This is a genomic window from Sphingomonas sp. LH128 (genome assembly GCF_000293195.2).
GTDB lineage: Bacteria > Pseudomonadota > Alphaproteobacteria > Sphingomonadales > Sphingomonadaceae > Novosphingobium > Novosphingobium resinovorum_A.
This window is the reverse complement of record NZ_ALVC01000288.1, coordinates 1-43,160: the sequence shown is the minus strand read 5'-3', so window position 1 is coordinate 43,160 and position 43,160 is coordinate 1. Positions and strand designations below refer to the sequence as shown.

Sequence of the window (43,160 nt, the reverse complement as noted above, 5' to 3'; positions counted from 1 at the left end):
TCTTGCCGGTGCCGGGCGGCCCCCACAGTATCATCGAGGACAGCCGCCCCGCTGCCACCATGCGCCCGATCGCGCCTTCGGGGCCGGTCAGGTGCTCCTGCCCCACAACCTCGGTCAGGTCGCGCGGGCGCAGGCGGTCGGCGAGGGGGGCGTCCTCGCGCAGTTCGTCAGGGGTCGACGGCGGCAGGTCATCGGCAAAAAGGTCGGCCATGAAAGGGTACTTAGCCATTCGCGGCGCGAATTGCATCGGCCTCGTCGCGGGAGTATCCTCGGGCACGGCAGGGAGAGGCGCGATGGCTACGACGGACAGATACGTGACGAGGCCGGGGTGGACCTTCTGGCTCATCGCGGTGCTGGCGGTGCTGTGGAATGCCTTCGGCTGCCTCGACTTCACGATGACGGCTTCGCGCAATCCGACTTATCTTGCGCAAGTCCCGCCCGAGATCATCGACTGGCTCGATTCCGCGCCGAGCTGGACGCTGGTGCCCTGGGCTCTGGGCGTGTGGGGCGGGCTGGCGGGAAGCCTGCTGCTGCTCGCGCGGTCGGGCTGGGCGGTGCCTGCCTTCGCGGTGTCGCTGGTCGGGCTGGCGGTGTCGCAGGCCTGGCAGTTCTCCGCCGGGATGCCGGAAAGCATGACCACGCCGGGGATGCTGGCGATGACTGCCTGCATCTGGGTCATCGCACTCGGGCTATTGTGGTTCGCCTGGGACAAGCGGCGCGCAGGCGTACTCCACTGAATTGAGTGACCGACACGGGAATGACGTTCCTTGCCCGCCGTCCACGCGGTATGGCAGCGGCGACGGGAGAGGGAATCACGACCATGCCACATCCGCTGGGTATCGAACTTTTGACGGTGCTCGGGCTCGGCCCGGTCGAGCACGTCACCCTGGCCGCCGACCTCGGCTGCAAGGCAGTGTCGATGGGCCTGAGCCAGTTGCCCGAACGCTTCAACCCGCATGGCTATGCCCCCTGGTCGCTGCGCGAGGATCCGGCCTTGCGGCGTGAACTGAAGGCGGTGCTCGCCGATCGCGGGATCGCCATCAGCATCGCCGAGGGCCTCGGCGTTTCCGTGGAACTGGACGCTGCCGAGCGGGCGGGCGACATGGACATCTTCGCCGATCTCGGCGCGCTGCGGGTCAATGCGGTGGACATGGGCGTGGAGCGCGGGCGCGCCTTCGACCAGCTCGCCGCGCTGGCGACGATGGCGGCCAAGCGCGGGATGGAGTTCTCGATCGAGTTCACGCCGGTCTTCACCATCCGCTCGCTGCCCGAGGCGCTGGAGGCGGTGGAGTACATCGGCGCGGGAAAGGCGACGGTGCTGATCGACACCATGCACTTCTTCCGCTCGGGTGGCACGGTGCGGCAGGTGGCGCAGCTCGACCCGGCGCTGATCGGGCATGTCCAGCTGAGCGACGTGCCGCGCAAGGGCGACGACGATTACATGACCGAGGCGATGAGCGGTCGCATGATCCCGGGGCAGGGGGAACTGCCCTTGCGCGAATTCGTCGAAGCCCTGCCGCGGGGGCAGGTGCTGGGGCTGGAAGTGCCGCTCATGGCCGCCGCCGCCAGCGGGCGCGACGTGCGCGACTACGTGGGAGAGATCGTGAAGCGCACGCGGGAATTTCTGGCCTAGCGTATTCCTCCCCGAGCAAGCTCGGGGAGAAACTAGGTTCGATCCAGCAGCATTTCGGCGCCCTTTTCGGCGATCATCATCGTTGGCGCATTGGTGTTGCCCGACGTGATCTTGGGCATCACCGAGGCATCGATGACGCGCAGACCGTCCAGTCCGATCACCCGCAACCGGCTATCGACCACGCTGCCCATCGCCGCCGTGCCGACCGGGTGGAAGATGGTGGTGCCGATCTCCGCCGCCGCGCGCTGCAGGTCTTCCTCGCTCTCGAACGCTGGGCCGGGGCGCACTTCCTCGGGACGGTAACGGGCCAGAGCGGGCTGCGACACGATGCCGCGCGTGATGCGGATCGCCTCGGCGGCGACGCGGCGGTCTTCCTCGGCGGAGAGGTAATTGGGCCGGATCGACGGTGCGGCTGCGGGATCGGCGGCGGTGATGCGGGTGCTGCCCCGGCTTTCCGGCCTGAGGTTGCAGACGCTGGCGGTGAACGCCGGAAACGGATCGAGCGCTCCCCCGAAGGCGGCAAGGCTCAGCGGCTGGACGTGGTACTCTAGGTTCGGCGTCGCATAACGCGCGTGGCTGCGGGTGAAGACGCCGAGCTGGCTGGGCGCCATCGCCATCGGTCCCGTCCGGCGCAGCGCATATTCCATGCCGATCAGCGCCTTGCCGAAGAGGTTGCTCGCCCGCGCATTGAGCGTCGCCACGCCCGAGACGCGGTAGGCGCAGCGCAGTTGCAGGTGGTCCTGCAGGTTGGCGCCGACCTCGGGCCGGTCGAGCACCGGCGCGATGCCGAGGTCCGCCAGCCGCGCCGCGTCGCCGATGCCGCTGCGCTCGAGGATCGCCGGCGAGCCGATCGCGCCCGCCGCCAGTACGACTTCGCCGGGGGTGAGCGCCACGCGCTGCTGGTTGCCGACAGAGTAGGCGACGCCGACCGCGCGGCCCGCCTCGACGATCACCCGGTCCACCACCGCGCCGGTCTCGACCTTCAGATTGCTGCGCGAGCGGACCGGCTTGAGGAAGGCGTCGGCCGCGCTCCAGCGCCAGCCGCCCCGCTGGGTCACCTGGAAGAAGCCCGCGCCCTCGTTGTCGCCGGTGTTGAAGTCGGTGGAATGCGGGATGCCGTGTTGTCCGCAAGCGTCGCGGAAGGCTTCGAGGATGTCCCAGCGCAGGCGCTGCTTCTCGACCCGGATCTCGCCGCCGCCGCCGTGGAACGGGCTGGCGCCCTCGTAATGGTCTTCGGCGCGGGTGAAGTAGGGCAGCACGTCGTCCCAGCCCCAGCCGAGGTTGCCCGCCTGCCGCCAGCCGTCGTAGTCGGCGGCCTGTCCGCGCATGTAGATCATGCCGTTGATCGACGAGCAGCCGCCCAGCACGCGCCCGCGCGGATACTTGAGCGCACGGCCGCCGAGCCCTTCCTCTGCCTCGGTGGACAGGCACCAGTCGGTGCGCGGGTTGCCGATGCAGTAGAGGTAGCCCACCGGCACCCGGATCCAGATGTAGTCGTCCTTGCCGCCTGCCTCCAGCAGCAGCACGCGCGTTTCCGGATCGGCGCTCAGCCGGTTGGCAAGGACGCAGCCCGCGCTGCCCCCGCCGACGATGATATAGTCGAACTCTCCCATCCTGCAGGGCTATGCCGTGATTGGGGCGCGATCAAGCACGCGCTTTGGACAGGTGAATGCCGTGGATCATTGCACGCCGGGGCGATGCCGGCTTGGATTCCGGCCAAGAATCTTGCCGGAGAGGGCAGGCGAACCCACCATGACCGCAGGAGACGAGGAGAAAAGCACCATGGCGACACCCGCGATCGGCAGGCTGGGCATATGGTCGATGGAGATGCGCTTCGGCGACAAGGCGCAGTCGAACGGGGCGGCGGCGCAGCTCGATGCGCTGGGTTATGGAGCGCTGTGGATTCCCGGCGGTATCGACGACGGTGCCCCGGCCGAGGTCGAGCGGCTGCTGGCAGTGACCTCGCGCATGACCATCGCCACCGGCATCCTCAACATCTGGAAGCACGATCCGGAGGAACTGGCGGCCTGGTTCCTCGCGCTGCCGCAGGAGTGGCGGGCGCGTACGCTGATCGGCCTCGGCATCAGCCATGGCCCGCTCATCGGCGAGAGCTGGGGCAAGCCTCTGGAGGTGACGGCGGCCTTCCTCGACCGGCTCGCCGCCGCCGGGATGCCGCGCGACAACCTGTGTCTCGCCGCACTCGGGCCGAAGATGGTGGCGCTTTCGGGCGAGCGGACCGCCGGGGCGCATCCCTATCTGGCGACGCCCGAGCACTCGCGCCGCGCCCGCGCGATACTCGGCCCGGAACCTCTGCTGGCGCCCGAACAGGGCGTGGTGCTGGAAGCCGATCCGGCCAAGGCCCGCGAATTGGCGGTGGAGGCGCTGGAGCACTATCGACGGCTTCCCAACTATCGCAACAACTGGGTGCGACTGGGCTTCAGCGAAGGGGAGATCGAGGCGCTGGACGACCGCCTGCTCGATGCCCTTTTCGCGATCGGCGGGGTGGAGGCGGCGGCGCGGCGGGTCGCGGCGCACCTCGATGCGGGAGCCGACCACGTCTGTCTTCAGGTCATCGCCGGGCCGAGGGGCGGCAGCTTCGACCAGCTGCTGCCGCAATGGCGTGAGCTGGCAGAGGCGCTGGCTTGAATTTCGCCCGCAAGGTAAGCGCGCTGTTAACGAGTTGGCAACGGATTGTGCCTAATCCCTGTCGGCACAGGAGACGGTGGTTTCGGCCACCGGATTGACAGGAGCCGCCGGCGAGCCGGATGGACCGATCGTCGGGGGGCGAATGGTCCGAATCCGGGGTGGGAACGCAGCTTTCGAGCACGTTCAATTACCGCCTTCGACGACGGCTCCTGGCATTTCCCGTCACTCTTCCCAAGCCTGTCGTCAGCTTCCCAGCGCGTGCTGTTCCGCAGTTACCGGCGTACTGCTTGGCCGGTCGGACAAAGCACGGGCGATCCAAATGGTCGACATCGCCAGCACCACCAGCACCAGGCTGACGATCAGCACATAGCGAACGATATGCGGCGTAGAGCCCCCGCGTGCTTCGTCATCGTCGAGATGAACTTCGTCACCGGAACGATACATGACTGCTCTCCCGTCGGCCCGACGGTGGCCTTTATGGCCGCATTATCGATTCGGGCCGTCTGTTGGAACGAGGATGGGCGCGGGAAAGTTCCCCAGAGTTCAACTTGCGTGATGGGATGTGAGGTGCAGCAGTTGCAGAGTGCGTTCGTCCCTTCGCCCCTGGCAGAAGGCATCGAGGGCGTGGGCGAATTGTCCGGCGCCATCGGTGCCCATGGCGGCAAGCTCGAACAGGGTCATCGAACTGGCGAACTTCATCGCATCGACCGCGCCGAGGATGCCCGTGGCGCTGCGCCTTCCCGCCCAGCCCAGCATGAGACGAGTCGTTTCGTCGAGCCTCTGGCGAAGTACAGGATGGCTCAGATAACGCCGCGCTTCGTCGAGCGTCTCCACGGCGTAGCGGCGTGCCATCGGGCTGGAGCCCAGCCCGGCGACTTGCGGGAACACGAACCACATCCAGTGCGTGCGCTTTTCGCCGTGGGCAAGTTCGGCGCGGACTTCACCGAAGATGGCGTCCTGCGCGGTGACGAAGCGCTCCAGGTTCATCATGCGTCGTGCAGTTCGGACCCGCGCTTTAGGGCGCGGCCGCCGTCAGGCTGCTCGACAAGGTATGCGGGGTTTTCAGACGTTCCGACTCGCACGATGCGCTTGCCTTCGATCGTGCGGCTGACGCGGCGTTCAAAACGTTCGGCGATGTGGCCGGTCGCGGTGCCGGTGCCCCAATTCCAGCTGACCTGCGCTCCCTTGCGGAAGGTGGCGGTCATTGCGTCTGGTCTTGCTGCTGCGCTACCGCCTTTTCGGTATCGGCGTGGCCGCCGGTCTCAGGCGTGGTCAGCGCGCCAGTGAGCCAGATGGCCGACAGCGCGATGATCACGAGGGCGAGGCTGATGAGGAGGACGTAGCGCACGACGCCGGACGTCTCGCCACTACGGGCTTCCTCTTTGTCGAGATGGACTTCCTGTCCTCGGGTTTCCATGGCGTGCTCCGAAGGCGGCCGGTTGCGGCCCTTTGCCTTCGTCAACACGCCGGGACGGGCGAATGTTCCGCCGCCCGTCCCGCGTCTGCGCGGCTTAGTCGCGCAGGAGTTCGTTGATGCCGGTCTTCGAGCGGGTCTGCGCGTCCACGGTCTTGACGATCACGGCGCAGTAGAGCGACGGGCCGGGGGTGCCGTCCGGCAGCGGCTTGCCGGGCATCGCGCCGGGGACGACCACGGCGTAAGGCGGCACGCGGCCGATGTGGACTTCGCCGGTCGCACGGTCGACGATCTTGGTCGAGGCGCCGATGAACACGCCCATCGACAGCACCGCGCCTTCGCCCACGATCACGCCCTCGGCCACTTCCGAACGGGCGCCGATGAAGGCGCCGTCCTCGATGATGACCGGGCCGGCCTGCAGCGGCTCAAGCACGCCGCCGATGCCCGCGCCGCCCGAGATGTGGACGTTCTTTCCGATCTGCGCGCACGAACCGACGGTCGCCCAGGTATCGACCATGGTGCCTTCGCCGACGTAGGCGCCGAGGTTGACGAACGACGGCATGAGGACCACGCCCTTCGAGATGTGGGCGCTGCGGCGCACCACGGCGCCGGGGACCACGCGCACGCCTGCCGCCTTGAAGCGGGCATCGTCCCAGCCCGCGAACTTGAGCGGCACCTTGTCGTAGGCAGGGGCCCCGGCGGCGCCGTATTCGACCACGGCGTTGTCGTTCAGGCGGAACGAGAGCAGCACCGCCTTCTTGAGCCACTGGTTGACAACCCACTCACCGTCCACCTTCTCGGCGACGCGGGCCTGGCCCGAATCGAGCAGTTCCAGCGCCTCGTCGACGATCTTGCGCACATCCGCGCTCGCGGGGGTGACGGTGTCGCGTGCGTCGAACGCGGCTTCGATCTGGGCGGCGAGGCCAGAATTGAGGTTGGACATTGGCTGGTCTCCGGAAGGGATGAAACTGTCGCGGCGCGGCCTAGAGGGAGTTGGGGCGCGGGGCAAGGTTATCGTCGTCCCGGACTTGATCCGGGACCGCTGGCCATGAACAGCCCATCTTGCTGAACGCGCCTGCAACCTATCGCCTAAAGACAGCCAGCGGTCCCGGATCAAGTCCGGGACGACGACTGTTGTTTCCTCAATCGTCCGGCTGCATCAGTTCCCGTACGAACCCGATCAGCCCCGTCTGCCTTGCGCGGCGCAGGCGTTCGGCGTGAAGGATCTTCTTCACTTCCTCGAAGCAGCTGGCGATGTCGTCGTTGACCACGACATAATCATAACCGTCCCAGTGGCTGATCTCCGAGCGTGCGCGCTCCATGCGGCCGTGAATCACTTCAGCGCTGTCCGTGCCGCGGCCGGTCAGGCGGCGGCGCAGCTCCTCGATGCTGGGGGGGAGCAGGAACACGCGCACGACGTCACGCTCCAGCTTCTGATAGAGCTGCTGCGTGCCCTGCCAGTCGATGTCGAACATGTAGTCGACGCCGTCCTTGAGGCCCGCCTTCACCTGGGCCTTGGGGGTGCCGTAGCTCTGGCCGAAGACGGTGGCCCACTCCAGGAACTCGCCCGCCTCGACCATGGCGTCGAACTGCTCGTGGGTGATGAAGTGGTAGTGCTCGCCGTCGATCTCGCCGGGGCGGGGCTGGCGGGTGGTGCAGGACACCGAGTTGCGCAGTTGCGGATCGTGCTCCAGCAACATACGCGCGATCGTCGTCTTACCCGCGCCCGAGGGGGAGGACAGGATGAACATGAGGCCGCGCCGGGCGAGCGTGCCGGTGGTGTCGGGAGAAGGAGTGGACTGGACCATGGCCCCCGATGCCGATGGTTGGCGCGGGAATCAAGGGAGAAGGCCCACCCCGTCCGGCTAAGACCGCTTCGCGGCCAAGCCTTCCGGCCCTCCCGCAAGCGGGAGGGCGTACGTTTCTTCTCCCCTCCCGCTTGCGGGAGGGGCCGGGGGTGGGTTCTTTCGGCCTTCAGGCCTCTTCCGCACCGTCCTCGGCCATGTCCTGCAACTGCGCCGCGCCCTCGGCGCGCGCCTGCCGGGCGCGGCTGCGATCGTAGAGCGTCTTGGCCACCAGCGCTCCGCCGATGACCACCGCCCCCGGCACCGAACTTAGCGCGACTCGGGCCAGCGCGCCGTGCAGCAGGGTTTCGGCCACCGTGCGCCCCTTGAGGATCGACTTGGCCTTTTTCGGCGAGTAGCTGGCGCCCAGCACGCCGCGCTCCATGCTGCGGCGCATGATGGTCGTCGCGGTGCGAAGGGCGATGTCAGCGATGATGAGGTTGGTGGCGGGGTTCGGGCTCGGCCCGTGCAGTTCCCCGCCGTTGTCGGCCAGCGTCTTCAGCCCCTTTGCTGGGGCTGCCACGACGCTGGCGGCCTTCCTGGCGCTATCTTTCAGAACCGTTGCCATTTTTCGCCCTGCTCTACCGGGCGAGCCCGGTTACTTCTTCTTGCCGAAATCCACCGAGACGACGTTGGAGCCGTCTTCGCTGGGAGTAATGCGCGACGCCACATCGCGTTCCGCATCGTTCTCGGCCGGGGCGGGCTCGTCGGCCTCGTCATCGACCATGGCCTGGAACTGCAGGCCGAAGTCCACCGCCGGATCGACGAAGGCGGTGATCGCCGAGAAGGGAATGTCCAGCTTGGCGGGCATGGCGTTGAACGAGAGGCTGACGGTGAAGCCGTTCTCCGAGACGCCCAGATCCCAGAACTTGTTCTGGAGCACGATCGTCATCTCGTCCGGGAACCGGGCACGCAGGTCGGCGGGGATGCTGACCCCGGGAGCGCCGGTCTTGAAGGTGATGTAGAAGTGGTGGCCGCCCGGAAGCACGCCGCCGGAGCTTTCGACCTGGCCGAGAACACGGCCGACGACGGCGCGCAGGGCCTCCTGCACGATCTCGTCGTAAGGGATCAGGCTGTCTGTGGTATCGTTCATCGCGCCCTACGTGCTCATGGTTCTCCGGCCGGTCAAGCGTGTTTGGGTGGAAAATAGCATGTCGGGCCGGGTTTTCCCTAGCTCGAAGCACTTGCGACCGAAGATTGCTATATAAACGCCCGACGCGCATTCTTGTGCCGCGACCGAATTGATTCCGGCGCGTACAGGTATATAGGCACGGGCCATGCGTACCGCCTCGATCATCCGCAAGACCCATGAGACCGACATCGCCGTGGAGGTGAACCTCGACGGCACCGGGGCCTATGACGTGTCCACCGGCATCGGCTTCCTCGACCACATGATCGAGCAGTTCAGCCGCCACTCGCTGATCGACATCAAGTGCCACATCAAGGGCGACCTCCATGTCGACCAGCACCACACGACCGAGGACAGCGCCATCGCCATCGGCCAGGCCATCACCCAGGCGCTGGGCGACAAGGCGGGCATCGGCCGCTACGGCGACGTGAACTCGCCGATGGACGAGGCGCTGAGCCGCGTGTCGCTCGACATTTCGGGTCGTCCCTACCTCGTGTGGAAGGCCGCATTCACCCAGGACAAGCTGGGCGAGTTCGACACCGAGATGGTCGAGCACTGGTTCCACTCGATCGCGCAGGCGGTGGGCATCACCCTGCACATCGAACTGCTTTACGGCTCGAACAACCACCACATCTGCGAAGGCATCTTCAAGGGCTTTGCCCGCGCCATGCGCAGCGCGGTGGAACTGGACCCGCGCAAGGGGGGGGCGATCCCCTCGACCAAGGGCATCCTCGGGCAGGCGAGCCTCTGATGGCGATCTTCATCCTCAACCTCACTTACGTCACCACTGACATTGCCGAGGTGGATGCCCTGCTGGCCGATCACCTCGCATGGCTGGAAGCCGGGCGCGGGAAGGGGCACTTCCTCGCCTGGGGCCGCAAGGTGCCGCGCGAAGGCGGCGCGATCATCGCGAAGGGCGATAGCCGCGAAGCCGTCGAGGCATTGGCGGCCACCGATCCGTTCATCGGGGGCGGCGTGGCGAAAGTGGACGTGATCGAATGGGTGCCGACCTTCCTCGGCGAAGGGCTGGAGGCTCTGGCCCAATGACCCTCGCGCTGATCGACTACGGCGCGGGCAACCTGCACTCGGTCGCCAATGCGCTGCGAGCGGCGGGGGCCGAGGACGTGGCGATCACCGCGAACCCCGACGTCGTGCGCGCGGCTGACCGCATCGTCCTGCCGGGTGTCGGCTCGTTCCGCGCCTGCGCAGAGGGGCTCTGGGGCATCCACGGCATGGTCGAGGCGATGACCGAGCGTGTCCATGTCGGCGGGGCGCCGTTCCTCGGCATTTGCGTCGGCATGCAGCTTCTCGCCACGCGCGGGCTGGAACACGGCGTGACGCGTGGCCTCGACTGGATCGAGGGGCAGGTGCAGCGCATCGAGCGCACCGATCCCGAGATCAAGATCCCGCACATGGGCTGGAACGACGTGAACCTCGGCCGCAAGGATCCGGCGCAGGGCCTGATCGATCCGGGTGAGGCGTACTTCCTGCACTCGTATCACTTCCAGCCCGATGACGGCGCGACCGTTGCTGCGATGACCGACCACGGCGGCGGTCTTGTCGCGGCGGTGGCCAAGGACAATGTCGTTGGCGTGCAGTTCCACCCGGAAAAGAGCCAGGGCTACGGGCTGTCGCTGCTGGCGCGGTTCCTGGAATGGAAGCCGTAGCGTCTTGCCGCCGGGGCTTCGACAAAGCTCAGCCTGAGCGGATTCAGGGTGGTGCTTCAAGAAACCCGCGATTTACACTAACCCCGCTCAGGCTGAGCTTGTCGAAGCCCGCGCGCCGCTCTCAGACCCTCAGGACTGCATCATGATCGTCTTCCCCGCCATCGACCTCAAGCAAGGGCAGGTCGTGCGCCTCGCCGAAGGCGACATGGACCGCGCCACCGTCTACGGCGACAACCCCGCCGCGCAGGCGATGCTGTTCGCCGAGGCCGGATCGCAGTTCCTCCACGTCGTCGACCTCGACGGCTCCTTCGCGGGCCGCGCCGAGAACCGCGAGGCAGTGGAAGCCATCCTCGAAGTGTTCCCCGGCCACGTCCAGCTCGGCGGCGGCATCCGCACGCCCGAGGCCGTGGCAGGCTGGTTCGACCTTGGCGTCAGCCGCGTGGTCATGGGCACCGCCGCACTCAAGGACCCGCAGTTCGTCAAGGACATGGCGAAGGAGTTCCCCGGCGGCATCGTCGTCGCGGTGGACGCGCGCGACGGCATGGTCGCGACCGAGGGCTGGGCCGAAGTCTCCGACGTCTCGATCGTCGACATGGCCCGCCGCTTCGAGGACGCAGGGGTAGCTTCGCTGCTGTTCACCGACATCGGCCGTGACGGTCTGCTCAAGGGCGTCAACATCGACGCCACCGTCGATCTCGCCCGGCGCACCGACCTGCCGGTGATCGCATCGGGCGGCGTGAAGGGGCTCGACGACATTCGCCTGCTGGCGCTCCACGCCAAGGACGGGATCGAGGGCGTCATTACCGGCCGCGCGCTTTACGACGGCCGCCTCGACCTCGCCGCCGCGATCCAGTTTGCGGAGCGCGAGGGGTGAACGAAAATCGCCTCATGGCGGTACTGGCGTTCGTCATCTTCGTGCCGGCCGCGATCTTCGCGTTTCGCGACTGGCGCGAGGGCAAGGCGCGGTTGATGCTGTTCAGCCGTGCGCGTAATCCGATTTTGACGACAAAAGCCGCCGATCCGCGCAAGTTTGCGCTCTACACGGCGTTCAATGTCGCTTTGTGTGGAGTTGTGGCGATCTTTGCCGTGCTGCTGTTCTTCAAGCCGGAGTAAGCCGAATGACCGTGCGAATCCGCGTAATTCCGTGCCTCGACGTCCGTGACGGACGGGTGGTGAAGGGCGTCAACTTCGTCGACCTCAAGGACGCCGGAGACCCCGTCGAACAGGCCCGCGCCTACGACGCGGCGGGCGCTGACGAGCTGTGTTTCCTCGATATTTCCGCCAGCCACGAAGGCCGCGGCACCCTGCTCGACGTGGTCCAGCGCACCGCCGAAGTCTGCTTCATGCCCCTCACCGTCGGCGGCGGCGTCCGCACGGCCGACGACGCCCGCGCGCTGCTTCTGGCGGGCGCGGACAAGGTCGCGGTGAACTCCGCGGCCGTCTCGCGCCCTGAAGTGGTGGCCGATATCGCCGAGAAATTCGGCTCGCAATGCATCGTCGCTTCGGTCGACGCGCGGCAGGTTTCGCCCGGAAAGTGGGAGATCTTCACCCACGGCGGCCGCAAGGCGACCGGCATCGACGCGCTGGAACATGCGATCAAGCTGGCCGACTACGGCGCGGGCGAACTGCTCGTCACCTCGATGGACGGCGACGGCACCCAGAACGGCTACGACCTCGCCCTGACCCGCATGATTGCGGAGGCCGTGTCGGTCCCGGTGGTGGCGAGTGGCGGCGTCGGCAATCTCGATCACCTCGTGGCAGGCGTAACCGAGGGCAAGGCGAGCGCGGTGCTGGCCGCCTCGATCTTCCACTTCGGCAAGCACACCATCGCCGAGGCGCACTCGGCGCTGCGAGCGGCAGGGATCCCTGCGCGCGGGTGAAGGCACGCCAAGGTTAACGGCTCATGGTTAGCCGAATGCGACTAACGGAGTGAACCACATCGGGACAACCCCGGATCGGCGCTTGCTGCAGCGCACCCGGTGGCCGATGGCAAAATCTAGGCCATCGGATCAACAGGAGGATTCGCGGTGCCCGCGTTGAAATTCATTCCGGCGTTCGTCGCGACTTTCGTTGCGCCGGTTCCCGCCTATGCCGCAGGGGGCATCCCGCTTCCCGAACCCAGCAGCATGCTGCTCCTTGGCCTTGGCGTCGTCGGCGTCGCCGTGGGCCGCAAGCTGTCGTCCAAGCGCGGCGAGGACTGACGCGCTCTTGACCGCGCGGCCCCTGCACCGCATGGGCAGGGCATGAGCAGCCTCGACACTCTCGCACGCCTCGAAGCCACGATCGCCGAGCGCCGCGCGGCCGATCCCGATTCCAGCTATGTCGCGAAGCTCAACGCCAGGGGCCTGCGCAAGATCGCGCAGAAGCTGGGCGAGGAGGCCACCGAAACCGTGATCGCGGCGCTGACCGAGGATCACAAGGCGCTGGTCGGAGAGGCGGCGGACCTCATCTTCCACCTCATGGTCCTGCTCGGCGCCAAGGACGTGCCGCTGGCCGACGTGCTCGCCGAACTGGACCGCCGCGAAGGTGTCTCGGGGATCGCCGAGAAAGCTGCACGCCCGAAGGACTGAACCGGAGAACCCGATGCCCATCGATCCGAAGCTGCCTTACGACGACAACAACGTCTTCGCGAAGATCCTGCGCGGCGAACTGCCGTGCTCGAAGGTCTACGAGGACGACCATGCGCTCGCCTTCAACGACATTCGCCCGCAGGCGCCGGTCCATGTGCTGGTGATCCCCAAGGGCGCCTACGTCTCGTGGGACGATTTCACCGCCAAGGCCGATGACGCCGAGATCGCGGGCTTCATGCGCGCGGTGGGCAATGTGACGCGGCAGTTGGAACTCGACGGGCCGGGCTATCGCCTCATGGTGAACATGGGCACCAACGGCCATCAGGAAGTGCCGCATCTGCATGTGCACATCTTCGGTGGGCGCCAGTTCTTCCAGATGATCGGGGAATAGGGCCTTTTGCCCAACCCGTCCGGCTAATTCGCTGCGCTCATAAGCCTCCCGGCCCTCCCGCGAGCGGGAGGGCGTAGCGCCGGTCTCTCATTCCCCTCCCGTGTGCGGGAGGGGGCAGGGGTGGGCACTTCCACCGCTGTCCACCGAAAATTTACCCCGCAATACAGCCTCCAAGGCCGGTTCCTGCGCTCCCGGGGTTGAAGTCGCCCTGCTCCCCGTTACACAACCGCCCGGAATGACGGACGCACCATCCTCCCCCCTCATGCCTCAATCGGGCGTGATCGACGGCAAAGTCCACCGCTACCCCTTGCGCGTGTTCTACGAGGACACCGACGCGGGCGGAGTGGTCTATCACGCCAACTACTTGCGCTGGTTCGAACGTGCCCGCTCCGACCTGCTCGACGTGCTCGGCATCGACCAGCGCGCCTCGCTGGAGGCGGGCACCGGACTCTACACCGTGGCCGAGGCGAACTTGCGCTACCTCTCGCCCGCGCGGCTGGGCGATACCGTCATCATCGAAACCTGGGCCGAAAGCACCGGCCGCGTCGCCAGTGTGCTGCGACAGGTCGCATTGCGGGGTGATGTCAGGCTATGCGAGGCGGCCGTAAAGGTCGCGTTCATCAGCCCTGAAGGACGACCGCGCCGACAGCCCGATGCCTGGCAACAGGCTTTCGCCACACTTGAACCCATCGCCGCTCCGGCCCCGGAAGGACCAGAATGACGCTCGACCTGCTCGCCTCGACCATCAGCTTCGCCGGTGACGACAACCATCTCAACCCGGTGAAACTGTTCCTCGATGCCGACATCGTGGTGCAGGCGATCATGGCCGGGCTGGTCCTCGCCAGCGTGTGGGTATGGATGATCATCGTCACCTTCATCGTGCGCATGGGGGCGATCAGCCGCCGCTGCGACGAGTACGAGGAAGGCTTCTGGGAGGCCCAGAACTTCGACACCTACCAGAAGGAGCGCAAGCGCGGCGACGTGCCGATGGGCAAGGTCGCAGGCGCGGGCCTTGGCGAATTCAAGCGCAACGTCGGCCCCGGCATCGATGCCGAGGGTGCCCGCCAGCGCATCGCCACGATCCTCAATTCCTCGGTGGGCGAGGAAGCGGACAAGCTCTCCGACCGTCTGAACTTCCTGGCAACCGTCGGTTCGGTGGCGCCCTTCGTCGGCCTGTTCGGCACGGTGTGGGGCATCATGAAGAGCTTCTTCGATATCGGCCAGCAGCAGAATTCCTCGCTCGCGGTCGTCGCACCGGGCATTTCGGAGGCGCTGTTCGCCACTGCCATCGGCCTGTTCGCGGCGATCCCGGCGGTCATCGCCTACAACCGTTTCTCGCATAAGGTGAACGGCTTCGAGGCCCGCCTGCAGCGCTTCGCCGATCACCTCCACGCCGCCCTTACGCGCCAGCTGGAGCAGCGCTGATGGCGATGGGGATGTCCGGAGGCGGCGGACGTCGGCGTCGCGAACGCGGCGGTCGCGGCCCCATGGCCGAGATCAACGTCACGCCGCTCGTCGACGTGATGCTGGTGCTGCTGATCATCTTCATGGTCACCGCGCCGCTGCTGAAGGCGGCGGTGCCGATCGAACTGCCCGAAAGCCGCGCCAAGGCGATGAGCGAGGAGCAGGGCCAGATCACCATCACCCTGCGCCGCGACGGCGCGGTATTCTACGAGCAGGACGAACTCGCGTCCGGCGAACTGCCCGAGCGTCTGGCCTCCACGCCCGCCGGTCCCGACGGCAAGCCGCCGCTGGTGACGCTGCGCGCCGACAAGGCGCTCGACTATGGCCGGGTGATGGAAGTCATGGGCGAACTCAACCGCGCAGGCTTCACCTCGATCTCGCTGGTTACCGATGTCAGCGGCGGTTAAGGCGCGCCGGGTAGGGTCGGTCTGATGGCGGTACTGGGTGTGCGCAAGGATGAGAGGGTCGGCCTCGTCGTCGCCGTGCTGTTGCACGGCGCGGTGCTGGCCGCGATCCTGTACAGCCCGCGCTCGAACAACGTGGTCAAGCCGCCCGAGCGTATCGAGGTGACGATCAGCGACGAGGTCGCGGCGACCTCGACTGCCCCGAATCCCGGCGAGGCGTCTCCGGACAAGAGCCCGGAACTGGGCCAGCCCGCGCCGGCGGCAGCGCCGCCCCCGCCCGAACCTGCGGCTGCGCCGGAGCCCGAACCGGCTCCCGCTCCGGAGCCCGCCCCGCGCGTGGTGGAAAAGCCCAAGCCTGAGCCGAAACCCGAGCCCAAGCCGGTTCCGAAGCCGAAACCCAAGCCGGTGGAGAAGCCCAAGCCCGCTCCCCCCAAGCCGACTCCGCCCAAAGCGAAGCCGACGCCGCCCAAGCCTGCGGCAAAGCCCGCGCCCAAGGCGCCGCCGCGCAAGTCGAGCGCGATCGACGACATTGTTCGCAAGCCTTCGCCCCAACCCGCGGCGAAGCCTGCGACAAGGCCCGCGACCAAGCCCGCCACCGCAGGGCAGTCTTCGGGATCGAGCAATTCGGCGACGCCGCCGAAGAAGGCGGGCACCAGTGCTTTCGACGATGCATTCAAGCCGGGCACGCCGGGCGCCACTTCCAGCGCGCCCAAGCCGACCGGCACGCCTGCGTCCGAGATCGGTCCTTCGGCCCGCTCGGCGCTGGGCGCTGCGATCAACCGGCAGCTCAAGCCGCACTGGCAGGCGCCGCAGGGCGCCGACGTCGAACTGCTGACCACCAAGGTCCGCTTCCGCCTCAACCGCGACGGCAGCCTTGCCGGTGCGCCTGAGGTGATCGGCACCAGCGGCGTCAACGCCTCCAACCGCGCGCAGGTGGAACGCCATCAGGAACAGGCCGTGCGTGCGGTAAGGCTTGCGGCGCCATTCAACTTGCCCGACGATCTCTACGAGGGCTGGAAGGTCGTCACGACCACGTTTGACAGAAGGCTATCGCAATGAAGATAACCCGTGTTCTCGCCTTGGGATTGATGCTTACGACGAGTGTGGCGGTATCGGGTACGGCCTTCGCGCAAGGCGCCCCGGCACCCGTGGTGAACGCGCCGCCCCCGCAGGACGGTGGCCTCGAGGTTACGGTGTCCGACGACAGTGCGTGGAACGACCTCGGCATCGCCATCACCACCTTCGCCACCGATCAGGACGTGCCGACCCGCACCAATGCGGGCACGACCGGCCAGCTCGGCCGTGCGCTGGCGCAAGTCGTCGCGGGCGATCTCAAGAACAACGGCCTGTTCAAGCCCTCCGGCCCCGACGGCCTGCCGCAGCCCGCTTATGGCCAGATTCAGGCGCCGGACTACACGCCATGGGCCGCGCGCAGCGCCGACATGCTGGTGCAGGGCTTCGTGCGCGCAGGCGCCGACGGCAACCTCACCATCGGCTGCTATCTCTACGACGTGCAGCTCAAGCAGCAGCTGGTGAAGGGCGGCTGGCAGGTTCCCCCGTCCGACTGGCGCCGCGCCGCGCACAAGTGCGCCGACATGGTTTATTCGCGCCTCTCGGGCGAAAGCCCGTTCTTCGATTCCAAGATCGCCTACATCGCCGAGACCGGTCCCAAGGACCATCGCATGAAGCGCCTTGCGATCATGGATTCGGACGGGGCCAACCACCGATTCCTGACCAGCGGCCAGTCGATGGCGCTCACCCCGCGCTATTCGCCGGACTACAGCAAGATCATGTACCTGTCCTACCTCAACGGACAGCCGAGCATCTACGCCTACGACCTCGCGACCGACCGCCAGACGCTGATCGCCCGCACCGGTGCGCCAACGCTGGCGCCGCGCTGGTCGCCGGACGGCAAGTGGGTGCTCTATTCGATGGCCAAGGGCGGCACGACCGACATCTACCGCATCTCCTCGGCAGGCGGCGGCACCCCGCAGCGCCTGACCAACGGCCCCGGAATCAACATCGGCGGATCCTATTCCCCCGACGGCTCGCAGATCGTGTTCGAGAGCGACCGCTCGGGCAGTCAGCAGGTCTACGTTATGAATTCGGACGGTTCGAACCAGCGCCGGATCAGCTTCTTCGGCGGCCGCGCGGCAACCCCGGAATGGAGCCCGCGCGGCGACCAGATCGCCTTCACGCACATCGCGGGCAACTTGCGCGTCGCGGTGATGAGCCCGAGCGGCGGCGGCATGCGCCACCTCACCGATTCGTGGCAGGACGAGGCGCCGACGTGGTCGCCTAACGGCCGCATCGTGCAGTTCTTCCGCACGACCAAGAGCACCGGCCTCGCCTCGATCTGGCAGGTCGACCTCACCGGCCGCAACGAGCGCAAGCTGCCGACCCCGGTGGGCGCCTCGGATCCGGCCTGGGGTCCGATCCGCCCCTGATTTGCGGGCGAATGCAGCAAGTTGGCGTCCCCGGCGAAATCCGGGGCCGTTTTCTCGCATTCAGGTTGCCCGACGTTCATCTTGACTGTGTAGAGAATTGAACGGAACCATCACACCATGCCGCCCATTCAACAGGCCAGTCGTATCATGGCGGCGACATAGGAGATTGCCGATGCCTTCTTCCCTCTCATCCATGCGCATCACCCGCGTCGGCGCGACGGCGCTGGTCGTGGCCGGCGCTCTTGCCATCTCGGCTTGCGGCAAGAAGGCTCCGGCCCAGCTTCCGCCCGATCCCGGCCCGGCGACCAGCACCGACACCGGCCAGTCGAGCGGCGGCTACGGCATGGCCCAGCCCGGCAGCCAGGCGGACTTCGTCGCCAAGATGATGGGCGCGGACACGATCTACTTCGCCCTCGACGAATCGACCGTCGATGCGCAGGATCAGGCGTCTCTCGCCAAGCAGGCGCAGTGGTTGCAGCAGTACCCCAACAAGCGCGCCACGATCGAGGGCCACTGTGACGAGCGCGGCACCCGCGAATACAACATCGCGCTGGGTGAACGCCGCGCCAACGCCGCCAAGAATTATCTGGCGAGCCTGGGCATCGACCCCTCGCGCATCACCACCGTCAGCTACGGCAAGGAGCGCCCGATCGCGCTCGGTTCGGACGAGGCTTCGTGGGCGCAGAACCGCCGCGCGGTGACCGTCACCATCGATTGATGCCGATCCCGGCGCGCGGGCGTGCCCTGCGCGCCGGATTGATATTTTTGCGTCAGACGGGGGTTGCGTCCCCGTCGAGTCGCAGCGTATCGCCGATCTGATGAGCCGCGCACGCCGATCCGCAGACTGGGGTTTTCCGCGCTGGCGCGGCTATGGCAGCGCGCGCGAGGCCGTGGAAGTACGCCTGTGCGATCGCCACGGCTGCAACGATCGCGGCGAGTGCCCCGCTCCCAAGAGCCCCAACAGCCCCGATCGCTGGATGTTCTGCCAGAAGCACGCGGCGGAATACAACTCGGGCTGGGACTACTTCGCCGGGCTGGACGCCGAGGAAGCCGCCGCGCGTGAAGCGAGCGAGCAGGCCGAGACTTCCGGCTACAAGGAAGCGCAGCACTATGGTTGGGGCGGCTCGGGCGATGGCTCGCGCAGCCGGGATGAACTGCGGGCGCTGGAAGCGCTGGGCCTCGATCCCGATGCGGATTTCGATGCGGTGCGCAAGGCGTGGCGCACCAGGGCCAAGGAAGTCCACCCGGACGTGAAGCCCAATGATGCGGAGGCGGCGAAGGCGTTCCAGACTTACCAGCTCGCCTATGAAGTCCTGCGCGCGGCGGAAGAACGCCGTGAGTGGAAGGGCTGAGCGGCGGCTTTTCGCTCACGGGGCTTCGACAAGCTCAGCCTTAGCGCAGTTGATGGTATCGGATTAAGCCGCCCTTCGTCATTGCTTCGCTTCGCTCGCAATGACGATTGGAGGTATGATCATGGCGCTCTGCCGTCTCGAAGCCCCATCCTCAAACGACAAAGGGCGCGGCCATCGGCCACGCCCCTCGTTTGCGTCGAAACCGACAGCTATCGCTTACTTCGGCGACAGCACCATCAGCATCTGGCGGCCTTCCATGCGCGGATAGGCTTCGATCTTGGCGATCTCTTCCACATCCTGCTGCACACGGCGCAGGAGGTCCATGCCAAGCTGCTGGTGCGAAAGCTCGCGACCACGGAAGCGTAACGTCACCTTGACCTTGTCGCCGTCCTCGATGAAGCGCACGACATTGCGCATCTTCGTGTCGTAGTCATGGTCGTCGATGTTCGGACGCATCTTGATCTCTTTGATCTCCTGCGTCTTCTGCGTCTTTCGAGCGGCGTTTGCCTTCTTCTGCGCCTCGTAACGGTACTTGCCCACGTCGAGGAACTTGCACACCGGCGGATCGGCGTTCGGGGAGACTTCGACGAGATCGAGACCGACCTCGGCTGCCTGCTCGATCGCCTGGCGCGTGTACATGACGCCCAGGTTCTCGCCCTCATGGTCGATAACGCGGACCTTGTCCGACTGGATCATGTTATTGTAGCGCGGTCCACTCTTGACCGGTGGCGTCATCATGCGCCGGGGTGGGGGTGCTATATGCGTTCTCCTGAGTCGTTACAGTCGACGTGGCTGGATTCGGCGGTCATTAATGCGATTCGTCCTCGCGCGCAAAGCGCGATTTCACGAGATTGCAGATGGAACGCCCCGACCGGAAAACCGGCCTTGCGCGCCATATAGGTATTCAGGCCGCTTTGCGCCAGAGCGGATAGCGTATCAACTGCCCGCGAGCAGGCACCAGCGCCTCGATCGCATCGGCCGGCTGAAGCGCGGACAGGATTGCCGGATCGGCCGCATTCATACCGCCGGTCAGTGCTCCGAAGGCCGGCAGGATCAGCCGTTTCTCGCTGCGCACCGCACAAGGGCGCGCAATCCGCCGCCCGCGCGCCTCGATCATCAGGCGCGGATGGAAGTGGCCCGAGACTTCCGCTTCGCATGTGCCCGGCAAAGCCTGGTGGCGCAGGGCAAGGCCTGCCAGCATCAGTTCCTCGACTCGGGTGCCACCTGCCTCGGCGCCCAGATGCGGGTCGTGATTGCCGGTGATCCATACCCAGTCGAGCGCGCGGGTCAGCGCGGCGAGCATCCCGGCGGCGTGCGGCTCCAGCCGGTCCGGTCCGGCGCTGTCGTGGAAATTGTCTCCCAGTGCGAAGACCCGCCGCGCGCCGGTGGTCCGCACTGCCGAGGCAAGCCGTTCCAGCGTCTCGCGGCTGTCGTAGGGGGGCAGCATCTGGCCGGTGCGGGCGAAGAAGCTGGCCTTCTCCAGATGGAGGTCGGCGACCAGCAGCGCCTGTTCGCGCGGCCAGTAAAGCGCGCAGGCACCCCGCATGGCGCCGTCCACCAGAACCATCTCCTGACCGCAGAACGAAAAGGGAACCATGGCTTTTCCTTGCCGCAGCTTGTCCGATTTGGCAAGCGCCGTGCGAAGCGAAGGGTGCCACGTTGCGGCAACCTGCCATGAGGACACGGATGACGGACTGGACCCCCTACACGACGCGCGCCAGCGACTGGTTCCGCACCTTGCGCGATCGCATTTGCGCTGAATTCGAGGCGATCGAGCGCGAGGGGGGCTCCGATGCGGTGTTCGGCTACACGCCCTGGCAGCGCGCCGCCGTGGAGGGTGCCGAAGACAAACAGGGCGGCGAAACCGGCGGTGGCACACGCGGGCTCATGAAAGGGCGTGTGTTCGAGAAGGTCGGCGTCAACATCTCGACCGTCTCGGGCGGATTGGCCAAGGACTTCGCCGCGACCATCAACGGGGCCTCGGCCGAGAACAACGGCTTCACCGCGACCGGTATCAGCCTCGTTGCGCACATGGCGAACCCGCATGTCCCGGCGGTTCACATGAACACGCGCTTCCTGACGACGACCAGGGCGTGGTTCGGCGGCGGCGCCGATCTCAACCCGCCATTGCCCTATGAGGAGGACACTGCCGAGTTCCATGCGGAATTCAAGGCCGCCTGCGACGCCCACGGCGCCGATTATTACGACCGCTTCAGGGCCTGGGCGGACGAGTATTTCTACATCCCTCACCGCAAGGTCCATCGCGGCGTCGGCGGCATCTTCTACGACCACCTCGAATGCGGCGACGAAGCCGCGTGGGAGGCGAACTTCGCCTTCACCAAGGCGGTGGGCGAGGCATTCCTTGCGGTGTTCCCCCGGCTGGTGCGCCGCCGCATGGGCATGGACTTCACCCCCGCCGACAAGGCGCAGCAGCTGGAATGGCGCGGGCGCTATGCCGAATTCAACCTCGTCTATGACCGGGGCACGCTGTTCGGCCTGAAGACCGGCGGCAATATCGACGCGATCCTGATGAGTCTGCCGCCCGAAGCGACCTGGAGCTGACGCAGCCGACCGGCGGAAAAGGCGTTGTGAGATCATGTCGTTGACCTCGCATGCCTCGCTCGACCGCCGATCGCTTGCCCTCGCGGCGCTGTCCACCGTGGTGGAGTGGTACGACTTCACGCTGTACCTCTACTTGGCGACGGTGCTGTCGCGGGTGTTCTTCCTTGGCGAAGGCGCGGTGCTGACGGCGCTGCTGGGCTTTGCCATGGCCTATCTGATGCGGCCGGTCGGGGCGATGGTGTTCGGCCACTTCGGCGATCGCCACGGGCGCCGCGCGACGCTGCTGGCCTCGATGACGCTGATGACGGCGGCGATGCTGGCGACCGCGTTGCTGCCGACGGCCGCGCAGGTCGGGTCGCTGGCGGGCGTCTTGCTGCTGGCCTTGCGCTGCGTGATGGGCTTTGCGGTGGGCGGCGAGTATACCGGCGTCGTCGCCTATCTTCTCGAAGGCGCGCCGCGCCATCGGCGGGGCTTCGTCACCTCGCTGGCGGCGGCGACCAGCGAGATCGGCGGCCTGCTCGCGGCGGGCATTTCCGCGCTGGTGGTCAGCCTGATGCCGACGCCGGTGCTCGATGGCTGGGGCTGGCGCATTCCGTTCCTGTTCGGCGCGGCGTTGGCAGGCGTGATCCTGCTCGCCCGCGCGGCGATGGACGAATCGCCTGAATTCGCCGAGCTGCAGGCGGCAGGGGCGCTGGCGAAGAACCCGCTGGGCGAGGCTCTCTCGCGCTATCGCCCCGGCGTGCTGCGCGGCTTCGCGATCTCGGCGCTGGGCTCGATCACGTACTACGTCGGGATCACCTATGTGCCGATCTACCTGACCTCCTCCGGCAGCCTGACCGAGGCCGAGGCGCTGCAACTCGCGACGATCGCGGCGCTGGCGGTGATCGTGGTGACGCCCTTTGTCGGCCTCCTGTCGGACCGTGTCGGGCGCCGCCCGGTGCTGGTGGGACTGGCGGTGCTTTCGGCAGCGTTGCCTTATGCGCTGTTCCGCCTGCTGGACGGCGCTTCCGATGGCGCCGCCCTTGCAGGCGCGGTGCTGCTGGCGATGCTGGCGGGCGGGGTGAGCGCCGTCGGCGCGGTGGCGACGGCCGAGCAGGTCCCCGCCGAAGGTCGCCTCAGCGGCCTTGCGCTGGGCGCGACCACAGCAACCGCGCTGTTCGGCGGCCTGACGCCGTGGCTCGCACAGCTGTTGACCGAGCGCACCGCATTATCGAGCGTGCCGGGGGTGATGATCGCGGTGGTGGCGATCTGCGTGCTGCCGGTGCTGCTCAGGCTGCCGGAGACGCGGCCCCGATAAGTCCGGGCGGGGTCAGGCGGCGCGGGGCGTTATGCGCTCAAGCTCGCCATCGAGACGGCGCTTGGCGGCGCGCAGTTCGTACTGGTCCTGCAGGCGCAGGAAGAAGCCTTCGGACATGCGGAAATAGCGGGTCAGCCGCAGGTCGAGTTCGCCGTCTATGCGGGTAGAGCCGTCGATCAGAGCGTCGAGGCGGGCGGGCTGGATTTCGATGGCGGCGGCAAGGTCTTCGGCGGCAATTTCGAGCGGTTCCATGAACTCGGTCAGCAGCATTTCACCGGCGTGCGGATTGGGCAGCCAGTCGGTGTCGGCATCAGTGGTAATCGACGATTTCGACATCGTGGGCATGTCCATCCTTCCAGACGAAACATATGCGCCATTGCCGATTAATGCGAATGGAATGTTGACCAGCGCGGTCTTTGGTGAGCGCTTCGAGGTGATTGCCGGGCGGGTTGCGCAAGTCTTCGAGCGTTTCGGCAGCGTCGATCAGGCGCAGCTTGGTGAGGGCACGGCTTTGAATATCGGCGGGCAGGGCGCGGCTGCATTTGCCTTGCCATATGCTTTCAGTCGACCGGTCGTGGAAGCTGGCGATCATCGGAAACTCATTACCGCGCTGGTGGCGTGATAATGCTGGTTAGCTCGTTGTTGAATCGCGAGCTATTTGTAATCCCTGAAATGCTATCGCAGTGGCACGGACCGCGCTTCGTCATTCCCGCGAAAACCGGCACCCATCTCCTGAAGGCGCCTGTCGCGCCCATGTCAGATGGATCCCCGCCTGCGCGGGAATGACGGAGAATGTGTGAGGTTCTTCCGCTTCGACGAAGCAACTACTTCCCGAACTTCCGCTGCGTCTTCCCGTACCGCATCTTTCGCGTGCCCGGCTTGCCCTCGTTAGAACGTCCCACCCTCGGCGCCTTATGTTCCGCCTCCGGCAAGCCAAGCTCGCTCTGCTCGAGCCGCCTGATCTCGTCGCGCAGCCTGCCGGCCTCCTCGAACTCGAGGTCTGCCGCTGCCGCGCGCATGCGCTTTTCGAGGTCCTCGATGTAGGCACGCAAGTTGTGGCCGACGAGGTTGTTGGTGCTGTCGTCCTCAAGGTCCACGATGACGCCGTCGCGGCTGGCGGTATCCGCCACGATGTCGGCGATGCGGCGCTTGATCGTCTGCGGGGTGATGCCGTTTTCGAGGTTGAACTGCTCTTGCCGGGCACGGCGGCGGTCGGTTTCGGCCATCGCGCGTTCCATCGAACCGGTTATCCGGTCGGCATAGAGGATCACCCGCCCGTCCACGTTGCGCGCGGCGCGGCCGATGGTCTGGATCAGCGAGGTTTCGCTGCGCAGGAACCCTTCCTTGTCCGCATCGAGGATGCAGACGAGGCCGCATTCGGGAATGTCGAGCCCCTCGCGCAGCAGGTTGATACCGATCAGCACGTCGTAGACGCCCATGCGCAAGTCCCGGATCAGTTCGATGCGCTCCAGCGTCTCGACGTCGCTATGCATGTAGCGCACGCGCACGCCCTGTTCGTGCATGAACTCGGTCAGATCTTCGGCCATGCGCTTGGTGAGGGTGGTGACGAGGGTGCGGTAGCCCTTGGCGGCCACTTCCTTGCACTGGGCGATGCAGTCCTGCACCTGATCCTCCACCGGGCGGATTTCCACCGGCGGGTCGATCAGGCCGGTCGGACGGATGACCTGCTCGGCGAAGACGCCGCCGGTCTGGTCCATCTCCCAGTGGCCGGGGGTGGCGGAAACCGCGAAGGTCTGCGGGCGCATCGCGTCCCACTCGTTGAAGCGCAGCGGGCGGTTGTCGATGCAACTGGGCAGGCGGAACCCGTATTCGGCCAGCGTGATCTTGCGGCGGTGGTCGCCCTTGGACATGGCGCCGATCTGCGGCACCGTCTGGTGGCTTTCGTCGACGAACAGCAGGGCGTTGTCCGGCAGGTACTCGAACAGGGTCGGCGGCGGCTCGCCGGGGATGCGCCCGGTCAGGAAGCGGCTGTAGTTCTCGATGCCGTTGCACGATCCGGTGGCGGCGATCATCTCCAGGTCGAAGTTGGTGCGCTGTTCAAGCCGCTGGGCTTCCAGCAGCTTGCCCTCGGCCTCCAGTTCCTTGAGCCGCTCGGTCAGCTCGAACCGGATCGCCTCGCTCGCCTGCCGCATCGTCGGCCCGGGCGTGACGTAGTGCGAGTTCGCATAGACGCGCACCTTTTCCAGCACCGCGCCCTTCTTGCCGGTGAGGGGATCGAATTCGGCGATCTCCTCGATCTCGTCGCCGAAGAAGCTGATGCGCCAGGCCACGTCCTCAAGGTGGCTGGGGAACAGCTCCAGATTGTCGCCGCGCACGCGGAAGTTGCCGCGCGCAAACGCCACGTCGTTGCGCTTGTACTGCAGGGCGACGAGCTTGCGGATGATCTCGGTCTGGTCCTGCGCCTTGCCGGTGACGAGGTCGAAGATCATCGCCGAGTACGTCTCGACCGAACCGATGCCATAGAGGCACGACACCGAGGCGACGATGATGACGTCGTCGCGCTCCAGCAGCGCGCGGGTGGCCGAGTGGCGCATCCGGTCGATCGCCTCGTTCACCGAGCTTTCCTTCTCGATGTAGGTGTCCGACCGGGGCACGTAGGCCTCGGGCTGGTAGTAGTCGTAGTAGGAGACGAAATATTCGACCGCGTTGTCCGGGAAGAAGTCCTTGAACTCGCCGTAGAGCTGGGCCGCTAGGATCTTGTTGGGGGCGAGGATCAGCGCGGGACGCTGCAGTTCCTCGATCACCTTGGCCATCGTGAAGGTCTTGCCCGAGCCGGTGACGCCCAGCAGCACCTGCGTCTTCTCGCCGTCGGCCGCGCTGGCGACGAGTTCGGCGATGGCGGTCGGCTGGTCGCCCGCCGGGGCATAGTCCGAGACGATCTTGAACGGCTTGCCCGGCATCGATTTCTCGGGCCGCTGCGGTTTGTGGGGGACGAAGTTCTCCGAAGTATCGGGTTCTTCGAGGCCGCGCCGGATGATGATCTCTGCCATGGCGGAACATATGGGGTATATCCGTTCCCGCGGCAACAGGGCGTTGGCGTTGGGGCAGGGCGGTGATAGCCCTCGGTGCATCTCAGGGAGAGGAGAAGGCCATGAAGGGCAGGATCATGATCGCGGCGCTGAGCATGATGACGGGCGCGCTGGTTCTGGGCGGCTGCGGATCGAAGGACGACGGCGAGCAGGCCGGGAGCGGCGGTGCACCGAAGTCGGCGGAGGAGGTGAAGCACGAGGCGGCCAAGCTCGATACTCCGCAGCCGGGCCAGTATCGGCAGACGGTGGAGATCACCCGTCTCGAAGTGCCGGGCATGCCGAAGGAAGCCGCCGAACAGATGAAGTCGATGATGGCGGCCAAGCAGGAAAGCACCATCTGCCTGACCAGGGCGGACGCCGAAAAAGGCTATCGCGACATGTTCAGGGGTGTGGGCAAGGGGAACGAGTGCTCCTATTCGAAGTTCGACGTTGATGGCGGCAGGCTCGATGCCCAGATGGATTGCCAGTCCGCCGGTGATGGCAAATCGACGATGACGCTTAATGGCACGGTCAGGCGCGATGGTTCAGATGTCACGGTCGACATGGATACCACCGGCGGACCTGCGCCCACGGGTTCAATGAAGATGACGATTCACCTGACCACCACTCGCCTCGGCGACTGCAAGACATGATGGGGTAACGCGAAGAGAGCGATGGATCCGCTGAACGAGGAACAGGAACGCTTCGCAGGATCCCTGCGCGCCGCGATCGCGCGGCGCGCCGCCTTCGCGCGCGAGCAGCACCCCGAGGGGGTCGGCAAGCCGCCGCTCGAACTGCTGTGGGCGGAACTGCGCTCGCTCTATCGGGGCGGCCACAAGGTGCGGTTCACGGGGCAGCGGGTGCAGCCGGCAGTCAGCCCGATGCCGGTCATGCTGCTGCCCGGCTTCGGCGCGCATCCCAAGCGGATGAAGCCGATGGCCGACGCGCTCTCCGCCGCGGGGCACCATGTCCACCAGTGGGGCCTGGGCCTCAACCTCGGGCCGAACGAGCGCAATTTCTCCTACCTCATGCGCCGGGTGGCGATCATCGCGCGGGAGAACTGGCACCCGGTGGCGCTGGTCGGCTGGTCGCTCGGCGGCCTCTTCGCGCGCGAGATCGCCCGGCGCGAGCCGCATCTGGTGGCCAAGGTCATTACCATGGGCACGCCCTTTTCGGGCGATCCGCGGGCCAACAATGCGTGGAAGGCCTATCAGGTGGTGACCGGCCATTCGGTGGACAGCCCGCCGATCGACTGCGATTTCTCGGAGAAACCCGCCGTACCGACGATCGCCCTATGGAGCCCGCGCGACGGCATCATCCAGCCCCGCGCCGCTGCGGGCTGGCCGCACGAGCGCGATCGTGCGGTGGCGATCCGCTGCAGTCACCTCGACTTTTCGAGTTCGCCCAAGGTAGTGGCCGAAGTCCTGCGGCAACTGGATGTGCGGGAGTAGGGGCGGCGAACTGCCATTGCAAAAATCAGACCGCCATCCCGGCAAGGCCGGGACCGCTCTCGTCCTGTCGCGACCTCTCGGCTAGATTGGGAAAAAGCTACCGCAGCTCTGCCGAGAGTGCACATCATGGTCATAGCGGTCCCAGCTTTCGCTGGGATGACGATGGTGTTTGAATGACGGATTTGGGTGGATTTCTGCCGTTCAACGTTGCGTTTACGAAGCCTTTGGCGGAACCGAAAATTGGTGCTTGTCGAATATTTCAACAATCGGCCAGCTATCTCCCTCGTTCCATATCGACACCCAATTGTCTGGGTGCACATCGATGGAATGAGGGTGTCCATCGTCAAGGGTGACAACGGCTTCCCCACCGGGAGGGACTTCATATTGGTCGCAGATTGGTTCGATAAAAATCGTGAGTGACGTCTCAAGATAGTTTCGGATCGGCAAGCGCATCGGGTGGCATCTTTTTCAGTGTGAAGCCCACCTTATCCATCCGAGCTACCGTCTGCTATGGGGAGCTTACGGTTCATCCGGATTCCAGCGTGATAGAGTGGCTAGCTGCCGTACGTCGGGTGCAGGTCTACCCATAATACCACGTCATGGCAGGCCTTCTCACCGACAGCCTTCGCATAGCTTTCTGCCTCGTCCCAGTCCGCTTGATGCTTTAATTTGGCGTCGGGGTGCCACCGAGTGATGGCAGTGCCAACCGGCACGGCGTCGGTTTCGCTGTTTATCACGACAAATCTCAGAAACGGCTCAGCAAATCCATCGACCCGGGCGCTCTGAAACAAACCACAGATAGCCCGAGCACCTACGATATATGAGCATTCTCCCGAAAGCATTGCTCTTGCCGTTGCGCCAATCTGGGCGCGACATTGCTCTATCTCGATAGCGTTGAGGCTCATGCCTAGTGTTTAACCGCACAAATCTATGTCGGCTATGGGGCGCTTGCCGAAGGTCGGCTTTCCTACACAACGGGCACTCCGATACACTGCGCTCATGACCGTCCGTCGCTCAACTCCCACCACAAGGTTACACCGCAAGGTGACACCTCACTCGCACAAGGTGACACATCGCACGCAAAATGTGTCACCTTGCGGCTCTAAGGTGACACCTTTTCTCTCTGGACCGTGTCAACCGTGTAAACCCTGTTACCTTGCGCGGGCTCTCACCCCACCGGAGCACGGCGGCGATAGCTCAGCGCCTCGGCGAGATGAATGCGGGTGACCTGACCCGCCCCCGCCAGATCGGCGATCGTGCGGCTGGTGCGCAGGATGCGGGTGTAGCCGCGCGCGGAGAGGCGCATCGTTTCGGCGGCCTGCATCAGCAGGCGGCGTCCGGCCTCGTCCGGGGTGGCGTGGGCTTCCAGCAGGTCGCCGTCGAGTTCGGCATTGGTGCGCGCCTTGGTGCCGTTCAGTCGCTCCGCCTGAATCTCGCGCGCCTGAGCCACCCGGGCGGCGACCTGCACGCTGCCTTCGCTTGGTGGCGGGAGGGCGAGATCGACGGCGCGGACGGGATCTACCTCGACGTGAAGATCGATCCGGTCGAGCAGCGGCCCGGAAACCTTGCTCTGGTAATCCGCCCCGCAGCGCGGCGCGCGGCTGCAGGCAAGGGCGGGGTCGCCCATGTAGCCGCACCGGCATGGGTTCATCGCCGCGATCAACTGGACTCGTGCGGGATACGTGAGATGGGCATTGGCGCGAGCGACGGTGACTTCGCCGCTTTCCAGCGGCTGGCGCAGCGAATCGAGGGCCTGCCGCTGAAATTCGGGCAGTTCGTCGAGGAACAGGACGCCGAGGTGCGCCATCGAAACTTCACCCGGCCGCACCTTGATCCCGCCACCGGTCAGAGCGGCGATCGAGGCGGAGTGATGCGGCGCGCGAAACGGCCGGGCACGGCTGATCCGCCCGCCCTCCAGCGTGCCCGCTACCGAGGCGACCATCGATACCTCCAGCGCTTCGGCCGGGGTGAGTTCGGGCAAGACGCCGGGCAGGCACGATGCGAGCAGCGACTTGCCCGCACCCGGTGGCCCGACCATCAACAGGTTGTGCGCGCCCGCAGCCGCGATCTCTAGTGCGCGGCGGGCGGTTTCCTGTCCCTTGACCTGCCGGAGATCGGGGCCGCCTGCCCGCGTTTCGACCTCGCCCAGCGGTGGCGTCTGCAGCACTTGGATGCCGCGCAAGTGGTTGAGCAGGCTGATGAGGTTGGGCGCCGCGACGACCGGCACCCCGCTGGCCCAGCGCGCTTCCGAGCCTTGCGAGGCCGGGCAGATCAGGCCCTTCTCGTGCTCGCTGGCGTGGATCGCCGCCAGCAATACGCCGGGAGAGGGGATCACCCGGCCATCGAGCGCGAGTTCGCCCACCGCCACGAAATCGCCCAGTTGCTCGGCATCGACCACGCCCATCGCCGCCAGCAGCGCCAGCGCTACCGGCAGGTCGAAGTGCGAGCCTTCCTTGGGCAGGTCGGCGGGGGAGAGGTTGACGATGATCCGCTTGGGCGGCAGCGCCAACCCCATCGCCGTCAGCGCTGCGCTCACCCGCTGGGTGCTTTCGCGCACCGCCTTGTCGGGCAGGCCGACGAGCGTGAAGCCCGGCATGCCCGGCGCGATCTGGCACTGGACCTCGACGGCACGCGCCTCGAGCCCGAGGTACGCGACGGTCGAGACGATGGCGACCAAGGGAAGGGCCTTTCTGCAAGAATTGCGAAGAAGACCTCGTCTAGTAAGGCCAGCTCGCCGCGGCGCCATGTTCAAAAATATACCTTACAGCACTTTAACCGGACCCGTGAAGAAGAGGGTAAGGGTGTTCCCGGCATAGACTTGTGATGCGCTCGCTTTCCGCAAGTCTTGCTCTGGTCGCCCTTTTCGCCGTGTCCCCCCTGTCGGCGCAGGTGATCGAGTACGAGACTGTCGACGAGGTCACCGATTCCGTCGTTACCGGGGGCGAGCGCACCCTTTTCACTACCGCGATCGAAGCGCCTGCGATTCCGCAAGGTCCGGCCTACGGTCCGTTCCGCGTGCTGGACGAGGGCCGGGCGGCGCTGGTCGATGTCACCGACGCGCGCACGCCCGGGCAGTTCACCGCGATGCTGCGCGACCATCCCGGAATTGCCACGATCGAGATGATCGACTGCCCCGGCACCGAAGACGACCTCGCCAACCTGCAGGTCGGCCAGATGATTCGCCGCAGCGGCATCGTCACCCATGTTCCGGCGGGAGGGTCGGTGCGTTCGGGCGGGGTAGAACTGTTCCTGGCGGGCGCACGGCGCTACGCCGATCCAGGCTCCGAGTTCGCGGTGCATTCCTGGCAGGACGACACCGGGCTCGAGCCCTCGGACTATGCCGCCAATGCCCCCGAGAATCGCCGCTACATCGACTACTACCGCGCCATGGGCATGAATGCGGCCGAGGCGCAGGCGTTCTATGCCATGACCAATTCGGTGCCCTTCGCTTCGGCGCGCTGGCTCGATGCGGGAGAGATGAGTGCATGGGTGCAACTCGACGAGGTGAAAGTGGACGTGAGCCCGCGTTTTCAGTTCGTCCAGCTTGCGGCTGTTGTTGACTCAATCCCGTCGTTCCAGTAACGGCGGCCAACGATTTCCATGGTCGTCCGGTTTGGGCGGCCCTTTTTGTTAGATTTTCGAGGACTGACATGAAGCGCACTTTCCAGCCGAGCAACCTTGTTCGCGCCCGTCGTCACGGCTTCCGTGCCCGCACCGCGACCGTCGGTGGCCGCAAGGTTCTGCGCGCGCGTCGCGCTCGCGGCCGCGCCAAGCTCTCGGCCTAATCCGCCGGGATCGGCAGGGGCGCAAAGCTCCTGCCATAAGCGGCGCCAGCCCACGCTCTCGCCTTGCGCGAGGGCATGGGCTGGCGCCGTTTTGTTTTGGCGCGAATCGCCATGTCCCGACGTTCGAGCTGTCATGAAGCAGGCTGACGCCTACACGGTCCTGAGCCGTCGTTCGGACTTTCTCGCCGCCAATCGCGGCCTGCGAGTCGCGCGTCCCGGTTTCGTGCTGCTGGCCAACCGCAATGACGGGCTGGGACGGCGCGCCGGGATCACGGTGACCAAGAAGATCGGCAATGCCGTCGTGCGCAACCGCATGAAACGGCGTTTCCGCGCCTTGCTGCGCGAACTGCTCCCCGAGCATGGCTTGGCTGACACCGACCACGTCCTGATCGGCCGCGAAGGCGGGGTCGAGCGCGACTTCGAAAAGCTGCGCGTCGAACTCGTCGCCGCGCTGGGACGGGCGCGGGACGGCAAGGGGGACGCCCCTCGCCAGCCGAATCGCAGGCGCGGTCCTCGCAAATGACCAAGATTCTCGCCTTCCTCGTCTCGCTTCCGGGGCTGGCGATCATCGGTGTTGCGCGATTGTGGCAACTCGGTCCTTCGGCGATCATGCCGCCCACCTGCCGCTACTCTCCCTCCTGTTCGCAGTACGCGATTATCGCGGTTCGCAAGCATGGTGCGATCAAGGGTGGATTGCTGGCGCTGTGGCGTCTATTGCGCTGCAATCCTTGGGGTGGGCACGGGCACGATCCCGTGCCGGACTGAACCTTAGATACTGGCGAAGTGATGCCGGCGGCCCCACATGGCCGCCGCCGAGACGAAGATACGGGCAGGAAACAGGCTTTCGTGGAAAACCAGCGTAACATCATCCTTGCGGTCGTACTGACCGCGCTCGTGCTCTTCGGCTGGGAGGCCGGGGTCGGCTATTTCTATCCGCAGGCCAAGACCCCGACGCAGATCGTCGAGTCCGGCGGCGCCAAGAACGCCTCCAGTCCCACCAAGCCGACGCGCGAAGGTGGCCTGATGGATGCCGCCGACCGCACGCTGGAAGCTACCGACCTCAAGACCGAGCTGGCTGCTCCGGGCCGCGTGAAGATTTCCGCGCCCGGCCTCTCGGGCTCGATCAACCTGACCGGTGCGATCGTCGACGACCTCGTGATCAATCGCCACCGCGAGACGGTCGAGAAGAATTCCGGCCCGGTCCGCATCTTCTCGCCCGCGGGGACTCCCGCGCAGCAGTTTGCACAGGTCGGCTGGCTGGGTGAGGGCGGCGTCGCCGCGCCGACTGCCTCGACCGTCTGGACCGCGCCCGCGAACGCCACGCTGACCCCGACCACCCCGGTGACCCTGACTTGGGCGAACCCCACCGGCCAGCGCTTCGCGATCACGTACTCGATCGACCAGAACTACATGATCACCGCGCAGCAGACCGTCGAGAACGCGGGCGGCGGCGCGGTTTCGGTCAAGCCCTTCGCGCTTGTCAACCGCACCGAGAAGACCGCAAGCCTCGATACCTGGAACGTCCATTCGGGGCCGATCGGCGCCTTCGACGGTTCGGTGACCTTCGGCACCAACTACAAGGACGTGGCCGAAGCCGGCACCGTCAACGAAGCGGGCCGCACCGACTGGATCGGCTTCACCGACATCTACTGGATGTCGGCCCTCATTCCCGTGGGCGCGAAGGCGGAGAGCACGTTCCGTTCGCTCGGCAACCAGATCTTCCGCGCCGACGTGGTATACGATCAGGCAGTGATCCAGCCGCGCACGCGCCAGAGCGTGACGACCAAGATCTTCGCGGGCGCCAAGGAGCACAAGGTGCTTGACGCCTACGAGGCGCAGGGCATCGCCAACTTCGGCCTCGCGATCGACTGGGGCTGGTTCCGCTGGTTCGAGAAGCCGATCTTCTGGCTGCTCACCAAGCTGTTCAGCCTTGTCGGCAACTTCGGCGTCGCCATCATCCTGCTGACCCTCATCGTGCGCGGCATGATGTTCCCGGTCGCCCAGCGCCAGTTCGCCTCGATGGCGGCGATGCGCGCGATCCAGCCGAAGATGAAGGCGATCCAGGAGCGCTACAAGGACGACAAGCAGAAGCAGCAGCAGGAGATCATGGCCCTCTACAAGCAGGAGAAGGTCAATCCCCTCGCAGGCTGTCTGCCGATGTTCCTGCAGATCCCGGTGTTCTTCGCGCTCTATAAGACGCTGATCCTGGCCATCGAGATGCGCCACCAGCCCTTCGTGCTGTGGATCAAGGACCTTTCGGCTCCGGATCCGCTGCACATCCTGAACCTGTTTGGCCTGCTGCCGTTCGATCCGCCCAGCTTCCTGGCGATCGGCCTGCTCGCCCTGCTGCTCGGCGCGACGATGTACCTGCAGTTCCAGCTCAACCCGGCCCAGATGGACCCGGCGCAGCAGCAGGTGTTCAAGCTGATGCCGTGGTTCATGATGTTCGTGATGGCGCCCTTCGCCTCGGGCCTGCTGGTCTACTGGATCACCTCCAACATCCTGACCATCGCGCAGCAGAAGTTCCTCTACAGCCGCCATCCGCAGCTCAAGGCGCAAGCCGAGAAGGACGCGGCCGACAAGGCACGCGCGGCGGCCCGTACAAAGTGAGTGATGATCGCGTGAATGAAGAAATGGCAGAACTGACGGAGCGCGCGCGCAAGCTGTTCTCGGGACCGGTGACGTTCCTGAAGTCGGCACCGTCGCTCCAGTTCCTGCCCGATCCCGATGCGCCGGAGATCGCCTTTGCGGGCCGGTCGAACGTGGGCAAGTCCTCGCTGCTGAACGCACTGGTGGGCCGCAAGGCGATCGCGCGTACTTCGGTGACGCCGGGCCGCACGCAGGAGCTGAACTTTTTCGACGTGGCCGAACCGCTCAAGTTCCGCCTCGTCGACATGCCGGGCTACGGCTTCGCCAAGGCGCCGCCCAAGGTTGTCGAGACCTGGCGCCGTCTGGTGCGCGACTACCTGCGTGGCCGTGTGGAACTCAAGCGCACGCTGGTGCTGATCGATTCGCGCCACGGCGTGAAGCAGGTCGATCTCGACATGATGGAGATGCTGGATCAGGCGGCGGTGGGCTATCGCCTCGTCCTGACCAAGGCGGACAAGATCAAGGCCAGCGAACTGGAAGCGGTCCACGCCGCCACCATCGCCGAGGCGCGCAAGCATCCCGCCGCGTTCCCGGTGGTCCACGTCACCAGTTCCGAAAAGGGTCTCGGGATCGAGGAACTGCGCGCTGCCGTGCTGGGCGATTCGGAACTCTGAACCACTTCCGCGTGCGGCGGGGGCTTCGACAAGCTCAGCCTGAGCGAGGTTGGGAAGTCCGGGGTGGGATTGGGGAGTGCCCAATCGTCATCCCGGCGAATGCCGTGATCGCTGGCAAAGCTGCTCGACCTAGACATGTCGCGCAGCGCCGCAGTGGCCCATCGCAAGCTATCGCCTCAAGAGTACCCAGCGGTCCCGGATCAGGTCCGGGACGACGCAAGCGCCGGCCGCGTAGCGTTGCGGAAATCATCCTTTCATCATTCGAGTCCACAATCGAGACCGTGTCTCTGTTTGTGACATTTGCATGACGGCGCGCCGTCCCCTATGGGGCGCAGCTTCACGCGTCGAGGGATGAAAGGAATCTCGCCCATATGCGCCAGATTGCCGTTCTTCCTTACCGCACCGTCGGTCCCGCCGTCGACGCGCCCATCCAGATACTGCTCATCACTTCGCGCAGCACTCGTCGCTGGGTGATTCCCAAGGGCGGGCTGATGAAGGGCCTGCAACCGCACGCCGCCGCCTCGAAGGAAGCGGAAGAGGAAGCAGGCGTGCTGGGCGCGACCTGTCCAGTGCCGCTGGGCTCCTACCGCTACCGTAAGCAGCGCAATTCGGGCGCTTCGGTATGGGCGGACGTCGATGTCTATCCGTTCGCGGTCACCGACGAGCTTTCCACATGGGACGAGCAGCACCAGCGCGAACGGCGCTGGTTCTCGCTGGAGGAAGCGGCTAGGGCGGTCGACGAAGAGGACCTTCGCGCCCTCATACGTTCCTTCGGCGCACGTGAATTCCGCGCCGCCGCCAGTCCCGCGCGCTTCCTGGGCGCAGCCGTGGACACGGTGGCAAGCAAGACAGGGGTCAATGCCATGTTCGCCTGGTTCCAGAAGCTGCTGCCCGAGCAGGGCAACTTCTTCGACCTGTTCGAGAAGCAGGCCGCCACGCTGGTGGCGGGCGCCGATGCACTCGCCCGCCTCGCGCAGGGTGGTCCGGGCCGCGCCCAGCACATCCGCGAGATCGCCGAGCGCGAGCACGACGCCGACGACATCACCCGCGAAGTGCTGCAGACGGTGCGTCGCAGCTTCCTGACGCCGTTTGATCGCTCGGCCATCACCAGCCTCATCAACACGATGGACGATGCCATCGACGAGATGCAGCAGACGGCGAACGCCTGTGATCTCTACGAGGTAAGCGAGTTCGAGCCCGAGATGATCGACATGGCCGCGATCATCGTCGATGCCGCGCGCCTGACCGCCGAGGCGATCCCGCTGCTGCGCAAGATCGGCGACAACGGCCACCGCCTCCACGAACTGACCGAGCGCCTCGTGCGCATGGAAGGCCACGCCGACGAGATCCACGCGGCCGGGCTCAAGCGCCTGTTCAAGGCGGACCTGACCAACCCGATGCACTTCTTTGTGCGGCAGGAGATGTTCAAGCGCCTCGAGCGCGTGGTCGATCGTTTCGAGGACCTCGCGAACGAGATCGACGGGCTGGTCATCGACCACTCGTAAAGGCCCGACCATGGACCACAGCCTTGCCCTGCCGCTGCTGATCGGCCTCGTCGCGCTCGCGCTGGCGTTCGACTTCCTCAACGGGCTGCACGATGCCGCCAATGCCATCGCGACGGTGGTGGCGACGCGGCTGCTCTCGCCGGTCTTCGCGGTGCTGTTCGCCGCCGCCGGCAACTTCCTCGCCTACTTCTTCGTCGGCCTCCACGTCGCCGAGACGGTGGGCAAGGGCATCATCAACGTCGATGCCGTCACCCCGGCCGTGGTGTTCGGTGCCTTGGTGGGGGCGATGTTCTGGAACGTCCTGACCTGGATCAAGGGCATCCCTTCCAGTTCCAGCCACGCGCTGATCGGCGGGTTGCTGGGCGCCGGCATGGCGCACGGCGGCTTCGCGGTGGTCGAAAGCTCGGGCACGGTGAAGACCATCGCCGCGATCTTCGTCTCCCCGGTGCTCGGCTTCGTCATCGCGATGGCGCTGATGCTGCTGACCAGCTGGCTGTTCAAGGGCACGTCCCCACGCCAGTCGAACGGCATCTTCAAGAGCCTCCACCTGCTCTCCAGCGCGGCCTACTCGATCAGCCATGGCGGCAACGATGCGCAGAAGACGATGGGCATCATCGCCGTGCTGCTCTACTCGACCGGGCACATGTCCGGGGGCTTCCATGTGCCGCACTGGGTGGTGCTGTCGTGCTACCTGGCGATTTCGCTGGGCACGCTTTCGGGCGGTTGGAAGATCATCAAGACGATGGGCTCCAAGCTGACCAAGCTCAATCACCACTCGGGGTTCTGTGCTTCCACGGCGGGCTCCATCGTGGTGTTCGGGGCGTCGGCGCTGGGCATTCCGGTCTCGACTACGCACGCCATCACCGGCTCGATCGTCGGCACCGGCGCGGCGCGGCGGTCGAGTGCGGTGCGCTGGTCGGTGGCGAGCCGGGTCATCGTGGCATGGTTCGTGACCATCCCCGCCAGCGCGGCGGTGGGTGCGCTGTTCTACATGATCACGCGGGCGTTCTGAGGGCGGGCTGATACCCACCCCGTCCGGCTAGGCAGGCAAGCTGCCAAGCCTTCCGGCCCTCCCGCATGCGGGAGGGCTTTGCGCATCTTCTCCCCTCCCGCTTGCGGGAGGGGCTGGGGGTGGGCCTTTTCTTCACCTCGACACAGCGCCCCCCAGCCACTAGGCCGCTTGTTCAGCCATCCCGAGGAACGCCGTCCCGTGAAGCTCATCATCGGCAACAAGAACTATTCCAGCTGGTCGCTGCGCGGCTGGCTTGCCTGCAAACAGTCGGGCCTGCATTTCGACGAGATCACCGTCCCCCTGTTCGGCGAGGAATGGGAAGCCTTCAAGAAGTCCTCCGACGACCTTGCCCCCAGCCACGGCAAAGTGCCGATCCTGTGGGATGGCGAGGCGGTGGTGTGGGATTCGCTCGCCATCGCCGACTACCTTGCGGACAAGGTTGGCCGCGATCGCTTCTGGCCCAAGCAGGACGCCGCCCGCGCCATGGCGCGATCGATGGTGGCGGAGATGCACTCCGGCTACCTGTCGCTGCGCCGCAATTGCCCGATGAACATCCGCTCGCGCGTCGAACTGCCGGGGCTGGAGGACGAGACCCGCACCGACATCGTGCGCATCCTCACCCTCTGGGCCGAGGCGCGGGCGCGGTTCGGCAAGGGCGGTCCGTTCCTGTTCGGCACCTTCGGCGCGGCGGACGTGTTCTACGCCCCCGTCGTCAGCCGCTTCCTGACGTACGGCATCGGCGTGCCCGGCTTCGCGCAGGCCTACATGCAGGCGGTGTGGGAGCACGAATGGATGCAGGCCTGGATCGCCGCCGCCGAGGCGGAGGACTGGGTCATCGAACAGTACGAGCACCCGGTGGCCTGATGATGCGCAAAATTCTCCTTCTCCTCGCCGCGCTTGCGACGATCGTATCCAGCCCGGCCTTCGCCTGGGGTGCGATGGGGCACCGAACCGTGGCGGGCATCGCCATGGCCAACGTTCGCCCTGCCACCCGCGTCGCCATCCGCAAGCTGCTCGCCCACGAGCGCGAGATGGACACGCCCAAGTGCTCGATGCGCACGATCGAGGACGCTGCGACCTGGCCCGACTGCATCAAGGGCGAGCGTTGGCGCTGGGCCCACCAGAATTCTTGGCACTACCACGACCAGCCGGTCTGCGGGACTTTCGACCTCAAGCAACTGTGCCGCGACGGCATGTGCGCCACCGCGCAGATCGAGCGCGACGAGAAGCTGCTGGCCAACCACAAGCTGGCGCCGGTGCTGCGGCTCGAAGCGCTGGTCTTCCTCGTCCACTTCGTCGGCGACATTCACCAGCCGCTGCATATCGGCGAGAACGAGGACCAGGGCGGCAACGCGGTGAAGGCCGATTACGGCGACGCGCCGGGCCGCAACCTGCACTCGATCTGGGACACGACGCTGGCCGAGCGCGCGATCACCTCCGCCCGTCGGCCGCTGGTGCGCGTCTACAGCGCGGCCGAAAAGGCGCGGCTGGCGACCGGCACGCTGGAAGACTGGACCCGCGAGAGCTACGAGATCAGCCGCGACGTGCTCTATCCGCTGGCGTTCGGCGGCAAGCTACCCTGTGACGTCAAGGAGTCGCAGAAGATCGTCTGGACCAACGCTGCGATCGAACAGACGATTCCGATCGTCGATGAACGCATCGAGCGGGCGGGGCTGCGTCTGGCACAGATGCTCGACAAGGCGCTGGCATAATGGCGTCGTCCCGGACCTGATCCGGGACCGCTGGCCGTGAACAGCCCATCTTGCGGCGCCGGCAGCGAGGTTGTGCCTAAAGACAGCCACCGGTCCCGGATCAAGTCCGGGACGACGAATGGAGCAGCCGTGTCCAAGTCTCCCTCTCACACCCGGGCCTTTCTGCTGCTCGGCCTCGTGATGCTGTTCTGGGCTGGCAATTCGATCACCGGCCGCGCGGTGCGGGACGACATTCCGCCGTTCACGCTCGCGTTCGGGCGCTGGCTCATCGCGGTGCTGATCCTGCTGCCGTTCGCGGCGCGGCAGGCCTGGGCCGAGCGCGCGGCGATAGTCGCGGGATGGCGCTGGATCGCGGCGCTGGGATTCCTCGGCATCGTCTGCTTCAATTCGTTCGTCTATTCCGGGCTTCATCATACGAGCGCGGCCAATGCCCTGCTGCTGCAGGCGTCGATTCCGGCTCTGGTACTGGTGCTCGATCGCATGATCTTCGGAACGCGGGCGGGGGTGCTGCACCAGGCGGGCGTCGCACTGTCCACCATCGGGGTCGTCGCCATCGTGTTCCGGGGTGACGTATCCGCGCTCGCGACATTGCGGCTTGGCATCGGCGATGCGCTGGTGCTGTGCGGCGTCGTGGTATGGGGGCTCTACACCGTGCTCTTGCGTAAGCGGCCGCCGATCGCGCCGGCGAGCTTCCTGCTCATGGTCTTCCTGATCGGCGCGGTCGTCATGGCGCCGCTGGCAGCTTGGGAAGCGGCGCAGGGGCTTACAGTCGCCTGGAGGCCGAAGGTGCTTGCGGCCTTCCTCTACGTCGGCATTTTCCCGTCGGTGCTGGCCTACTTCATCTACAACGCCGCTACCGTGCAACTGGGCGCGGCGCGGGCCGGGCAGGCGATCACGCTGATGCCGCTGTTCGGTGCACTGCTCTCCGCGCTGCTGCTGGGCGAGCGGCTGGAAGGCTACCACTTCTTCGGCATGGCGTTGATCCTCGCGGGGATCGTGCTGTCGGCTGCGGAACTGATGCGCAGGCGTTCCGTCTGAGGCGGCTCAGCCGAGGCGTTGGCGCATCCCTTCCGCCATGCCAGCCAGTGCCTCGCGGCGGGGACGGGCGCGGAGCGCATCGAACATGGTGCGGTAATGCGCGTGCGGCACGAAGGTCGGTCCCTCGCGCACGTTGTCGAGGGCTAGGCGCGCGACTTCGGCCGGGCTTTGCAGGTTGGCGATGCCCTCCATCCCGGCGGTCGCCTCGGTTTCGGTAGCACCCGGGCAGAGCGTCAGCACGTCCACGCCGGTGCCCTGCATCTCTCCCCAGAGCGCCTCGCCCAGCGCCACGACCAGTGCCTTGGTGGCGGAGTATGCGGCCGAGTACGGGCAGCCGATCAGGCCCTCGACCGAGGCGGTGAAGATCAGACCTCCGCTCGCCCGTGCCTTGAGGCGGGGGATCAGTCCGTGGGCCAGCTGCATCGGCGCGTGGCAGTTGACGGTGAGCATCCGCGCCATCGCGGCTGGGTCCTGCGCCTCGAACGCGCCCTTGATGTTGAAGCCGGCATTGCTGACGACGAGGCCGATGTCGGTGCCCTCGGTCGCCTCGAGTATCCGCGCGGGAGTCGCCGGGTCACCGAGGTCCGCACCGAGCACGGTGGTCCGGGTGCCGTGCGAGGACGCCAGCCGCTCCGCCAGCGCATCGAGCCGGTCGGTCCGGCGCGCGGTGAGGACGAGGTGGAAGCCCCGGTCGGCTAGTTCCTCGGCGAAGGCGAGGCCGATCCCTGAGGAAGCGCCCGTCACCAGCGCGGTGGGGCCGTAAGTCTCGCGGAATCGGTCGGTCATGCTCTGGTCCTCTCAAGGGGAAAGAAGACCCAAGCCTCAGGCCGGTGTCCAGTTTCCCCGGGGCAACATCGCCGGGACGGACCGCTCTAAGTCAATTGTTTATCGCATTTTCCGAGTCATCAGGTGTTTCCACCTGATTAGAAAATGCTTCAGGCGACGGTGAGGAACAGCCCCGCCAGCGCCGCGCTCATCAGGTTCGACAGGCTGCCCGCCGCCAGCGCGCGGATGCCCAGCTTCGCGATGATCGGGCGCTGGTTGGGGGCAAGTCCGCCGGTCACGGCCATCTGGATCGCGATCGAGGAGAAGTTGGCGAAGCCGCACAGCGCGAACGTCACCACCGCTACCGTGCGGGGCGAAAGCAGGCCGTCCTTGCCCAGTTCGATGAACGAGACGAATTCGTTGAGCACGATCTTGGTGCCGAACAGGCCGCCTGCGTGCAGCGCCTCGGTCCAGTCGGGGGTCGCCAGCAGGTAGAAGATCGGCGCGAAGATATAGCCCAGCAGCGACTGGAACGTCACCCCCTGGAAGCCGAAGAGCCCCGCCGCCCAGCCGACGAAGCCGTTGGCGAGCGCGATCAGCGCCACGAATGCGAGAACCATCGCGCCCACCGCGACCGCCAGCTTCACGCCGGTCTGCGCGCCCTGCGATGCGGCCATGATGATGTTGGCGGGCTTTTCCTCCTCGTGCTCGACGGCTTCGGGCTCGTCGACGTGGACGCCGGGGAGATGGGTGACGTCGGCGCGGTTCATCGCGGCGGCGGCGGCACCGGCAGGCGGCAGGGTGCTCTCATGGACCTCGGCGTCCGACACGGTGCCGGGCCGCGGATCGGGCATGATCATCTTGGCCATGAAGATGCCGCCCGGTGCCGACATGAAGGCGGCGGCGACGAGGTAGTCGATGCGGATGCCCATCGAGGCATAGGCGGCCAGGATCGTGCCCGCCACGCCTGCCAGGCCCACCGTCATCACGCAGAACAGCTGCGAGGGGTTCAGCGAGGCGAGGTAGGGGCGGATCACCAGCGGCGCCTCGCTCTGGCCCACGAAGATGTTGGAGGCCGCGCAAAGGCTTTCGACCTTGCTGATCCCGGTCACCTTCTCCAGCGCGCCGCCCAGCCAGCGCACCACCAGCGGCATGATCTTCAGGTAGTAGAGGATCGAGATCAGCGAGGCGAAAAAGATGATCACCGGCAGCGCCGCGATGGCGAAGCTGGTGCCGCCGATTTCCGGCGAGGCGAGCGGGCCGAACAGGAAGGTCACGCCTTCATGGGCGTAGCTCAGCAGCCCCTCGACGCCCGAGGCGGCGCCGCGCAGCATGCGGTTGCCGAACGGCACGTAGAGCACCAGCGCGGCAAGGCCCGCCTGCAGCGCGAAGGCCGCGCAGACGACGCGCGGGCGGATCGCCTTGCGGTCGGTCGAGAGCAGGAAGGCTGCCGCCATGATGAGAACGATGCCGATCAGGCTGTAGGCGACATGCATCGAGGCGCTTGGCTCCGGGAGAGGAAGGGGGGAAACAGCCGCCGACCCTAGAGGCGCGAGGGACGCAGGGCTAGAGGGTTTCGCGGCAGGTGTCCCGCAAGGTGACAGGTTTACACGGTTTACACTGTCCAGGGCGAAGAAGGTGTCACCTTGCGACGGGGCAGGGGCGTGATTGGCGCAAATGCGTAAGTGCGGGTGTCACCTTGTGCGTGAAAAGTGTCACCTTGGGGCAGCGATGTGTCACCTTGCAGGGCATCGGGTGTAACCTTGTGGCCGGGGGACGGGCGACGGGAAGAGTACGCGGCGGCGCCCTTGTAGGAAAGTTACCCGGCCTGCCGCTTCATCTCCAGATAGGCTGCTTCGCGCGCTTCGGCGTCCAGCGAGAGGAGGTAGCGACTGGCCTCCTTGTAGGTCAGGAACGGTTTGCCGTCGGCGACGATCGGCTCGGTGCGGCCGTTGTAGAGGCGGCGCAGCAGGCGGCTCTGGGGGCGGGTGAGGGCATTGTCTTCGTCTTCGGTCATGGCGAGGCGGCTAGCACGGCGGCTAGACGATAGCGATGACCCCGCCGCATCCTCCCCGTTGCGCAGCAATGGGGAGGGGGACCGCCGACGCAGTCGGGGGGGGGGGGGGGGGGGGGGGGCGAAGGCGCGCGGGTTCCCCCTCCGTCAGTCGCGGCGCGACTGCCACCTCCCCATCGCTTCGCGACAGGGAGGATTTAGGGTCAGAACCGGTCGGCGTTCATCACTTTCGCCCACGCCGCCACGAAGTCGTCCACGAACTTCTGCTTCGCATCGTCCGAGGCGTAGACCTCCGACACCGCGCGCAGTTCGGAGTTCGACCCGAACGCCAGATCCACCGGGCTCGCGGTCCAGCGCAGCTTGCCGGTCTTGCGGTCCTTGCCGTCATAGAGCCCCGGCGCCGCGCTCTTCGACCAGACCGTGTCCATCGAAAGCAGGTTGACGAAAAAGGCATTGTCGAGACTGCCCGGCGTCGCGGTGAAGACCCCCGCGCTCGACTTGCCGGCATTGGCGCCCAGCGCGCGCATGCCGCCCACCAGCACCGTCATCTCCGGCACCGTCAGGTTCAGGGCGTCGGCCTTGTCGACCAGCGCGGCGGCCGGGTCGAGCCGGTAGTCGGCCGTGTAGAAGTTGCGGAAACCGTCGGCCTTGGGTTCGAGGTACGCGAACGATGCCACGTCGGTCTGGTCCTGCGCCGCATCGACGCGGCCCGGCGCGAAGGGCACCTTCACCGGATAGCCCGCCTTGCTGGCCGCCTGTTCGACAC

54 protein-coding genes and 1 pseudogene are annotated in these 43,160 nt (G+C 66.3%); 34 read left to right on the top strand and 21 right to left on the bottom strand.

What is annotated here, in order from left to right:
• Nucleotides 1-211, bottom strand: a pseudogene (locus LH128_RS21535) (replication-associated recombination protein A); the annotation flags it as partial.
• An 82-nt stretch (nt 212-293) separates the two neighbouring features.
• On the opposite strand from LH128_RS21535, the gene LH128_RS21530 reads away from it, so the two are divergent.
• Both LH128_RS21530 and LH128_RS21525 read left to right on the top strand, forming a co-directional pair.
• A complete protein-coding gene (locus LH128_RS21530) occupies nt 294-737 on the top strand; it encodes a hypothetical protein (RefSeq protein WP_008831801.1) in 444 nt (147 codons plus the stop codon).
• 83 nt (nt 738-820) lie between these two features.
• The gene (locus LH128_RS21525; RefSeq protein WP_008831800.1) at nt 821-1,633 is read left to right on the top strand and encodes a sugar phosphate isomerase/epimerase family protein; all 813 of its coding nucleotides are present in this window, start codon (nt 821-823) and stop codon (nt 1,631-1,633) included.
• A 32-nt stretch (nt 1,634-1,665) separates the two neighbouring features.
• Here the strand turns inward: LH128_RS21525 and LH128_RS21520 are convergent, their stop codons facing one another.
• Nucleotides 1,666-3,246 carry a GMC family oxidoreductase gene (locus LH128_RS21520; protein ID WP_008831799.1) on the bottom strand — a complete coding sequence of 527 codons (1,581 nt, stop codon included), beginning with the start codon at nt 3,244-3,246 and terminating at the stop codon, nt 1,666-1,668.
• Nucleotides 3,247-3,385: 139 nt separating this feature from the next.
• Here LH128_RS21520 and LH128_RS21515 point away from each other — a divergent pair, with 139 nt between their 5' ends.
• Nucleotides 3,386-4,279, top strand: a complete 894-nt coding sequence (locus LH128_RS21515) for a TIGR03620 family F420-dependent LLM class oxidoreductase (RefSeq protein ID WP_327195236.1) — start codon at nt 3,386-3,388, stop codon at nt 4,277-4,279.
• 243 nt (nt 4,280-4,522) lie between these two features.
• On the opposite strand, the gene LH128_RS21510 is transcribed toward LH128_RS21515, so the two are convergent.
• The 8 genes from LH128_RS21510 to LH128_RS21475 form a co-directional block, all read right to left on the bottom strand.
• Entirely contained in the window at nt 4,523-4,723 is a 201-nt protein-coding gene (locus LH128_RS21510) for a hypothetical protein (RefSeq protein ID WP_008831797.1), read from the bottom strand.
• 99 nt (nt 4,724-4,822) lie between these two features.
• Entirely contained in the window at nt 4,823-5,269 is a 447-nt protein-coding gene (locus LH128_RS21505; RefSeq protein ID WP_008831796.1) for a DUF1810 domain-containing protein, read from the bottom strand.
• Nucleotides 5,266-5,484, bottom strand: coding sequence for a DUF2945 domain-containing protein (locus LH128_RS21500; protein WP_008831795.1), 219 nt, complete (start codon nt 5,482-5,484; stop codon nt 5,266-5,268). The genes LH128_RS21505 and LH128_RS21500 overlap by 4 nt, the downstream gene beginning before the upstream one ends.
• Entirely contained in the window at nt 5,481-5,696 is a 216-nt protein-coding gene (locus LH128_RS21495; protein ID WP_036528160.1) for a hypothetical protein, read from the bottom strand. The genes LH128_RS21500 and LH128_RS21495 overlap by 4 nt, the downstream gene beginning before the upstream one ends.
• 94 nt (nt 5,697-5,790) lie before the next feature.
• The gene (gene dapD, locus LH128_RS21490) at nt 5,791-6,636 is read right to left on the bottom strand and encodes a 2,3,4,5-tetrahydropyridine-2,6-dicarboxylate N-succinyltransferase (protein ID WP_008831793.1); all 846 of its coding nucleotides are present in this window, start codon (nt 6,634-6,636) and stop codon (nt 5,791-5,793) included.
• A gap of 199 nt (nt 6,637-6,835) precedes the next feature.
• Nucleotides 6,836-7,501: a guanylate kinase gene (gmk, locus tag LH128_RS21485; protein WP_008831792.1), complete on the bottom strand. Its 666-nt coding sequence runs from the start codon at nt 7,499-7,501 to the stop codon at nt 6,836-6,838.
• A 166-nt stretch (nt 7,502-7,667) separates the two neighbouring features.
• Entirely contained in the window at nt 7,668-8,105 is a 438-nt protein-coding gene (locus LH128_RS21480) for a hypothetical protein (RefSeq protein ID WP_008831791.1), read from the bottom strand.
• A gap of 30 nt (nt 8,106-8,135) precedes the next feature.
• Nucleotides 8,136-8,630, bottom strand: coding sequence for an SspB family protein (locus LH128_RS21475; RefSeq protein WP_008831790.1), 495 nt, complete (start codon nt 8,628-8,630; stop codon nt 8,136-8,138).
• Between the two features lie 184 nt (nt 8,631-8,814).
• Between LH128_RS21475 and hisB the strand changes: the two genes are divergently transcribed.
• The 16 genes from hisB to LH128_RS21395 all read left to right on the top strand — a co-directional run bounded on the left by hisB (nt 8,815) and on the right by LH128_RS21395 (nt 18,961).
• Nucleotides 8,815-9,417 carry an imidazoleglycerol-phosphate dehydratase HisB gene (gene hisB / locus LH128_RS21470; protein WP_008831789.1) on the top strand — a complete coding sequence of 201 codons (603 nt, stop codon included), beginning with the start codon at nt 8,815-8,817 and terminating at the stop codon, nt 9,415-9,417.
• On the top strand, nt 9,417-9,713 hold the full coding sequence (locus LH128_RS21465; RefSeq protein ID WP_008831788.1) for a YciI family protein: 297 nt from the start codon (nt 9,417-9,419) through the stop codon (nt 9,711-9,713). The genes hisB and LH128_RS21465 overlap by 1 nt, the downstream gene beginning before the upstream one ends.
• Nucleotides 9,710-10,333: an imidazole glycerol phosphate synthase subunit HisH gene (hisH, locus tag LH128_RS21460; RefSeq protein WP_008831787.1), complete on the top strand. Its 624-nt coding sequence runs from the start codon at nt 9,710-9,712 to the stop codon at nt 10,331-10,333. The genes LH128_RS21465 and hisH overlap by 4 nt, the downstream gene beginning before the upstream one ends.
• Before the next feature lie 142 nt (nt 10,334-10,475).
• The gene (gene hisA / locus LH128_RS21455) at nt 10,476-11,207 is read left to right on the top strand and encodes a 1-(5-phosphoribosyl)-5-[(5-phosphoribosylamino)methylideneamino]imidazole-4-carboxamide isomerase (RefSeq protein WP_008831786.1); all 732 of its coding nucleotides are present in this window, start codon (nt 10,476-10,478) and stop codon (nt 11,205-11,207) included.
• 14 nt (nt 11,208-11,221) lie between these two features.
• Nucleotides 11,222-11,446: a hypothetical protein gene (locus LH128_RS21450; protein WP_231958071.1), complete on the top strand. Its 225-nt coding sequence runs from the start codon at nt 11,222-11,224 to the stop codon at nt 11,444-11,446.
• A 5-nt stretch (nt 11,447-11,451) separates the two neighbouring features.
• Nucleotides 11,452-12,213, top strand: coding sequence for an imidazole glycerol phosphate synthase subunit HisF (hisF, locus tag LH128_RS21445; RefSeq protein ID WP_008831784.1), 762 nt, complete (start codon nt 11,452-11,454; stop codon nt 12,211-12,213).
• Nucleotides 12,214-12,360: 147 nt separating this feature from the next.
• Nucleotides 12,361-12,534, top strand: a complete 174-nt coding sequence (locus LH128_RS21440) for a PEP-CTERM sorting domain-containing protein (RefSeq protein WP_036528112.1) — start codon at nt 12,361-12,363, stop codon at nt 12,532-12,534.
• Between the two features lie 42 nt (nt 12,535-12,576).
• Nucleotides 12,577-12,903 (top strand): phosphoribosyl-ATP diphosphatase, encoded by a 327-nt coding sequence (locus LH128_RS21435; RefSeq protein ID WP_008831783.1) that lies wholly within the window; start codon nt 12,577-12,579, stop codon nt 12,901-12,903.
• A 13-nt stretch (nt 12,904-12,916) separates the two neighbouring features.
• Nucleotides 12,917-13,294 carry a histidine triad nucleotide-binding protein gene (locus tag LH128_RS21430; protein ID WP_008831782.1) on the top strand — a complete coding sequence of 126 codons (378 nt, stop codon included), beginning with the start codon at nt 12,917-12,919 and terminating at the stop codon, nt 13,292-13,294.
• A gap of 235 nt (nt 13,295-13,529) precedes the next feature.
• Nucleotides 13,530-14,015, top strand: a complete 486-nt coding sequence (locus tag LH128_RS21425; RefSeq protein ID WP_036528113.1) for a YbgC/FadM family acyl-CoA thioesterase — start codon at nt 13,530-13,532, stop codon at nt 14,013-14,015.
• The gene (tolQ, locus tag LH128_RS21420) at nt 14,012-14,719 is read left to right on the top strand and encodes a protein TolQ (RefSeq protein WP_008831780.1); all 708 of its coding nucleotides are present in this window, start codon (nt 14,012-14,014) and stop codon (nt 14,717-14,719) included. The genes LH128_RS21425 and tolQ overlap by 4 nt, the downstream gene beginning before the upstream one ends.
• Complete coding sequence (locus LH128_RS21415) at nt 14,719-15,165, top strand: ExbD/TolR family protein (protein ID WP_008831779.1); 447 nt, start codon at nt 14,719-14,721, stop codon at nt 15,163-15,165. Before tolQ ends, LH128_RS21415 begins: the two co-directional genes overlap by 1 nt.
• 24 nt (nt 15,166-15,189) lie before the next feature.
• Nucleotides 15,190-16,221 carry a hypothetical protein gene (locus LH128_RS21410; RefSeq protein ID WP_008831778.1) on the top strand — a complete coding sequence of 344 codons (1,032 nt, stop codon included), beginning with the start codon at nt 15,190-15,192 and terminating at the stop codon, nt 16,219-16,221.
• The gene (gene tolB, locus LH128_RS21405) at nt 16,218-17,609 is read left to right on the top strand and encodes a Tol-Pal system beta propeller repeat protein TolB (protein ID WP_008831777.1); all 1,392 of its coding nucleotides are present in this window, start codon (nt 16,218-16,220) and stop codon (nt 17,607-17,609) included. Before LH128_RS21410 ends, tolB begins: the two co-directional genes overlap by 4 nt.
• Nucleotides 17,610-17,781: 172 nt before the next feature.
• Nucleotides 17,782-18,327: a peptidoglycan-associated lipoprotein Pal gene (gene pal / locus LH128_RS21400; protein WP_008831776.1), complete on the top strand. Its 546-nt coding sequence runs from the start codon at nt 17,782-17,784 to the stop codon at nt 18,325-18,327.
• 100 nt (nt 18,328-18,427) lie between these two features.
• The gene (locus tag LH128_RS21395) at nt 18,428-18,961 is read left to right on the top strand and encodes a J domain-containing protein (RefSeq protein WP_008831775.1); all 534 of its coding nucleotides are present in this window, start codon (nt 18,428-18,430) and stop codon (nt 18,959-18,961) included.
• Nucleotides 18,962-19,177: 216 nt separating this feature from the next.
• On the opposite strand, the gene infC is transcribed toward LH128_RS21395, so the two are convergent.
• Both infC and pdeM read right to left on the bottom strand, forming a co-directional pair.
• On the bottom strand, nt 19,178-19,699 hold the full coding sequence (infC, locus tag LH128_RS21390; protein ID WP_036528118.1) for a translation initiation factor IF-3: 522 nt from the start codon (nt 19,697-19,699) through the stop codon (nt 19,178-19,180).
• Nucleotides 19,700-19,865: 166 nt separating this feature from the next.
• Nucleotides 19,866-20,558: a ligase-associated DNA damage response endonuclease PdeM gene (pdeM, locus tag LH128_RS21385; RefSeq protein WP_008831773.1), complete on the bottom strand. Its 693-nt coding sequence runs from the start codon at nt 20,556-20,558 to the stop codon at nt 19,866-19,868.
• An 89-nt stretch (nt 20,559-20,647) separates the two neighbouring features.
• On the opposite strand from pdeM, the gene hemF reads away from it, so the two are divergent.
• Both hemF and LH128_RS21375 read left to right on the top strand, forming a co-directional pair.
• Nucleotides 20,648-21,523, top strand: coding sequence for an oxygen-dependent coproporphyrinogen oxidase (hemF, locus tag LH128_RS21380; protein WP_008831772.1), 876 nt, complete (start codon nt 20,648-20,650; stop codon nt 21,521-21,523).
• A 34-nt stretch (nt 21,524-21,557) separates the two neighbouring features.
• Complete coding sequence (locus LH128_RS21375) at nt 21,558-22,820, top strand: MFS transporter (protein WP_008831771.1); 1,263 nt, start codon at nt 21,558-21,560, stop codon at nt 22,818-22,820.
• A gap of 12 nt (nt 22,821-22,832) precedes the next feature.
• On the opposite strand, the gene LH128_RS21370 is transcribed toward LH128_RS21375, so the two are convergent.
• The 3 genes from LH128_RS21370 to uvrB form a co-directional block, all read right to left on the bottom strand.
• The gene (locus LH128_RS21370; RefSeq protein WP_327195235.1) at nt 22,833-23,165 is read right to left on the bottom strand and encodes a HigA family addiction module antitoxin; all 333 of its coding nucleotides are present in this window, start codon (nt 23,163-23,165) and stop codon (nt 22,833-22,835) included.
• Nucleotides 23,131-23,412, bottom strand: coding sequence for a type II toxin-antitoxin system RelE/ParE family toxin (locus LH128_RS32395; protein ID WP_008831769.1), 282 nt, complete (start codon nt 23,410-23,412; stop codon nt 23,131-23,133). The genes LH128_RS21370 and LH128_RS32395 overlap by 35 nt, the downstream gene beginning before the upstream one ends.
• A 232-nt stretch (nt 23,413-23,644) precedes the next feature.
• Entirely contained in the window at nt 23,645-25,831 is a 2,187-nt protein-coding gene (uvrB, locus tag LH128_RS21360; protein WP_008831768.1) for an excinuclease ABC subunit UvrB, read from the bottom strand.
• 116 nt (nt 25,832-25,947) lie between these two features.
• Between uvrB and LH128_RS21355 the strand changes: the two genes are divergently transcribed.
• Entirely contained in the window at nt 25,948-26,502 is a 555-nt protein-coding gene (locus tag LH128_RS21355; RefSeq protein ID WP_236727414.1) for a DUF3617 domain-containing protein, read from the top strand.
• Nucleotides 26,503-26,523: 21 nt separating this feature from the next.
• The gene (locus tag LH128_RS21350) at nt 26,524-27,300 is read left to right on the top strand and encodes an esterase/lipase family protein (protein ID WP_008831766.1); all 777 of its coding nucleotides are present in this window, start codon (nt 26,524-26,526) and stop codon (nt 27,298-27,300) included.
• Nucleotides 27,301-27,854: 554 nt separating this feature from the next.
• Here the strand turns inward: LH128_RS21350 and LH128_RS21345 are convergent.
• Both LH128_RS21345 and LH128_RS21340 read right to left on the bottom strand, forming a co-directional pair.
• Nucleotides 27,855-28,205, bottom strand: a complete 351-nt coding sequence (locus LH128_RS21345) for a hypothetical protein (protein ID WP_036528122.1) — start codon at nt 28,203-28,205, stop codon at nt 27,855-27,857.
• Between the two features lie 263 nt (nt 28,206-28,468).
• Nucleotides 28,469-29,977 (bottom strand): YifB family Mg chelatase-like AAA ATPase, encoded by a 1,509-nt coding sequence (locus LH128_RS21340; RefSeq protein ID WP_008831764.1) that lies wholly within the window; start codon nt 29,975-29,977, stop codon nt 28,469-28,471.
• A gap of 191 nt (nt 29,978-30,168) precedes the next feature.
• Between LH128_RS21340 and LH128_RS21335 the strand changes: the two genes are divergently transcribed.
• The 11 genes from LH128_RS21335 to LH128_RS21285 all read left to right on the top strand — a co-directional run bounded on the left by LH128_RS21335 (nt 30,169) and on the right by LH128_RS21285 (nt 39,615).
• Nucleotides 30,169-30,882, top strand: coding sequence for an alpha/beta hydrolase (locus LH128_RS21335; protein WP_309141545.1), 714 nt, complete (start codon nt 30,169-30,171; stop codon nt 30,880-30,882).
• 68 nt (nt 30,883-30,950) lie between these two features.
• Nucleotides 30,951-31,085, top strand: a complete 135-nt coding sequence (gene rpmH, locus LH128_RS21330) for a 50S ribosomal protein L34 (RefSeq protein WP_008831762.1) — start codon at nt 30,951-30,953, stop codon at nt 31,083-31,085.
• Between the two features lie 133 nt (nt 31,086-31,218).
• Nucleotides 31,219-31,608, top strand: a complete 390-nt coding sequence (gene rnpA, locus LH128_RS21325; protein WP_008831761.1) for a ribonuclease P protein component — start codon at nt 31,219-31,221, stop codon at nt 31,606-31,608.
• Nucleotides 31,605-31,850, top strand: coding sequence for a membrane protein insertion efficiency factor YidD (gene yidD / locus LH128_RS21320; RefSeq protein WP_008831760.1), 246 nt, complete (start codon nt 31,605-31,607; stop codon nt 31,848-31,850). The genes rnpA and yidD overlap by 4 nt, the downstream gene beginning before the upstream one ends.
• 81 nt (nt 31,851-31,931) lie before the next feature.
• Nucleotides 31,932-33,695, top strand: coding sequence for a membrane protein insertase YidC (gene yidC / locus LH128_RS21315; protein ID WP_008831759.1), 1,764 nt, complete (start codon nt 31,932-31,934; stop codon nt 33,693-33,695).
• A 23-nt stretch (nt 33,696-33,718) separates the two neighbouring features.
• Complete coding sequence (gene yihA / locus LH128_RS21310) at nt 33,719-34,348, top strand: ribosome biogenesis GTP-binding protein YihA/YsxC (protein ID WP_008831758.1); 630 nt, start codon at nt 33,719-33,721, stop codon at nt 34,346-34,348.
• Nucleotides 34,349-34,719: 371 nt separating this feature from the next.
• The gene (locus LH128_RS21305; protein ID WP_008831757.1) at nt 34,720-35,853 is read left to right on the top strand and encodes a DUF47 family protein; all 1,134 of its coding nucleotides are present in this window, start codon (nt 34,720-34,722) and stop codon (nt 35,851-35,853) included.
• 10 nt (nt 35,854-35,863) lie between these two features.
• Nucleotides 35,864-36,865 (top strand): inorganic phosphate transporter, encoded by a 1,002-nt coding sequence (locus LH128_RS21300; protein ID WP_008831756.1) that lies wholly within the window; start codon nt 35,864-35,866, stop codon nt 36,863-36,865.
• A gap of 198 nt (nt 36,866-37,063) precedes the next feature.
• Nucleotides 37,064-37,729: a glutathione S-transferase family protein gene (locus tag LH128_RS21295; protein WP_008831755.1), complete on the top strand. Its 666-nt coding sequence runs from the start codon at nt 37,064-37,066 to the stop codon at nt 37,727-37,729.
• A complete protein-coding gene (locus LH128_RS21290) occupies nt 37,729-38,577 on the top strand; it encodes a S1/P1 nuclease (protein ID WP_008831754.1) in 849 nt (282 codons plus the stop codon). The genes LH128_RS21295 and LH128_RS21290 overlap by 1 nt, the downstream gene beginning before the upstream one ends.
• A gap of 129 nt (nt 38,578-38,706) precedes the next feature.
• Nucleotides 38,707-39,615: a DMT family transporter gene (locus tag LH128_RS21285; protein ID WP_008831753.1), complete on the top strand. Its 909-nt coding sequence runs from the start codon at nt 38,707-38,709 to the stop codon at nt 39,613-39,615.
• A 6-nt stretch (nt 39,616-39,621) separates the two neighbouring features.
• On the opposite strand, the gene LH128_RS21280 is transcribed toward LH128_RS21285, so the two are convergent.
• From LH128_RS21280 to LH128_RS21265, 4 genes are all read right to left on the bottom strand, one after another.
• A complete protein-coding gene (locus LH128_RS21280) occupies nt 39,622-40,401 on the bottom strand; it encodes an SDR family NAD(P)-dependent oxidoreductase (protein WP_008831752.1) in 780 nt (259 codons plus the stop codon).
• A gap of 149 nt (nt 40,402-40,550) precedes the next feature.
• The gene (locus LH128_RS21275; RefSeq protein WP_008831751.1) at nt 40,551-41,876 is read right to left on the bottom strand and encodes a NupC/NupG family nucleoside CNT transporter; all 1,326 of its coding nucleotides are present in this window, start codon (nt 41,874-41,876) and stop codon (nt 40,551-40,553) included.
• 323 nt (nt 41,877-42,199) lie between these two features.
• The gene (locus LH128_RS21270; protein WP_008831750.1) at nt 42,200-42,397 is read right to left on the bottom strand and encodes a hypothetical protein; all 198 of its coding nucleotides are present in this window, start codon (nt 42,395-42,397) and stop codon (nt 42,200-42,202) included.
• Nucleotides 42,398-42,597: 200 nt separating this feature from the next.
• On the bottom strand, nt 42,598-43,160 hold a 563-nt coding region (locus LH128_RS21265), incomplete at its 5' end, for a peroxidase family protein (RefSeq protein ID WP_008831749.1).

Excerpts from the sequence above, each read along its gene's own strand:
- LH128_RS21435 (WP_008831783.1), top strand. The coding sequence starts at position 12,577 with ATGAGCAGCCTCGACACTCTCGCACGCCTCGAAGCCACGATCGCCGAG.
- LH128_RS32395 (WP_008831769.1), bottom strand. The coding sequence starts at position 23,412 with ATGATCGCCAGCTTCCACGACCGGTCGACTGAAAGCATATGGCAAGGC.
- LH128_RS21530 (WP_008831801.1), top strand. The coding sequence starts at position 294 with ATGGCTACGACGGACAGATACGTGACGAGGCCGGGGTGGACCTTCTGG.
- LH128_RS21275 (WP_008831751.1), bottom strand. The coding sequence starts at position 41,876 with ATGCATGTCGCCTACAGCCTGATCGGCATCGTTCTCATCATGGCGGCA.
- gmk (WP_008831792.1), bottom strand. The coding sequence starts at position 7,501 with ATGGTCCAGTCCACTCCTTCTCCCGACACCACCGGCACGCTCGCCCGG.
- LH128_RS21345 (WP_036528122.1), bottom strand. The coding sequence starts at position 28,205 with ATGAGCCTCAACGCTATCGAGATAGAGCAATGTCGCGCCCAGATTGGC.
- yihA (WP_008831758.1), top strand. The coding sequence starts at position 33,719 with ATGGCAGAACTGACGGAGCGCGCGCGCAAGCTGTTCTCGGGACCGGTG.
- LH128_RS21450 (WP_231958071.1), top strand. The coding sequence starts at position 11,222 with ATGGCGGTACTGGCGTTCGTCATCTTCGTGCCGGCCGCGATCTTCGCG.
- hisB (WP_008831789.1), top strand. The coding sequence starts at position 8,815 with ATGCGTACCGCCTCGATCATCCGCAAGACCCATGAGACCGACATCGCC.
- LH128_RS21375 (WP_008831771.1), top strand. The coding sequence starts at position 21,558 with ATGTCGTTGACCTCGCATGCCTCGCTCGACCGCCGATCGCTTGCCCTC.
- LH128_RS21465 (WP_008831788.1), top strand. The coding sequence starts at position 9,417 with ATGGCGATCTTCATCCTCAACCTCACTTACGTCACCACTGACATTGCC.
- tolB (WP_008831777.1), top strand. The coding sequence starts at position 16,218 with ATGAAGATAACCCGTGTTCTCGCCTTGGGATTGATGCTTACGACGAGT.
- LH128_RS21425 (WP_036528113.1), top strand. The coding sequence starts at position 13,530 with ATGACGGACGCACCATCCTCCCCCCTCATGCCTCAATCGGGCGTGATC.
- LH128_RS21525 (WP_008831800.1), top strand. The coding sequence starts at position 821 with ATGCCACATCCGCTGGGTATCGAACTTTTGACGGTGCTCGGGCTCGGC.
- rnpA (WP_008831761.1), top strand. The coding sequence starts at position 31,219 with ATGAAGCAGGCTGACGCCTACACGGTCCTGAGCCGTCGTTCGGACTTT.
- rpmH (WP_008831762.1), top strand. The coding sequence starts at position 30,951 with ATGAAGCGCACTTTCCAGCCGAGCAACCTTGTTCGCGCCCGTCGTCAC.
- hisH (WP_008831787.1), top strand. The coding sequence starts at position 9,710 with ATGACCCTCGCGCTGATCGACTACGGCGCGGGCAACCTGCACTCGGTC.
- LH128_RS21305 (WP_008831757.1), top strand. The coding sequence starts at position 34,720 with ATGCGCCAGATTGCCGTTCTTCCTTACCGCACCGTCGGTCCCGCCGTC.
- hisF (WP_008831784.1), top strand. The coding sequence starts at position 11,452 with ATGACCGTGCGAATCCGCGTAATTCCGTGCCTCGACGTCCGTGACGGA.
- LH128_RS21290 (WP_008831754.1), top strand. The coding sequence starts at position 37,729 with ATGATGCGCAAAATTCTCCTTCTCCTCGCCGCGCTTGCGACGATCGTA.
- LH128_RS21495 (WP_036528160.1), bottom strand. The coding sequence starts at position 5,696 with ATGGAAACCCGAGGACAGGAAGTCCATCTCGACAAAGAGGAAGCCCGT.
- LH128_RS21510 (WP_008831797.1), bottom strand. The coding sequence starts at position 4,723 with ATGTATCGTTCCGGTGACGAAGTTCATCTCGACGATGACGAAGCACGC.
- LH128_RS21300 (WP_008831756.1), top strand. The coding sequence starts at position 35,864 with ATGGACCACAGCCTTGCCCTGCCGCTGCTGATCGGCCTCGTCGCGCTC.
- LH128_RS21350 (WP_008831766.1), top strand. The coding sequence starts at position 26,524 with ATGGATCCGCTGAACGAGGAACAGGAACGCTTCGCAGGATCCCTGCGC.
- LH128_RS21355 (WP_236727414.1), top strand. The coding sequence starts at position 25,948 with ATGATCGCGGCGCTGAGCATGATGACGGGCGCGCTGGTTCTGGGCGGC.
- LH128_RS21500 (WP_008831795.1), bottom strand. The coding sequence starts at position 5,484 with ATGACCGCCACCTTCCGCAAGGGAGCGCAGGTCAGCTGGAATTGGGGC.
- hemF (WP_008831772.1), top strand. The coding sequence starts at position 20,648 with ATGACGGACTGGACCCCCTACACGACGCGCGCCAGCGACTGGTTCCGC.
- pal (WP_008831776.1), top strand. The coding sequence starts at position 17,782 with ATGCCTTCTTCCCTCTCATCCATGCGCATCACCCGCGTCGGCGCGACG.
- LH128_RS21505 (WP_008831796.1), bottom strand. The coding sequence starts at position 5,269 with ATGATGAACCTGGAGCGCTTCGTCACCGCGCAGGACGCCATCTTCGGT.
- uvrB (WP_008831768.1), bottom strand. The coding sequence starts at position 25,831 with ATGGCAGAGATCATCATCCGGCGCGGCCTCGAAGAACCCGATACTTCG.
- LH128_RS21270 (WP_008831750.1), bottom strand. The coding sequence starts at position 42,397 with ATGACCGAAGACGAAGACAATGCCCTCACCCGCCCCCAGAGCCGCCTG.
- LH128_RS21415 (WP_008831779.1), top strand. The coding sequence starts at position 14,719 with ATGGCGATGGGGATGTCCGGAGGCGGCGGACGTCGGCGTCGCGAACGC.
- LH128_RS21280 (WP_008831752.1), bottom strand. The coding sequence starts at position 40,401 with ATGACCGACCGATTCCGCGAGACTTACGGCCCCACCGCGCTGGTGACG.
- LH128_RS21370 (WP_327195235.1), bottom strand. The coding sequence starts at position 23,165 with ATGCCCACGATGTCGAAATCGTCGATTACCACTGATGCCGACACCGAC.
- tolQ (WP_008831780.1), top strand. The coding sequence starts at position 14,012 with ATGACGCTCGACCTGCTCGCCTCGACCATCAGCTTCGCCGGTGACGAC.
- pdeM (WP_008831773.1), bottom strand. The coding sequence starts at position 20,558 with ATGGTTCCCTTTTCGTTCTGCGGTCAGGAGATGGTTCTGGTGGACGGC.
- LH128_RS21520 (WP_008831799.1), bottom strand. The coding sequence starts at position 3,246 with ATGGGAGAGTTCGACTATATCATCGTCGGCGGGGGCAGCGCGGGCTGC.
- LH128_RS21480 (WP_008831791.1), bottom strand. The coding sequence starts at position 8,105 with ATGGCAACGGTTCTGAAAGATAGCGCCAGGAAGGCCGCCAGCGTCGTG.
- LH128_RS21395 (WP_008831775.1), top strand. The coding sequence starts at position 18,428 with ATGAGCCGCGCACGCCGATCCGCAGACTGGGGTTTTCCGCGCTGGCGC.
- LH128_RS21430 (WP_008831782.1), top strand. The coding sequence starts at position 12,917 with ATGCCCATCGATCCGAAGCTGCCTTACGACGACAACAACGTCTTCGCG.
- dapD (WP_008831793.1), bottom strand. The coding sequence starts at position 6,636 with ATGTCCAACCTCAATTCTGGCCTCGCCGCCCAGATCGAAGCCGCGTTC.
- LH128_RS21515 (WP_327195236.1), top strand. The coding sequence starts at position 3,386 with ATGACCGCAGGAGACGAGGAGAAAAGCACCATGGCGACACCCGCGATC.
- LH128_RS21410 (WP_008831778.1), top strand. The coding sequence starts at position 15,190 with ATGGCGGTACTGGGTGTGCGCAAGGATGAGAGGGTCGGCCTCGTCGTC.
- LH128_RS21475 (WP_008831790.1), bottom strand. The coding sequence starts at position 8,630 with ATGAACGATACCACAGACAGCCTGATCCCTTACGACGAGATCGTGCAG.
- hisA (WP_008831786.1), top strand. The coding sequence starts at position 10,476 with ATGATCGTCTTCCCCGCCATCGACCTCAAGCAAGGGCAGGTCGTGCGC.
- yidD (WP_008831760.1), top strand. The coding sequence starts at position 31,605 with ATGACCAAGATTCTCGCCTTCCTCGTCTCGCTTCCGGGGCTGGCGATC.
- infC (WP_036528118.1), bottom strand. The coding sequence starts at position 19,699 with ATGATGACGCCACCGGTCAAGAGTGGACCGCGCTACAATAACATGATC.